The sequence below is a fragment of the Pseudomonas sp. 4CAES_32.4 genome (assembly GCF_058136335.1).
Map to the genome: position 1 here is coordinate 3,253,174 of NZ_CM176882.1, position 57,671 is coordinate 3,310,844.

The following is a 57,671-nucleotide window of genomic DNA, read 5'->3' on the forward strand; positions in this document are numbered from 1 at the left end:
GCGGACATCTTGCTGGCTTTCGTCATCGAATGACCTAAGTTGATCCGGCGTTAATCCCAAAACGTTTTGGGAGGAGAACCCCTGCCTTTTATCGCGGGGGACTTTTCGAGACCACGCCAGTGAAGCATTCGTGCAACCGGTGAACCATCCTGAAGCCCCTGGAGGAACAGGACGCGGTGAACGACTTGGCAATTTCGTTGCACACCGTCGGGGGAAATCACCGCAGATGCAAGCATCTAGATCACCACGCAGCCGGTCGTGTCCGAGCATTCATCCTCGAACATCTGTACTCAAGCATTGCATCACTTGATGCCAGCCGGTTACGCCTTTGGCGTGTCCAATGGTGTTGATCCATCGATTCTTTTTTTGGGCAGAGAAAGCCGAGGGATCGCTTCTCTTTGTTGCCAAACACGAGCGCGGCTTGGCGTTGGATCTGCTCAATGTTGTTAGCTTTTTGCTCCCTGGCTTCTTTTTGCTGCTAGCTCTTCTCAATTGGCCGGCGAGGTGGAAGTTGGGGTTTTGGCGCAATATTCACGAAACGCCTTGATGCCGCGCGTGATGACCAATACAGGCTTAATCATGTAGCGGTAGCTGACGAACAAATTGAGTGCGATCCAGGCTAGCTGGTAGGACGAACCGTGAAAGCTTCGGTGGTTGGCGCTGTTTTCCCAGAAACCATAGGCAACGAAGATAGTAAAGATGGCAACCGCTAACGGAAAGATACTGAGCCTTCCTAGGGAGACGCCAATGAAGGGGATTGAGACCACCGAACGAACAGGCTCTCCTGCCACCTGAATCGCCCAGATTCTGTTGACCTTGTCCTTACCCAACTGTGTCGTCACTCGAACCCGATCCCCCGCCCTGACGTGAGCGTCCAGGGTATCCGGGATTTCGATCGGTTCTATTTTTTTGCCGTCAATTTTCCAAAAATGATAGCTCACCATGTCGCCGCCGAAGCCGCGCGATTTCTCATCGAGCCGGCCATCTACGATCTGCATTTCCTTCATTTTGAGTCCCTGTCCTTGCGTCGCTGAGTGATGGCAAAAGGATATTTCTACCGAATACTAAGGAATACTTAGTATGTCGTCAAAGCGAATCTAAGAATCTCTTAGCCTTTCGGCGATGAGAAAATGGGCACGTTCGGCAAGCGTTTGAAAGAGGCGCGCATGCTAAGAGGCTTTTCACAGGAGCGTTTGGGGATTGAGGCGGGCATTGATCCGGCCACGGCTTCTGCGCGGATGTCTCAGTACGAAAAGGGCGTCCACCAGCCTGGTGAAAGCATCGTGAAGCAGATCGCTGCAGTCATGAATCTGCCGGTGGCGTATTTTTACTGCGAGGACGATGAGACGGCGCATCTGCTGCAGTGCTTTCATTTGTTGAAAGCAAAGGATCGAAAGGATGTGGTTGATCTGGTTGAGAACCTCGCTTTCAAACGCTGATGCCTGAATCGGATACAGGTTTTTTGGTCGCGTTGATCCACGCTCGAGGATCAAGCAGCCCGCCTTGCTTTCGGTCTACCGCCTTCGGCAATTATGCTGCCGCCGACTTGGTTTATGAGTTTCGCCTTTCCTTTGACTGGAGTAACACCGTTGAATCGAAAAAAGGCGGTGTCACTGGCTGAACGTGAGGGGCTGCAATCTGTGATTGATAACGCGCGAAAGCATGCCGAAGCGGGTTATCCAGACTTTACGGAGACTGATCCTGCTGCGTTTGACGCGGATTTTGTTATCAATAAAGAGCGAGAGGGGATGAGTGTCGCGCAGGCACTTGAAGCGTTGGTCTCATTCAAACGAGGGCAAAGGTCATGAACAGCATGGCAGCTAGTTACCCAGCCCGATAAACGGTTACGCCAAAAGCCTTTATAACCTCGAATTCAGCGGACTCGATGCGATGCCCGTTATAAGATGGCGTTCATTTTTCGGCGCTTTTGGCCGCGTTGAGCCGAACCTCTCGCTCTGCGTGCATGTGCGCCACCATAGGCAGGATAGGGGAAGCACATGGACGAGGCCGCAGAGATCACGGTTGAAGCTGAAGTTGAGCCAGTTAAAATTGTCCACATTCACAGTACCGTCGTTGCCAAACTAAACCTCGCGGACTATCAAAACGCTGTCCCGGTCATTCGGGAGCTGCGCGTCGTCAATGAGACACCGGTCAAGTACAACGACTTGGTACTGACGCTGACATCCTATCCTGAAGTTTTCAAACCCAAGACCTGGCGCATCGACACGTTGGTGCCAGAGGCATTCATGCCCATTCCGGGCCATGACCTTGTGCTAGATGGGGTGTTACTCGGTCGCCTCACTGAAGCGGAAAACGCCACGCTCACCTACACATTGACCGCCGCGGATGCTTCGGTTGAAGAGGGTCGAGCGGAAATTGCTCGTCTGGATTTGGTATTGGAGTTGTTGCCTCGCAATCATTGGGGTGGCCTTTCTCATCTACCAGACATGACTGCGGCGTTTGTTCAACCGAATGACCTTGCGGTGGAGCGGTTGCTCAAGCAGGCGGCTGAGGTATTACGTCAAAGCGATAAAAGCTCTGCCCTTGATGGGTACACCGGCGGAGCGAAAAGGGCGTGGGAGCTGACTTCGGCCATCTGGGCCGCTGTGGCACGTATGAAGCTGGATTACGCACTACCACCGGCGAGCTTTGAGCAAACCGGCCAAAAAGTGCGCAGCCCTAGCCACGTCACGGATCATGGTCTGGCGACGTGTTTTGATCTTGCGTTGTTCTTCTGCGCCGCTATTGAGCAGGCGGGTCTTAATCCCGTCCTAGTGTTCACCAAGGGGCACGCTTTTGCGGGCTTTTGGCTTAAGTCTGAAGAGTTTTCCACGACCGTCATCGACGATATCACGGCCGTACGCAAACGTATAAAGCTCAAGGAACTGATGCTTTTCGAGACGACCTTTGTAACCCAGCACCCGGTACCGTCGTTCACTTATGGCACTGATCGCGGCGAGCAATTGATTGCTGAAGGGCAGGACGAAAATTTCCACCTGCTGCTGGATGTGCGCAGGGCACGTTTGCAACGTATCAAGCCATTGGCCAGCGTCGACGCACAGGTTTCGAAGCTGTCGGCGGATGATGATCTTGCCGGTGGGTCGCAGCTACTCGTCGGTATTGCACCGGCACTTCCTGATGAGGCGGTTACGTTTGAAGTGGATGAGCGCCTCCTCGACCCGAAAGATCGCCTGGGGCGGTGGCAACGCAAGCTTCTGGACTTATCGCTTCGCAATAACTTGCTCAACTTCAAAGCCGGGAAAAAATCGCTGAAGCTTGACTCACCCGATCCGGCAGCGCTAGAAGATATCCTGGCCAGCGGTAAGAAGCTGAAATTGCTCACACGTCCCGACCTGATGGATGGGGCAGATCCTCGTGACCAGGCACTGTACGAATTACGTGAGCGAGAAAATGTCCGTCGTCTCCACGCCTTGGATGCTTTGAAGCGGTATGAGGTGTTTGTTGGCCTCTCCAGCACTGAAATGGAAGCACGGCTGATCGAACTCTATCGTGGGGCGCGAACGGCATTGCAAGAAGGGGGCTCCAACACCCTTTACCTTGCCTTGGGCTTTCTCAGTTGGGAGCGGGCGGACAAAGGCGGGCAGAAGTACCGGGCACCGCTCGTACTGATCCCTGTGACACTCGAACGCAAAAGTGCGCGCTCCGGTTTTTCGATGGTTCTGCACGACGATGAACCTCGGTTCAACCCGACACTGATCGAGATGCTTCGCCAAGATTTCGAACTGACTCTCGGGTCGCTAGAGACCGAACTACCTCGGGACGATTCTGGCTTGGATATTGATGCTATCTGGAAAGCGGTGGGACGCGCTGTCAAGGATATCGCAGGCTGGGAGGTCGTGGAGGACGTCGTCCTGTCCATGTTCTCCTTTGCCAAATATTTGATGTGGAAAGACCTCACAGAGAACGCCGAGGCGCTTCGCGAAAGCCCGGTCGTTCGGCATCTTCTGGATACGCCACGAGACGCTTTCCCATCTGACATCGCCTTTCCTGAAGATCGGCGACTGGATATCGACTTCAACCCACGTGAAGTGTTTTGTCCATTGCCGTCTGACTCCTCGCAGCTGTCCGCAGTGATGGCTGCTTCGAAAGGCAAAGATTTCGTCCTCATCGGCCCGCCTGGAACCGGGAAAAGCCAGACCATTGCCAACCTCATTGCACAATCGGTAGCTCAGGGCCGACGTGTGCTTTTTGTCTCTGAAAAAATCGCTGCGTTGGATGTCGTTTATCGGCGTCTGCGTGAAGTGGGCCTGGGTGAATTCTGTCTCGAAGTCCATTCCAGCAAAGCACGCAAAACCGATGTCCTGGCGCAGCTGCAGTCGGCCTGGGATGCGAAGGGCGTTGTGGATTCTGCGACATGGCATGCTGAAGCTGATCGTCTTCAAGCGTTACGTGAGGGCTTGAACACTTATGTAGAGCGACTGCATCAGCGCTATACGAATGGATACAGCATCTACCATGCGATTGGCGTTGTCTGCGGCGGCGCAGCCATCACACCAATGAACATGTCATGGTCATCGCCACATGCTCATGCGCGAGAGGACATGGCTGCACTGCGCGAATTGTCTGATCGTCTGGAAGTCAATGCCCAGGCTATTGGCTATGGTGTTCTATCGACTCATCCACTCAACCTGGTGTGTCAGGGAGAGTGGTCGCCTTCATGGCAGCAACAATTGGTTCAAGCTGCGCGAGAAGTACTCCCTGCAGCGCAGGCTGCAGTCCGGGCCGCAGAAAAATTCAGCGCCGCCACAAGTTTGCCTGTCGTGACATTGGTGCCCTCAGTTTGCAACGGGCTTTCACTACTCTCGTCGATATTGCCGTTAGCGGCGGGTCATGATTGGCGATTCGTGCTGCGCCCAGACGGTCGCATGATTGCGCAACGACTGGCTGAAAGTAGCGCGCTTGTAGAGAAGCATCGGGCACTCTGCCAGCAACTCTCACCGGTGTGGGCTATTTCGACAGTGAATGCTGCTGAAAAAGGCCTCGGTCTTTTGGCAAGACGCAGGGCACTGATGTCGCAACTCAGTCCCGCATGGCCAGTGCAGACGTTTGAGACGTTAAGCCAAGCAATAGAGATGCTTGAGCTTATCGCTGAGGTCACGCAGGAACTTTCTGTGGCCTACACCGATATTATCGAAACGCTTGATGTACGTGAGCTTCTCGCAGATTGGCAGGCCGCAGAGCAGTCGTTCTGGCCCAAGTCTCTGATGGGGACGCGCAAAGTCACAAAGACGCTCTCAAGTGCGGTCTCCGGTGACGCGGAACCTGATGTGGCCAAAGATCTGCGTTCATGGATTCAGATCCGTGACCTGCGCGATAAGCTCGACGCGTTGGAGGTCGGTGATTACTGCGCTCAAATCTGGAGAGGCGCACTATCGGTTGCGCAGTATCTAAAGGCGGCCATTCAACTGCGTCAGGCCATGTTGTGCCTGGCGTCGGACGAGCCTTGGACAGACACCGCCTTCGATGTGATCACTGAAGGGCATTGCGGTGAGCAACTGAAATCAGACCTCTCGCACATGCGCGCCATTGTCTTGCTTGACCAGGAACTTGAACCCCTTCACCTAGGTGACCTCACAGAGGGGCTGTGGGCTGGGCTTAACACCGACTCGGAACCGTTGTTTGCAGCTATCGCGTTTCAAACCGAGCGTCGTCCAGTGATCGAGCACGGAGCAGTTGAGGGGGATCATGGCGCAGTGGCCGCCGGCCAATGCGGCAAGACTATGCAGGCAGACTTGGCAGTACTCAATCAACGCCATCTCCTTGAAAAAGCGCTGTCCGAATTTGATGACCTTACGACTGTTACCTCCGGGCTGTGGACGGGTCTCAAAACCAAAGTAGACAAGGTCTCGGATGCGGTCGCGTTCCAAGGCAAACTGGCGTCTGCACTTGCACAGCTCGGCACTACGCCTGAGCTCGTCTCCGCTTATCGCGGCGCGATACAGGTACTGCTCGGCGACGCCAATGCACTGCTTGAGCCAGAGGGTGTGGTTTGCCAATCGGGTACTGAGTTGCGTCATTGCTTTGAATCACTTCGTCAACGCCTAGATGTTCTGGCGACAGCGGGTCGCTTCTCCGAATCAGGGCAAGCGGACATCCAGCACCTGACGCTGGATGCGCTACTGCATCACTGCGAGGCCATCGTCCGATCTGAACCGGGAGTTCGTGCCTGGTGTGCATGGCGCAAGGTGCGGGAGGAGGCGATCGGCGCCGGTCTCGCAAGCCTGGTTCAGGCGATGGAGGAGAATCTCGTAAACCCTGGCGAAGTCCGCCTTTCTTTTGAAACAAATTACGCGCGGTGGTGGTTGAACGCCGTCGTTGACAACGAACCTGTTATTCGAGGTTTCGTCAGCGTTGAGCATGAGCAGCGAATTCGTGATTTCAGAGCCCTGGATGATCGCTTCACCGCGTTGACCCGGGACTGGCTGCGGGCGCGTCTGTGTGCAGATTTGCCTAATCCGGAGACAGTCACCCGTTCTTCGGAATGGGGCGTGCTTCGTTATGAAATGGGCAAGAAGACGCGTCATTTACCGCTTCGGGAGTTGATGTCAAAGATCCCGGATGTACTGACCAAGCTAACGCCGTGCATGTTGATGAGCCCGCTGTCCATTGCTCAATACCTCACGCCTGGGGCAAGCGCCTTCGACCTCGTGATCTTCGACGAAGCCTCGCAGATTCCGGTCTGGGATGCCGTCGGTGCCATGGCGCGCGGTAGGCAAGTCGTGATGGTCGGCGACCCCAAACAGCTTCCTCCTACATCCTTCTTCGATCGAGCAGAATCAACGGCGGATGATGAAGACGTTGAAGCCGATCTTGAGAGCATTCTTGATGAATGCATCAGCGCGAACCTGCCGATTCGTCACCTTAACTGGCATTACCGCAGTCGCCATGAAAGCTTGATTGCGTTCTCAAACCAACGCTATTACGAGTCCAAGCTCGTGACGTTCCCATCACCTGTGACGAATGACCGTGCCGTCAAGCTGCACGAGATCGCGGGTGTTTACTCCAAGGGTGGATCGAGAACCAACCTGATCGAGGCTCGCGCAGTTGTCGCTGATGTAGTGGCTCGCTTGCGTTCACCAGGTTTCCGGGAAGGCAAGCTGACCATTGGTGTGGTGACATTTAACGGTGAACAGCAGAAGCTCATAGAGGATCTGTTGGACGAAGCCCGTCGCAACGAGCCTTCACTTGAAGCGTACTTTGCCGACACCGAGCTTGAGCCGCTGTTTGTGAAGAACCTTGAGAGCGTTCAAGGGGATGAACGCGACATCATCTACTTCTCGACCACCTATGGTCGCGATGCGACTGGCAATCTGGCAATGAATTTCGGCCCGATCAATCGCCCAGGTGGCGAGCGTCGATTAAACGTTGCGATAACGAGGGCCCGACATGAGCTTTGCGTCTTCGCCAGTCTGCAACCAGAACAAATAGATCTCACGAGAACACAATCGATCGGTGTGCGCGACCTGAAGCATTTCCTGGAATTTGCTCAGCGGGGGCCTCGCGCATTGGCTGAAGCGGTCTCCGGTAGCGTTGGGGGCTTTGACAGCCCTTTCGAGGAAGCCGTTGCCCGTGCACTTACCAGCCGCGGGTGGCAAGTACACACTCAAGTTGGTGTCTCGTCGTTCAGAATAGATTTGGGTGTGGTCGATCCAGATGCGCCAGGCCGTTACCTTGCCGGCGTGGAATGTGATGGTGCGACTTACCATCGCAGTGCCACCGCGCGTGATAGAGACAAGCTGCGTGAGCAAGTACTGCGTGGGCTCGGTTGGGAGGTTCTGCGTATCTGGTCAACGGATTGGTGGATCAACGCCGTTGGCACCGCAGATCTTATCCATGAGCGCCTGACCGCATTGCTCTCTGCAAGCCGTGCCCAGCGCGCAGAGCAGCAAGCGCGTGAAGACGCTGCTCGTAAGGTGGCAGAAGCTGCAGTGGTAGAGGTTGTGGAAGTGATTGAGCAGGCCACAAGTGTGGTCGCTGACGCCGGGATCCCCGAAAGTGCCGATGACGAGGGTGGTGGTTTTGCAAACGAACAGTTTGCGTCAGTCGCCTCCGCGTCTCAGTCACTGAGCAGCCCGAAATCCCCTTATCCACCGATTCAAACTGTTCACTACCGAGAGTCTGATCCCGCCTCCAGTGTGGCAGGGGTGAATCCGGATGCGTTCTTTGAGAACGGTTACTCGGATGTTCTTAGTGCGCTCATTGCTCATGTGATCAGTGAGGAAGGGCCTATCCTCGATGTTATTCTTGCTCGACGGATTGCCAGGGCTCATGGCTGGGTACGTACCGGTGCCAAGATTCGAGAAAGGGTGTCGTCGATCGCTCAGAACACGCACCGTATGACGATTGATGATGTTGGAGATTTCTATTGGCCGAATCATCTAACAGATACCGCTAGCATTGTCTGCCGGCGCCCAGGCGATGAGGCGGGCATTCGTCCAGTAGATGAGATTAGTAGCGATGAGTTGGCAGCACTTGCCAGAGAGCTTCATGCCAACGGTAAAACAGGCGAGGCGCTGCTGCATGCCATGGCCCGGGAGCTAGGGCTTCAGAAGCTGACGGCGTCCAATCGAATGAGGCTTGAAAAGACGAGCCAAAAAGGATTGGACATCTAACTTGCTGAGCTCCGTGGGCAATTGCGATGCAACTGTTTGGAGCTCAAGATGTGCGAGTGACGGGGGCTGCTCGCTCCCTTCAAATACCGTAGCGCTTATTGCCACCGGAGGTGATGCAATACCGGCCGCCTCTGGGGCCGATGCAGACACTACCGGAAGAGCATGGACAGGATGATCCATAGCTAGGTGTGACATTGCTGTTGGGTCGAACTGCCGGCTGGATAGGTGGGCGAGGCTCTGAGAGGGCATAGCAACCAGGGCCGCTGCACAGGTTTTTTGATGAAAGCCACTTGGCCGGCTGCCCATCCGCGCTGACACGCACCCATTCATTTTTCTTCTCGTACACCTGTACTCGATGACCACGTTTGAGGCTTGAAATTACTTTGCCCGCGGGCTGATCTCGCAGGTTCAACTTGTCCGTACTGACATACTGTTCGATCAATGGCGTTGAGCTCACAGCGGGTACAGGTTCCGCGGCCGGTTCGACTACACTTGGTATCGACGGTGACGTCGACTGTGGTTGAGGAGGGGGAGAGTCTTTTTTCCCCATGAGCCAAAGAACGGCAAAAAGTACTAGAAGTGGTACGAGCCAGGACTGTGATTTTTTGCGCATATCCATTGCCTTTTTGGGTTGTTGCGGATGGTGCTCGGTACAGTAGCAATCAGCGAAGTTTGACGCTCGGTAAAATCCTTTTCTGTGACCGAATTTCAAAGTTGTTTTCGACTCAGTATTCCCTCGCGCACTGTACCTAACCCATTGGGCTCGTGATGACGTCATAACAGAGAACGACCTTTTTTGGGGGCTTCAATGGCGAAAATATTTTTTTCATACAGTCATGACGATGAATCGCTTCGAGACCAGCTCGAGAAGCACTTGGCCTCCTTGAAATACGAGGGAACGGTTGAGTCGTGGCACGACCGTCGAATTCTTGCAGGAGAAAGTGTCGATGAAGCAATCGATTCACAAATCGATTCGGCAGAGATCATCCTGCTCCTGGTGAGTGCAAGCTTTTTAAGTTCTCATTACTGCTATTCAATCGAGATGCAACGCGCCCTAGAGCGCCATGCGCGAGGTGAATGCAAAGTCGTACCAGTGATCCTACGAGCATGTGATTGGAAACACAGTCCGCTCGGAAAGCTTCTGGCCGTCCCTCAGGATGGTAAGCCAATCACCAGCTGGACAAACCTGGATGAGGCCTACACCGATGTCGTGCGACAGATAAGGGCCCTTTTCCAAGGGATGGCTCGCCGCGACGTGGGGGCGACAGTGCAATCGCGTCCACAGGCAACAGTTACTCCTGCTCACGGGTCGGCTACTTCATTCGATTCAGTTCGCTCAAGCAATCTTAGATTGCGAAAGAGCTTCTCTGACTATGACAAAGATCAGTTCGCTCACAGTAGTTTCGACTACATTCGCCGCTTCTTTGAAAATTCGTTGGCAGAGCTTGAAGCGCGCAACCCGGGTATTCAGGGTGCTTTGCGACAAGTGAGTGACGTGCGATTCACAGCTTCAATCTACCGTGAGGGGAAAGTAGTCTCAGAATGCGCGATAGTCATTGGCGGGAGCTTTGACCGAAACGGCATCACCTACTCTGCGCAGATCTCCCGCAATGGCTACAACGAGGCATTGTCGCTAGAGGCTGATGACCAAACGATCTATTTTAAGACACTGATGGGGCGCCACGGAGCAGGGCGGGGTGGCAAGCTGAGCCAAGAAGGGGCGGCTGAGCTCTACTGGTCTCAACTCTTGGAACCATTACAACGATAGGGCCTGTGCAGCATCATTATCTCTATGATTGCTATCTGGGGATATCTTCATACCCCGGCCGACCCCTCGTGCAATGAGGCCAAGGCTATCTCTGCCTCATTGGCGCTGTGCTTCACTGACTCGCGATTGGACTAGCCCCATGAAAGACAGGACACCGTTTCCCCCTTACGATAAGGGATAGGCAAACGGTTATGTTTATGACTAACAGCAAAGATTAGAGTGGAGAGCTTTTGGGCCCGGAGCGGCGGCGCCGATGGAGCCCAGAGCAAAAACTGGCCATGGTGCGAGAGGGTCTTGAGCCAGGCCAAAGCGTTTCAGTGGTGGCTCGTCGTAACGGCATCAATGCCAATCAGCTGTTTCAGTGGCGCAAGCTTTATCAGGACGGCAGCCTGTCGGCTGTCGGCTGTCGGCTGTCGGCTGTCGGCTGTCAGTGCCGGTGAACCCGTGGTGCCTGCTTCCGAGTTAAGCGATGCGCTCAAACAGATCCGTGAACTGCAACGGATGCTGGGCAAGAAAAAGCTGGAAGCCAAGATCCTCAAAGGGGCCGTGGAGATTGCCCGGTCGCGAAAATGGATTGCGCACTCACCCTTGTTGCCGGGGGACGACCAGTGAAACTGGTCAGTGAATGTCTCGGTGTGGCGCGCTCGCAATTAACGGTTCGAATCAAGCAATCTGTATCGCCTAAGGTACGGCGAAACCGGCCTGTGAACGATTTAGAACTGTCGCTGAAATCCAGCTAGGAGTCAGCAAACTGCCCCGCTATGGATACCGTCGCGTCTGGGGGTTACTGCGTCGTGCGCGAGAAAAGCGGTCGCTGCCGGCGATCAACGTGAAACGGGTCTACTGCGTGATGCGTGATCATAACTTGCTGCTTGAACGCCGGATCAAAAAACCCGGTGTGCCGCGTCGGCATGAAGGCCGTATTGCCGTGAAAACCAGCGATACGCGTTGGTACTCGGACGGCTTTGCGCCCTTTGACATGCCCCGACCTATGAAGCTCTTGCCTTGTGGGTTCAAAATAGCGATGTCCCTCAGCACTTGGCAGAGCTTTGTTTGCAAAGCGATTTAGAGTTGTGATCGCACGCTGGGTTTTGGGGGAGGCGTTAGTGTGCCAGTACATCGCAGCTGCAGAGACAATAGGAGATTCCTATACTGGTGCTGACAGCCTGAAGAACTCTCGATTCTTTTCTTTTTGTCCCATCGGCATACGCCCCTTGATCCCGCTTGCAAACAAGTTTGTTTGGAAGCAACCTCAGCTGACTTGATGCGCACTAAATTGCCATCATGCTAAGGACGCCAATGAACAGTAAGGACGGTAGCATCAGTGCTGCGCTCAGCGACGAGATCAATTCACATCGGGCGCGGCTGGCGCCGTTCTTCAACGGGAATGCCAAACCTAACCCATCAATAAGTTTTGCTAACGATGGCACTGGGTTCGGTAAGTCGTACAACGTGTTCGATCAGTTCGTCGAACACTCAGCAATTCGTAGTGAACTTGGTGGCCACCGCAACCTATTTTTCATCACTCCGCACAAAGCGCAGATAGACGTTTCCAAGGTCACCCAGGAGAAGGCCGCTGAGCGGGGCGTTAGTATTCTTAGCTTCCTGGCCGAGCAGGACTTGTCCGATCTGAGTTTCGTCGGCTGGGTATCGAAGGCGCGCAATGAAGACCTGTACGTCGCTTGGACTAAGGCTCTAAACTCCGACTATTACCGTGAATCGGTCAGCGAGTTGGGCAACGCAATCGGTGGACTCAGAGCAACGGAGGCTGAACAGGCACGCTATCTGAAGCTGGGGAGTACCGACTACCTGCTCGAAGCGGAGCTTGCACGTCGGATTGATGCCGCGAAACAACGCCTGCTCCACGCGTTACAGGATTTGGCCAAGGCCGTGATTCGTGAGAAGGTTGATTTTGAGTTCGTGACCACCCAGCAGCGCTTTCAGAGCGCCAGCAATGATCGAGAGCGGGCAAAAATCCAAGTCATCGATCATGTTTTGCCTTTCGAACGAGCCAAGGTGGGGCCAACCATCTTCATCGCCACCACTGCCCGATTTCTGAAGCGGGCGTACATTGTGTATCTCGACAAGAAGCGTGAGCCGAACCTCAAGAAGCTGAGCTTTGAGGAAATTTTGGGGGCCAAGCGTCCACCAACGAATGCTGAAGAGGAGAGTATCGCCCCGATCGGAGCTGCCTGCAGCTTCTCCCATGACGAACAAGTTAGCTACCTGAAAGAAAATTTCTTCGTCTTTGACGAATCCAACTATTTCCAAGCACATGGGATCACCTTCAACCTCGTCGTTGACGAAGAGCACGACAGCTACGACCGAATTTTTGACGAGAGCAAGAAAAAGCTGGTCAGCGAAACCGTCAAGCCACCCCATGTCATTGCCGGTCTGCACCGCCTGATGGAGATGATCTCGGCTGAGTATGGCCCTGATGATGAGGAGCCCATCGCGTTCGACGAAGCGGCGGAGCTGATGAAAAACCTACGCCGACACTACGAAGAAGATTGCGAGACCAGCGTAAGCCTCGACGCCATCTTGCAGATGTGTTCAGGGAATGTCGGCCATATCACGATCAATAACCGCGACGTAGAACAGATCCTGGCGCTGTCACGGAACATCTTCAGCCTGACACCCAGGCGCTTCTACAACGAGGAAGCCCTGAAGCGAATTCGGATGCGATCTGTCTGCGGGAAAAGTGAGATCCGTCTGTCCTTCGATGACGGCGCTCCATCCACAGACCCAACCCTGCATGATTTCCTGCAGGTTATGCTGTGCGCTCTGTACGCATGCTCCACAATTCCTCAACAGAGCCCGTTGCGGCAGATCTTGGAGCTTGGCGAGAACGCCAGTCAGAACGCGCCACTGTCTGAGTTCATCAAGAAGTCTCGCCAGCATCGTTCGTACGTAGCCTCTGTGTTCGACCGTGCCAAGGATGCGGAAATTTTCGTCGATGCATTTTTCACCTTTTTCGCTCCGAAAATTGTGTTTTCACTGGTCAAGGTAGATACGATCCCCTTTGGCGGGGAGGTGGTTAAGAACCGGGTATTCGTTGATTTCCACCTTGATTTGATTCTGGAGCTACCCGAGGTCAAGCTACTCCGCATCCTGCACGGAACCCAGAACAGCGCAATGTGCCTCAGCGCCACGACTGGCTTTCAAAACTCCTACTCCGGAAACTTCTCCAGGAAAATGCTTACCCGTTACGGGGAAGCCTCACCCACAAGCCTTGACGTCCGCGTGGTTCAGCGTTGCGCAGTCGACGTGGGCGCAATGGCAGATCTACGGGCTGCACGTTCCAAAGCTAGGACAATGGAAGTCAGGCCTTTCCATAAGACATCCACCGACGACATCAGCGGCTTGCGCAGCGACCCCGCCTTCAAGAGCGCCTACAGCTTCTGGTCAAAGTCGCTCCTTCCGCCTGGTTTCCAAGAGAACAAGTATCGGATGTCTGCGTACCGCCGGCAGATCGAGGCGATGCTTATGGCCGCTTGGGACGGGAAGAACACCTTCGTTCTCTCATTGAACAATCGGTTTGCCGATCTCTTCAGAGCGTTGTTTGCGCAAGGTATTGATGGACGCTTGAGGGGCATGCGGCGCCTGTACCTCGACAAGATCTTCGAATTGAATCCCTTTGAGGGCAAAACCAAGATCAGGGTCATTCTCTTCAACTCTCAGCTGGCAAGAGAAGTCGACATTGATGATTACCTCAAGGTGGGTGCCGATACCCGCATCTGCTTGATCTCCGCCTACGGAAGCGCCGGTACCGGACTCAACCTGTTCGTTGAGAGGGCCGAGGACAACTTCCATCAAGACTTTGACCGACTGGTGCTGGTCAATACTCCCTTCTACAGCGCGATTCGTGAGAAAGACACCGGTCTCAACACCGTCAAAAACCATATTCTCTTGCTCAAACACATCTCATCCGGGGAGAGTGAGGCGGTTCGCTTGTCTCAGTTCGACTCAAATCTGATGCAGCCCAAGAACCGCCGCATCTTGAACCAAGAACATGACCTGGCAGTACTGAAAGCCATCATCCAGGCCGTGGGACGCGTGGAACGGCGGGACAGCCATCTCCACACCGAAATTTTTCTGCCAAGTGACTTAATCGACGATCTGGTGGTGCGCTATAGCCGACTTCGCAGAGAAGGTAACGATCTACTCATCAACAGCCTTTCGCTGCTCAATCACAGACTGATGCAGTTCTGCCTGCAACAAGCAGAACGCCGATGCTTCGCGAATGAGGCAGCGCGTGAGGAGTTCACCACCACTGTGGCTGCCTGCGCCAGCGACATCGAAGATTTCTTTAGCGGAGCATTCCGAAACAAGATTCTCAGAAGTGCGCGTGAGGGTAATCGGGATGCCATGGCGCTCAACGAGCTGCTCCGATCGCCGGAGAGCATCACTGCTCCGGAAAAATACGTACGCAAGCTGCTGGCATCCCCATTGGTAAAGACCTCCAGTTACTACCAGGAGGTCATCAGTGCCTTCTACCTGCCAAGGGAAATTACAGATCAGGTTACCGTTTGCACGACCTCGGAGAGCGTCCATCACCTCAGCGACCTGCTGCATGGGTACTCTGTCTATCAGCCGGGCAAATGGCTTGTACCGGATTACGTGCGGACGGATAGCAAAGTCCATGACTCGGCGCCAGGCATCATAAACTTGGCCTGCAACATGGCCATTGACGGGATAGACGTGCACCTGCCAAATCCTGCGCTCATTCCACTGCTGAAAGGGAACGTGGGGGAATTCATTTTTTCGCAGGTGCTCTCCGCGCTTGGTATCACGCCACTGAGTCTCGATGAGTTGATCGATCTCCTAGGTGCAGCGGTGTATGAGCGCTACGACACCTACATCCGAGATGGAGACACTATCATCTGCATTGACGTGAAGCGTTGGTCGGGCAGCCTGGATAATCAAGAGCTGTCCCTCAAAACCCTTCGCCGGGCGGAGAAGAAACGACAGGACATGTATGAGCTGTGCGGTTGCCTGAAACTGAAACCGCGCTTCCTCTACGTGAACACACAACCGGACGACAACGATCTCAATGCCGAGCGCGAATTTAATTTCGGTGAGTCGATCCACTTCCTCAACGCATTCAAGATGATCGCCAAGTACGTCCCTCTCACGGATACGACCCGCATCCACAGGGTGGATGACCGTCTGATGATCAACCCCACTTTGGTTCAGCTGCTAAGGAACGCGCAATGACCCTCTTCAACGTATTGGAAACAGGAGCAGCGGCCAAGGCCCGCACGAACATGCTGAAGCTGCCCGGTGACTTGGAAGGTATTCTGGATCGCTTGTCGAATCCCGGCGAAGGGGTAGGGCACATTCAGGCTGCCGTTGTGGAGGTCACCAGAAACCCTGGCGAAAAACCCGAAGAATACTTCCAGCGGGTCGACTCAACCATCAAGGACTTCATTCGCAAAAAGCTCGGCCTCTCGGCCTCCACCGGGGTGCACTACTGCAAATTCAGCGGTAGAAAGGGCGTGTTTGGCTTTCTCTATTTGAGCAATCAGTCGCCCATATTAGGCCAGGTACGTGGCATCGTTACTGAGCACTCACTCAATCTCCACTATGCGATCCAGGCGCTGCTGGATTTGAGGCTTAAGCTTTCGTTCCTTACAGACGTCGAAAAGCATTACGACATAGCCCCCGTCGAATTCAATGCCGACCTGTACATTGGGCTGGTGCTGAGCCGAGTCTCTAGAAACGGTAGCCATATATTCGACGCCTTGAAATACGACCTGTACTTTTCCAAGGAGCAGGAGCTCGCGATCAGCCTCAAAAGGGTGACGATGCTGTGCTCCTTAGCGCAGGACTCCGTCAGCTTGCCAGTGGCCGAGACTGGGTTACTAATGTTCGATTGGGCCGGAAAACGCTTCCAGCGCGCCCGTCGGCTCAACGCTACAACGGACAGTGATCGTAACTACATGGCGTTCGCCACAAACAACGTAAATGCCAAGGCGTGCGACCAGTACCACAACAGTATCAACTACCATCAAACCGATTGCCTAAATCGCATTGACCGCTTACTGAAGCACTCCGGCATTGAATTCAGCCCCGTTGTGTACGAGGCAACCCACCAGGTCAAAACGTTCTTAGAGGGGGTTCCGACGATCTCAAACCCGCTCTGGCTGCTCGATACAGCAGCGAACCCATCGAGTGACGAGGCTTGGCATAGCAGCATCGCCCACCTTGCACATAAATTCGGCGCATCCCGAGTGTTGACTGCTGATAGCCTTCCAGCACCCCACGAGCTGCAAGTTGGTAAAACGAACTATTTGGTCGTCAGCGAGAAGGTCAAGTCTCCCGGGGGAAGCAAAAACGGCTCCAGCATTTTCGATGCCGCCTCCGACCAGTCCTTCAATACATTCTGGCAGGCGCTGGCGGCCAAGCGGCGCAAACCGTCAGCCGAGTTCGACTACTACACGTCGATAAAACTGCATCGCTTCACTGAAGCGGTCGATAGCATTTGCCAAGGATTCAACGTACTTCCCAGCAAAGCCCCATCTGCCGCATCAATAGTAAAAAGCTTGCAAGAGCTGGCGCTGAAAGAGTCAATTTTCCGGGACAAGGCCGTGACCATCAAGGGGGCGACCCTGCCACCTCTTCAACTGCAGCTGATGAGTTGCCGAAGGGATTGGGGTGAAAACGTCTACATTCAGGTTCTCGATGTGACCGTTGGTGGTGAGACCATCAAAATCGAGAATTCACGCCGATTCGACGACACTTCCAAGGGTGAGTTCAACCATGAATTCAAGAAGCTCGCCACGATTTTCGGAAAGGAAGACAAGAACCCTTACGATTCTATCTGGGATGGTGCCTTCCTGATTCGTGACAAGGGCTCCAACGCCTGGTTGAAGGCCTACAACACGGGCCGCATCCCGGCCATTATCGGCAATACGCTTTTCGACAATCAGGAACGCCAGGACAGCGGCCTCTCACCATCGCGCGAGGTAGGTATTCAAGCGGCAGCCCTCCCGTACTATCTAACGCCGACCCGGCAGAAGCAACGCCATAGCGTGTTCATTCAAGACAATGGCGTCGAAGGCGCATGGTTCTTCGTGGCGTCCAATAAATCGGCCAACAACACCATCCCGAAGCAAAGCCTGGTTTACAACGCCGTAATCACAGGTGAATGCGGAACTCAGTTTCCCGTGCTGAGTCACCCGCTAGGCGAGCTTTTCTTCTCCAGCTTCACCTTCGATATCGTGAAGCTCCGCGAGTCAGCCAAGACCTCAATCCTGCAGAAAATTGTTGAAGTATGTTTGCATAATTAGGAAAGCACATGACGTTCGGGGCACCGATGACTAGTTGCCCTGCGTTCTGATTCTGGCATGCGTGCGCTGCCAATGGAGGAGGGCTTCACACGCAGGCGATGTGATGCCCGCTGGGCTTACTAGCATGAGGCCCCTGACTCGCAATTCGCACTGTGCCAAAAGCGTCGATCGACACGTTCAGTGCCCGTCAACATTTGCGTTCAAAAGCATCTAAAGAGATTCCAATGCCTTACGAATTAGAAAACCGATTGGTGATCGGCGTGGCTTCGAGCGCTGTGTTCGATCTTTTGGCATCTGACGCGGTGTTTCAGAGTCAGGGGGAGGAAGAGTACCGCAAATTTCAGCAAGAGCACCTCCATGACCCGCTACCAAAGGGGATAGCGTTCCCCTTCATCAAGCGATTGCTGTCTGTGAATGACCTGAGCGCCGATCCTGAGGATCCGCTAGTAGAGGTGATCCTTCTTTCGCGGAATGATCCTGACACTGGACTGCGTGTACTGAAGACAATCGAGCACTATGGACTTGGGATGACACGGGCGATATTCATGCAAGGGAAATCCCCGTATGAGTACATCCCTGCACTGAATATTGCGTTGTTTTTGTCTGGTGAAAAAAAAGACGTGGAGGGTGCGATTAAGGCGGGGTATCCGGCAGGGCAAGTGCTCGAATCAAAGTTCGAAGACGACGAGACTGACAAAACCCTGCGCATCGCATTCGACTTTGACGGCGTGTTCGCCGGCGATGAATCTGAGTCGATCATGCAGTCCTCTGGGCTAACAGAGTTCCATGCCCATGAAGTGAAGAACGTCATGCAGCCTCATAACCCAGGGCCGCTGAAGGAGTTCATGGTGCGGATATCCAAGATCCAATCGGTCGAGGAGAAGCACAAAAAGCAGAACCCGCAGTACGAAAACCGCATCCGCGTTTCGATCGTCACGGCCCGCAATGCTCCGTCCCATGAGCGAGCGATGAATACGCTTAAAAGCTGGGGCGTAATGGCCAATGACGCATTCTTCCTGGGTGGCATCGACAAAGGCAAAATTCTGGGAGTGTTGAAACCGCACATTTTCTTCGACGACCAATCCGGGCATCTTAAATCGACCAGCGCGGTTGCTCCGTCTGTCCACATTCCTTTCGGCATTACCAACAATGCTACAACGGAGGATGTGACCGCGACTGAAGGTGATCAGACAGTGGTGTAGGACAACGACCTGATGTTTATTTTCGGCACCTCCGACTTTGGTCAAGGGATTGCAACCGATCTGGCGAAACCCTTGACCTATATCGGAGGTTCTCAACGGAACATGGCTAGACCAAAGTCTTAGCTAATAGCTCTATATCAGACCTTGGCGCGCTATAACCATCGCGTTAATCTCTAGCTTTTGCGTTGAGGCTGGGGATGCGAACGAAGCGAAGGATAACCCGCGCGTATTGTGTGGAACTGGGTGAGGAATTGACCATTGGAGGCGCGCGTCAGGCCTACTTCAATCAAAACCAACCCCGCAGCCGTTTTGTGTTCCAGTGCTCATCACCGGAATGCAGGATGCTCAAGGTGGTGCCGAAGATCACAGCCGTCAATTACGACATCCACCCGACCGACACAGCGCGCATCAAATCTCCACACTACAAGGACAACGAGCACTATGCCCATCATGCAGAGTGCGAGTGGGTGCTGCCCGATGAAGATGAGGGTAGCGATGCATCGCTACCAGGAGAAACGGAGTTACAAACACGCACCCGCCTGGCCAAGCGCCAACTCACCTCGATCATCGATATATTTGTTCCCCCGACGCAGCCAGAACAACCGGCAGTACGTCCACCTCGAGTCGTCCTAGGTAACGAAGACGAGGCTGGGCCAAATCGTCGTCGTGGCGGCGGTGGCGCAGAAGGTACTCGAACCGACCGGAAGCACCGGAGCGGAGATCTTCGAGAGCTGGTGGATTACTACCACGACACACGCGAGGCCCTCAAAGAACTGTTTCCTGAGGTAATCATCAACGTGACAGGGCGAGGCGAGATACCGCTGCGTTCGTACTTCAAGAAGGTGGCTTGGGCCAAACCTGATACCCCAGGATACGTCTACAGCGGTGGCGGGAGGGTCGAGCGAAGAGAAGGGGCTGGCTTCGTGTTCCAGTTCTTCGACAAGGTCGCGGGTAAGGAAGCCTTTCTCCACGTCTCCAATGAGGTTATGACTCAGCACCGATCGAGGCGCTATGTGAATGAACTTCTTGATCAGGCCCGAGTGGTAAGGTACTTCACGTTTTACTTCCTCGGCACTTTCGCCTATCACGAGGCCGGCGACACCATGATTGCGGAGGTTACCGACCTTCGCTGCCTGGCGATTGACCTTGGGCCTTTGAGAAACTGAATCACCATGGATTTCGGTAGTGCCCACCTATTAACAGCTTGGCGGATGCACATCCGGGTAATGCTCGGCCCCCTGATCGTGCGATAAAAACGCTTAAGAGCTGGGGCATCCGGGCCAACCTTTTTTTCAGGATGGCATCGAGAAAGGCAAGGTTCTGGGCGTATTGAAGTCGCACATCTTATTCGACGACCAATCCGGGTATCTCAAATCGACCAGCGCAGTTGCTCCGTGTCCGTGCACATCCTTTGGGCATCACCACAATGTGGCTGCGGAGGTTTAAGTTGCGTCTGAAGTTGGACAGGTTGATGGGGGAGTGTGAGACGGTTACTTGAAGGTCACTGGCTCTGATACGACTGTCACCCAGCGTCTTGTAATTTCGACTCGAATTTACCGATGAGGTAGGAAGACTTCTGAATGTTCTGGTTGGGGCCGTTTGAGTACAAATCAAAAAAAAAGATGTTGGATTGACTCAAACACTATCTGCAAAACGCACCAATAGGCGTGATCACTAGCAAGCTCGCAGTAAAAAAATTGCACTTGCTAATAGCACTGCATCCGGAGGCGAGCAGAAAAATTGGTGTCGGGATCGACCACTTCAAGATCGTGAGAAATGCCGTGGGAGCGGGTAGGGGGGTCAAACTCGTTCGAACCGATGGCAGTGAAGATGGTTTCTCCTACAAACGCTGCATCACCAGCGTCGTCCAATCGCCACATTGCAAGGTATGCGAGGCATTGAGGTTTGAAGTGCGCTCTCAATTGATCGCATTTCGTGACGCGCTGGGCATGCCGGTGAAGTGCGCGGTGAGCGAGGCGATAATCACAAATCGCAAGGATTTGCATATCGACCACAACGAGCCGTTCTGGATTCTGCTGGAGCGATTTTGTCAGGATCGCCAGGTCGATCTGACTCTTGAAACGTTCGGAAATGGAGAGAGTTTGGCGTTGGTCGATCAAAAAGTATCTTCAGAATTTGAGGAGTACCATCGACTGCATGCTTAGCTTCAGCCACTTCTGAAGGCTGCCAATGTCGCGAAGGGAGGGCGGAGTGGGGCCGATATGGGAGCAGTGTAGCGGATATAGAACAAGTTTAGATTTACACTCAAGAGCGACAAGCTCCCAAACTATCTGTCAGCCCAAGGTCTGTGAAGAAGGATCCGGGAACATTGACCAAGCCACTGAACGTTCCGTTTTCACCCAGACAGCAGTCGGCCCGGATATCAGATATTACATGAGCTGCGAGAAGCAACACGTTAAGGAAGGATCGTTTTCGGTGATGTGACAGGATTCTGTTTTGTTTTCAACGCTTACAACCCGACACGAAGGGCTTTCTTACGACGACGCTGAGATAAGTACATGGGCTCGTTGGTCTTCCAGGTAAAGCTCGATGATCTTCGAATCGTTCTGAACGACATGTGTCTGAACTTACTTTCGGCGCTCGCGATCGCCGCATCTGCACAAACGCAAGCCGCATCCGCCAGTCGTTTACCACATTCGACTTGGTGTTGATGGAGCGCATCCGGCACGTAGCTCTGGCTACCATCATTGGTAGGGAACGCAGGCGCCGATGGCAGCGGCTCGTCGGAGTCAATTGCGTACCATTGGAGGTAACGCTCCAAGTGAGCCGAGAACTCTTGGGAAAGCTCCATCATCGTCGTGGGAACCAAACCATTGTCGAAAGCCCAGCTACCATCCGGGTTCTTTTGAAACTGACTCAGAGACTGGACGTGGGAGATTTTTATGCCGGAGAAACGGGCAATCGCCATGTAGAACAGGATCTGCTCCGGCCGTAATACCAGAACAGCACCGTTCGCGATCTGTTGAAATGCCCAATCCAGCTCGTGGGGCTCAAGGGTGATCAAAGGCCGGCTCTCAGCCAAGGTATTGAGAAGGTCATTTGGAGTGTTCTGCGCGGGGTTGGCTCTTGGCCGGATGCTCGGTGAGCCCCCAGGTACTGCGCTTATTGCGTCATTCTCCGCAATATAGAAACTAAAGAAATCCTTTACGACCTTTGCGCAGCGACGCAAATCCCGGCGGCTCGGTGGCTTCGCAGCGCCCGTACGATCAATATGTCGGTAAAAGAGATTCCAGTGTTCATTGATAGGGCGATTTCGGAAAGCCTGTCCCGTTGACCACATATATTTTTGGTGTGACGCAGTTGCACACCAAGCAATAGGCGGACGACACAGAAATTCGAGAAATTGCAGGAAATTTGGCGTTTCCCAGTCCAGTAGTGATATGCCGGTTTTGAAGCTCCAGTTCAGCATCTGCTCGAGGTATCGGCAGGTTTCGGTATAGAGAGCTTTAGCCCAACCAGGGGCCCACCGATGGGACGAGTATTCGAGAAAATGTGAGCAGTACAGGATGCTCAGGTGCGCTTGGCATGCCGGATCGATTTCGTCGAGTCTGCGCCGAACGGCTAGGTTTTCGGGCACATCAGTCGAACCAACCGGCTTCCAATCGTCATACGGTGCAAAGATGGGAAATGGAGTGAACGATGCGGGCATGAGCGCTCCCACGAGCTACAATCTCGTTGAGGGTTTTGGATTGTTTCGAGTTGGCTTGAAGGCGGCAATCGATATTACTGAGGTATTTATAGCGTAAATTAAGTTCGGTGGTGGTCGACCTGATCAGTTACTTGTGTTGGATACTAAGTTAGTGATGGTGATTGGGTTGGTTAGCTGTAATTGATTTCGAGGATTGGGATGAGGATTCAATCGGGCTTCGCAGGTTCATGAAGTGGGAAATGAGGAAATGGTTGAGGATGGGTCATGAGGGTGTTGATTTCGCGAGGTTTCGCGGGTTTGTGGAATCCAGTGCGTAGGTTAGTGGTCACAGACAATTCATGAATGCATCTGACACAACCATGATTTAACATAATATACATTACACGTAACAAGATGTTTCGGGATTAGCCCGGTTGCACAGTGGATTTCAACCTACAGAATCGCCCTGAAACCGATCCACTGCGTTTTCTTGAATTCGACGCCTCTCAACCCGCATCACGCGTCAGCTTTTCAATCAGCATTCGATGCTGTGGAAATTGTCTGGTGAGTTTCCGGCGATCACCCATTTCCATATCTGCAAAATCAAACCCAGGCGAAACTGCTTCACTGATCAATCCAAATCCGTTCTCGCCATCGAGCAACCGTGAAGCTTTCCAGATTCCGCCCGGGACGTGTAATTGCAAAAGCTGTCCGGCCAGAATGTCGCGACCCATTACCAATGTCTGCAACGAACCGTCCGCATGGATCAGGCTGTACTCGATGGCGTCGCCCAAATGAAAATAATGCAGGATGTCCGATCGATTGAAATGAAACTGGCCCACTGGTGATTGTTGATCCAGCAGATAGTAAATCGACGTCATCAGGTATCGAGGGCCGTCGGCAGTTTCGAGCTGATCTCGGTGAGCTGCCTGATAGGTTCTACGAAACAAACCGCCTTCGACGTGAGGCTCCAGATCCAATGCCTTGATCACGTCCCGCGCTTTTAACAAAGACTCAATCATGGTCTCTTCTCCGTCGAATATGCAGCAATTTGCTGTTAACTCGACTAAACATCCATTTAGTCGAGTTATAAGCAAACCTTTAAACGTTTGCTGCTATGGGCACTCATTGTGGCGTGCAAACCGCTTGAGCCTACGCAGCTCTAAATGGTGAGTAACGAACAAGTCGAACACTATCTCGTAAGTTATCGCCAATTTCCAAAGCTCTGTCCCCTGCCCTCACTATGAAATGTTGGGGCATCCGTTAAGTGAGCTTCACGCTCTGCTCTTTCGATATGTAGTCAGTCCGGGCACAATGCGCATCCTTTTTTTGGCTGGCCTTGCCGGAGGCCTCGAAATGATCAAGACACCGTACTACCTCATCGACAAACAGAAACTGCTGACCAACATGCAGAAGATTGCCTATGTGCGCGAACAATCCGGGGCCAAGGCCCTGCTGGCGCTCAAGTGCTTCGCGACCTGGTCGGTGTTCGACCTGATGCAGGAATACATGGACGGCACCACGTCGTCTTCACTGTACGAACTCAAGCTCGGTCGCCAGAAGTTCGAAGGCGAAACCCATGCCTACAGCGTGGCTTGGGCTGACGATGAGATCGAGGAGATGCTCGACAATTGCGACAAGATCATCTTCAACTCCATCAGCCAGCTGAAGCGTTTTGCCGAGCGTTCTGAAGGTAAAGTCCGCGGCCTGCGCGTCAACCCTCAAGTCAGCAGTTCCGATTATCTGCTTGCCGACCCTGCGCGTCCGTTCAGCCGTCTTGGCGAATGGGACCCGGTGAAAATCGAGGGTGTCATCAGCCAGATCTCCGGCTTCATGTTCCACAATAACTGTGAGAACGGCGATTTTGGCCTGTTCGACAAAATGCTCTGCACCATCGAAGAACGCTTCGGTGAGTTGCTGCACAAGGTCAGCTGGGTCAGCCTGGGCGGCGGCATTCACTTCACCGGTGAGGGCTATGCGCTGGATGCGTTCTGCGCACGTCTCAAAGCGTTCGCGCAAAAGTACGACGTGCAGGTCTATCTGGAGCCTGGCGAAGCGGCGATCACCAACAGCGCCTCGCTGGAAGTTACCGTGCTCGACACCCTCTACAACGGCAAGCACCTTGCGGTCGTGGACAGCTCTATCGAAGCCCACCTGCTTGACCTGTTGATCTATCGCCTCAACGCCAAGCTGGCGCCGAGCGAGGGTGAACATACCTACATGGTGTGCGGCAAATCGTGCCTGGCCGGAGACATCTTCGGTGAGTACCAGTTTGACCGTCCACTGGCCATCGGCGATCGACTGTCATTCATCGATACCGCGGGCTACACCATGGTCAAGAAGAACTGGTTCAACGGCCTGAAAATGCCATCCATCGTTGTGAAACAACTCGACGGTACTGTCGAAGTGGTTCGCCAATTCGGTTACGAAGACTACCTGTCCAGCCTTTCTTGAAACGGACAGATAAAGGAGAGTAAAAAAAGTGAAAAAGAACGTTCTTATCATTGGTGCAGGAGGTGTCGCTAAGGTGGTGGCCCACAAGTGCGCGCAGCATAACGATGAACTCGGTCGTATCGCTATCGCGTCGCGCAACATCTCCAAATGCCAGGCCATCATCGACAGCGTCAAGGCCAAGGGTAGCCTCAAACAACCCGCCGACATCCAAGCCTTCTCGCTCAATGCTCTGGATGTCGAGGCGACCAAGGCATTGATCCGCGAAACCGGATCCCAGATCGTCATCAACGTCGGCTCCGCGTTCCTCAACATGTCGGTGTTGCGAGCCTGCATCGATACCGACGTCGCTTATCTCGACACGGCCATTCACGAAGAACCGGGCAAAGTCTGCGAAACCCCGCCTTGGTATGGCAACTATGAGTGGAAGCACCTCGCAGAGTGCCAAGAGAAAAACATCACCGCCATCCTCGGCGTGGGCTTCGACCCGGGCGTGGTCAACGCCTATGCAGCACTGGCGCAACAACAGTATTTCGACCGCATTGATTCGATCGACATTCTCGATGTCAATGCCGGTTCCCATGGCAAATATTTCGCCACCAATTTCGATCCGGAAATCAATTTCCGTGAATTCACCGGGCAGGTGTGGAGCTGGCAGGACAGCCAGTGGACAAGCAACACCATGTTCGAAGTCAAACGCACTGACGACCTGCCGGTCGTAGGGTCGCAGAACCTGTACCTGACCGGTCACGATGAAGTGCACTCGCTGTCGAAGAATCTGGACGTGCCTAACGTGCGTTTCTGGATGAGTTTCGGCGAGCACTACATCAATGTGTTCACGGTCCTCAGGAACCTCGGCCTGCTGTCCGAACAACCGGTCAAGACTGCTGAAGGCCTGGAAGTCGTGCCGCTGAAAGTAGTCAAGGCCGTGCTCCCTGATCCGAGCTCGCTGGCGCCCGGCTACACCGGCAAGACCTGCATCGGTGATCTGGTCAAGGGCACCAAGGATGGCCAGCCGCGCGAAGTGTTCATCTACAACGTGGCCGACCACGAGGAAGCCTTTGCCGAAACCGACAGCCAGGGCATTTCCTATACCGCTGGCGTACCGCCAGTTGCCGCTGCCCTGCTGGTAGCCCGCGGCGAGTGGGATGTGCAGCGTATGGCCAACGTCGAGGAACTGCCGGCTGAGCCGTTCCTCAAGGCGCTGGACGTGATGGGTCTGCCAACCCGCATCAAGGATGAAAACGGAGATCGTCCCTGGAACAGCGTAGCCTGAGGCTCGCAATAACCAGCGACGCGTCAACGCCCGCGACAAAAAACGCCGCTCATTGAGCGGCGTTTTTGTATGCGCTGACAATCAGGACACGGCTTCTGGACATTGTTGCGCCGGACTCACATAGACACCGGCCGCTCGCTTCCAGACTGATCCGCAGTATCTTGATATTCCACTGATTCACTCTCGGATCGTCAATGACGCGAGGGAACAACCGATCACCCACAACAAAAGCACAACCAGATGAGTATCACGCTTCGAATGACTTGTACGATGTCCTACCACGAGGTATTACTACGGCTCCCAAAAATAAAAAAACCACGGAGATCGCTACATGGACTCATCCCATTCCGCCACGCCTGAAAGTCTCGACCGAGCGCAAGGCAATACCCGCCGCAGCTTCCTGAAAAAATCCCTCGCCATTTCCGCCACACTCGCCACCGTCGGTAGCACCGCCCTCACCCGGATAGCCGAGGCCGCCGAGCCCTTGAGTCAGCGCTACCCTGACCCACTGATTCACATCCTCGACGACAGCTTCCTCGAGCTGCGGATTTTCAATGCCAGCGTTGAGAAACTCGCCACCGGTATGCGCTGGGCCGAAGGGCCGGTGTGGGTCGGTGATGGCCGCTATTTGTTGATCAGCGACATTCCCAATAATCGCATCATGCGCTGGGACGAAATCACCGACACCTTCAGCGTGTACCGCGAACACTCCAACTTTTCCAACGGCATGTGCCGGGATCGCCAAGGTCGCCTGATCGTCTGCGAAGGCTCCACCACCACCAGCGAAGGCCGGCGCATCACGCGCACCGAAGCCAATGGCACGATCACCGTGCTGGCCGACAGCTTCGACGGCAAACCCTTCAACTCGCCCAACGACGTCGTCTGCAAAAGTGACGGATCGATCTGGTTCACCGACCCACCCTTCCAGACCGGCAACAACTACGAAGGCCATAAGATCACCCCGAGCCAACCCCACGCCGTGTACCGCATCGACGGCGAGAGCAAGAAAGTCACGCGGGTCATCGACGACCTCAACGGCCCTAACGGCCTGTGCTTTTCTCCCGATGAAAAAATTCTGTACGTCGTCGAAGGTCGCGCCAAGCCCAATCGCCTGATCTGGGCGATTGCCGTGAAAGACGACGGCACACTGGGCGAGCGCCGCAAGCACATTGAAGGGCTGGAATATGCCGCGATCGACGGCATCAAATGCGACGAAGCGGGCAACCTGTGGTGCGGCTGGGGCGGCAATGGCGATCCCAAGGCCGACCTGGAAAAACTCGACGGCGTGCGCGTTTTCAATCCGCAGGGCAAAGCCATCGGGCACATTTCGCTGCCAGAGCGCTGCCCGAATTTGTGCTTTGGCGGGCGCGAAGGGAATCGGTTGTTCATGGCCAGCAGTCACTCGATCTATTCGCTGTTTGTGAATACTCGCGGGACTACGTTTGCGTTGTAAAAGCGCGGCTCCTCTCGCGTTGGATTAGTGAGCATCGGAACAGTAGTCTGCCGCGCATCCGAGGATGCGCGGCATTCAAGCCCGAACGGATGATGGCAGGTGCCCAACAGCCGTTTACGACCAGAAACCCTTGTGCGGCTCAGCCGCCTCCCCCTCCAGCATCGGCCCCAACACACTGACCTTGCGCTGCCCTTTGGCGAACACCTCGCGGCAAGGTAGCGAAAACGTCGGGTTCTCCGGGTGGTCACCCGTCAATCCCAGCAACGCATGCTCCGACAAGGCATAAACCACCCGCCCTATTCCGGTCCAATACACCGCACCGGCGCACATGCAGCAAGGTTCGGCGCTGGTGTACAAAGTGCACAGTTCCAGCTCTTGCGGCGACAGCAGTTTTGCTGCTGCCGCTGCCGCCACCAACTCGGCGTGCTGTGTCGGATCGCCTTCCGGCGGCATCGAGTTGTTCCCCGCTTCGACAATCACCTTGCCGTTGCGGTCGGCCACCAATGCCGCGAACGGATGGCGCCCGCGTTGCTTCGATGCCTCGGATAAGGCGATGGTCTGGCGCAGCAACGCCAGATCCAGATCGCTGACGCCAGCCGGGATGAGCTGAGTGAATTGATTCATGGGTAACTCCTGGGCAGTGGAAGATAAAAAGTCAGTCTGCTAATTCAGCGCCGATGGTTTCGGTCGATTTTTTTTCGTTGTTGAGCAGGACGTTGAGCAGGATGGCAGTGATCGCACCGAGGAAGATCCCGCTGTCGAGCACCAGTTTCAGTGTCGGGCCGACGTGTTCGAACAGCGCCGGAAAGGACATCGGCAGCACGCCAACACTCACCGACACGGCGACGATGATGCCGTTACGCGTCCCTTCGAATTGCACCCGCGACAGTTCCTGAATCCCCGCCACCGTGGTCATGCCGAACATCACGATCGCGCAGCCACCCAGCACCGGCGTCGGCACCGCCGCGATCAACGCGCCGAGTTTCGGGAACAAGCCCATCAGCACCATGATTGCCCCGGCAGCGGCCACGACGAAGCGGCTTTTCACATTGGAAAGCGCAATCAAACCGGTGTTCTGAGTGAAGGCGTTGTAGGGAAAACTGTTGAACAAGCCACCGAGCATGGTCGACAACCCATCCGCGCGGAACGCATTACCAAGTGTTTGTTGAGTGGTCGGTTTGCCGGTCAACTTGCCGATGGCCAGGCAATTGCCGGTGGTCTCGGCCATGATCACCAGCATCGCCAGGGTCATGATCAGGATCGGCACCGGCGCGAATTCCGGGGCGCCGAAGGCCATCGGCGCACTCAGTTCAAACCACGCGGCGTCGCTGACCTGGCTGAAGTGCGTCATGCCGCAGAGCGCTGCGATCAGGCTGCCGACGAACAGACCAATCAGCACGCTGAGGTTGCCGATGAACCCCTTGAACTTGGCGTAGATCACCAGCGTCACGCTGACCGTGGCCAGACCCAGCAACAAGTTCGCGGGATTGCCGAAATCCGCCGCGTCTGGATTGCCCCCGCCCAGCCAGATCGCCGCCGCCGGCATCAGCGAAATGCCGATAATGGTGATAAGACTGCCAATCACCACCGGCGGAAAAAACCGCAGCAAGCGGCTGAACACCGGCGCCAGGGCGATCGTAATAAAGCCTGCGGCAATCACCGCACCGAAAATCTGACTGAGGCCGAACTCTTTACCGATCATGATCATCGGCGCCAGAGCAATGAACGAGCAGCCCTGAATCAACGGCAGGCGGGCGCCGAATTTCCAGAAGCCAAGGGTTTGAATCAGTGTCGCCACGCCAGAAGTCAGCAGGTTGGCGTTAATCAGCAAGACGATCTGCGCCGAAGTCAGCCCCATCGCGCTACCGAGAATCAGCGGCACAGCCACCGCTCCCGCGTACATCACCAGCACATGCTGCAAGCCGAACGTAAACAACTGTCGCAGTGGCAAAACCTCGTCCACCGGATGAATGCGTTGTGGGGTCATTTCACACGCTCCTGAAAGTGCGGCATCTGTTGAGATCGCGGGCATGCTCAGGGGCGTTTGCAAGGATAGGTCCGCCCCGGAGATCGTTTGTCGCGGGGCCATCTTTGAACGTTTATTGCGATGAAACAAATTAGCAACCATCGCTTTTTTCGATGGCACAATCAGGCGATTGTTAACCGCTGCAAACCCCTCACCTCGACCGGGAGTTCACCGCTTGCGCTTCTCACTCGATCAACTGTTGATGTTCGTCCAGGTAGTCAAAAGCGGATCGTTTTCTGCCGCCGGGCGCAAACTGGGCAAGACCCAATCGACCATCAGCGCGGCAATTGCCAATCTCGAAACCGACCTCGGCGTCGACCTGTTCGACCGCAGCAACCGCAGCCCTGCCCTCACCGCCAGTGGCCAAAAATTACTGGTGCAGGCCGAAGCCGTACTCGAGCGCTGCATGACTTTCGAAGCACACGCCGATTGCCTTTCGGAACACGTCGAACCGAGCCTGACACTGGCGATTGAAACGCCGTACGGCCCGATCATGCCGGTGCTCAAAGCCTTCGAAGCCGCGTTCCCCTTTGTCGACCTGATCATCCGCCATCCGGTGTACGGCGACGTTAGCGAGCTGGTCAGCAGCGGCGAAGCCGTCCTCGGCGTCGCGTTCTCGCAGCCCGGCTACCCCAAGGAACTGGCGTTCCAGCAACTGGGCAAACTGATCATGCTGCACGTATGCCACCCCGAGCATCCGTTGGCGCAACTCGACAACGTCACCTTTGACGACCTGCACGTCCACCGCCGCCTGGCCTTCAGCGCCCACGCGAGCAAACTGCCGAGCAGCGAATACCTGCGCTCGACCCAGTTGTGGCAAGCGGAAAGCTATCTGGCGTTATTGGAAATGGTCCGCGCCGGACTCGGCTGGGCCACCCTGCCCCGCCAGCTTATTCAGCGTGAGCTGGCCAAGGGTGAACTGGTGGAAATGCAGCTCTCGGCCTATCCGCATACGGACTGGCAGATTGGTGTGGATTTGCTGTGGGCGCGGCAGCGGCCGCTGGGTAAGGCGGAGCGATGGCTGAAGGAGAAATTGCAGGGCAACAAGGTATATGAACTGGATCGCAATGGGCAGATCACCACGCTGTGAGGTGGATCGCTGTTCACGCCGGGAAGCAAAGAGGCCCGCAGTGCGGGCCTCGATTAAACGCTGTTGTAGCTACGCGAATTTGGCTTGTTCAAAGTGACCGCGTGCTTGTCACACCGCGGTTGCTGCAATCGTTCTGGAGCGCCAGGCAAACCCCAACACCATCAGCAGTCCCATGCCCGCCATTGCCGCGCCAGCCAGCGAAATCGCCGGATAACCGAGACCCGCGTTGATCACCGCGCCGCCCAGCGCTGCGCCAATCGCGTTACCGAAGTTGAAGGCGCCGATGTTTACCGCCGAGGCAAGATTAGGCGCGTCCTTGGCCGCTTCCATCACGCGCATCTGCAGCGGTGGCACCAAGGCAAAGCTGGCGATACCCCAGATCAGAATGGCCACGGCGGCTGGCAGCGGCCAACGCATCAATACAGTGAACGCCAGCAAGACCAGAATCAGCACGCTCAGCGAGGCAATGAGGGTCCGATCTATCGAGCGGTCAGCCGCTTTGCCGCCCCACATGTTGCCCAGCGTCAGACCAACACCGTAGAGCACCAGCATCGCGGTGATGTAAGCGGTGGACGCATGGGTCTCGTTGCTGAGGATCGGCGCGATGTAAGTGAACACGGTAAACATCGCACTCGAGCCGACGACGGTCAGGGCCAGCGCGCCCAGCACCGGGCCGCGCGCCAATACCCGAATTTCCGCCATGACCCCGACGCTTTGCGGCGCCCGCACATTGGGCAGCGCGAACCACAGCGCGGCCATCGTCAGCACACCCAGGCCGGTAATGCCCCAGAAAGCCGTGCGCCAACCGTACAACTCGCCAAACCAGGCGGCCAACGGCACACCGCCGATGGTCGCCAGGGTCAGGCCCATGAACATCGCAGCCACCGCCCCGGCACGTTTTTCTGGCGCGACCAGGCTGGCGGCGACAATCGAGCCAACGCCAAAAAATGCACCATGGTTCAGTGAGGTCACCACCCTGGCGACCATGAGGCTGTAGTAATCGGTGGCCAAGGCTGACATCAGATTACCCAGAGTAAAAATCGCCATCAGGCCGATCAGCAGATAGCGCCGTGGAATCCTGCCGGTGGTCAGGGTCATCAGTGGCGCGCCGAGCAATACGCCCAGCGCATAAGCACTGACCAACAAACCGGCGGCGGGAATGGAAACCCCCAGGTCTGCAGCGATACCCGGCAACATGCCCATGGGGGCGAACTCTGTTACGCCGATGCCGAAGGCACCGATGGCGAGTGCAACAAGTGGTGGATTGATACGCATGGAAAGCTCCTCATCTATGCCGCCAATGCTACGATCCAATGCTTTCAGGCGGTAGATAGCATTTTTGGCAATCACCTTTGCGTAGGAGGCACAAGTGGATTTCAACGGCAGGTCAGGTGAAATGAGCGTGTTCACCACCGTGGCGCAGGAAGGCAGCCTGTCGGCCGCCGCGCGGGCGCTGGGCCTGACGCCCTCGGCAGTCAGTCGGATCATCGCGCGTACCGAGCAGCGTCTTGGCACCCGCCTGCTATTGCGCACCACCCGAGCGATTACCTTCACCGCCGAGGGCGAAGCGTTCCTGCGCGGCGCCCGACGCATCCTGGCCGACATGGACGAGGTCGAAGAAGCCATCGCCGATCAGGGCGTACCGAAGGGACGATTGCGGGTCAGTGCTGCCCTTGGCCATGGTCGGCTCGCCATCGTTCCCTTGGTCGCAGCCTTCAGCGCCCGTTACCCGAACATCGTCGTCGACCTCACCCTCGGCGACGAAGTGGTCGACATCCTCAGCGGGCAGGCCGACGTCGCGGTGCGCTTTGGCCATCTGCCCGACAGCCCGCTGACCGCACGCAGGCTCGGCGACACCGGCCAGGTCGTGGTGGCATCGCCGGAATATCTTCAGCGCCACGGCACACCGCAGAAACCGGAAGACCTGCTGCAACACAACTGCCTGCGCTTCAACTTTCGGCGTGCCGAGTCCAACTGGCCGTTCATCCGCGATGGCGAAGGGTTTTCTCTGAAGGTCACTGGCAACATCGAATGCAGCAGTGGTGAAGCGCTGGCGCAACTCGCGCGGGTCGGTGCCGGCATTGCACGCATCGGCGATTTCAGCGTGCGCGAGGATCTGCAGCGCGGCGACTTGATTGCGCTGTTGGAGGCCTTCAATCCCGGCGACGAGGAACCGATTCATGCAGTGTTCGTTGGCGGAGCGGCAATGCCGGCGCGGGTGCGATTGTTCGTGGACTTCTTGCTGGAACATCACCGGATGTAAGAGACATCAGTCACTGGATGCAACAACTGCCTCCCACGCGGCTTGACTACTTCAACAAACCAAGCGTAAAAATCGCAACTTGGCGGCAAAAAGTTGCGATTTACGCGGAACTAATAACTTCAGCCCATGGACAGAGCTGCTATCGCGGCGCTAAAGCAAACGTCGCACACACATAATTTCTACAATAAATGGAGCGCGTAATGGGCCGTGCAGGCAATGAGTTCGAGTTTTGGTGGGATACGTCCGGGGAGTGGGTCGAACCGCCGAATGTGCGCCGCAGCGGCACCAGTGGTGTCCAGCTGATTGTGAAAGACGACAGGACGTTCTTCGTTAAGCGTCAAACCGGCCATCTGTTTCGCAGCCTCCGTTATCCCACTGGCCGCCCCACCGCTCTGCGTGAAGGCGCTGCACTGTCCAGACTCCAGAAGCTGGGCGTGAATGCTCCGAGACCGGTGTTTTATGGCGCGAGAAAGGTCGAAGGCGTGTGGCAAGGTGTCTTGGTGACCGAAGATCTCGGCGGCTTCATTGATCTGGATACCTGGTATGGCCAAGGTGCCGCGAGCCTGTTGACGACAGAGCAGCATCAGCAACTTTTACAGCGTCTGGCGCAAATGCTCGCACGGATGCACTCGGGCAAATGGCAGCACGGTTGCATGCGATCCAAACACATCTTCATCAAGGCATCGATGACTGGCGAGGACTTCGAATTCGAACTGGCGCTGTTGGATCTGGAGAAGTCTCGCGGTCGTGTGACGGCAATGGGTGCGGCGCGCCACGACATCCCGCAACTCAGACGGCATTCTTTCTGGGATCAATCGCAGTGGCAGAGTTTTCTTTCTTACTATGAGCAAGCCATTGGGCGCGCCATGTAAGCCATTGCGTGTAAAGCGGTCAGCCTCCTCACAATCTCCGATATTTGAATCCAGGGCATTGTGAGGGGGCGATAACAAAAAGGGCTTCCAGTCGGGAACGCCCTACTTCCTGGCTCAGCGGCGCAGCAGACGATTGACCAACAGCAACAGACCCGCGCCAATCGCGAGTGCGGCGACAGGTTTCTCTTTGACGAACGTCGAGACGCTGTCGAGTGTATCGCCGTAGGTTTTGGTCAGTTGACCAGCAGCCTGGCGCCCTGCCCCCTCAGCCTCCAGTGTCGAATCACCGATCAGTCTACCGACCGCGCTCTGCGCCTTGCCGGCCAGTTTTTCCGCTACACCTTCTACTTGTTCGCTCTTCATGATTCTTCAAACCTGCGTATGTGAGTGGGGAAATCCGACAACCCTGACCGCATGGCGGGCAGCCAAACATTAGGGGCGCGCGCCGGATGATTAGTTCAAAGAGGATGTGTCCCGACAGTTTTCCCTTCGTTCATAGAACCCCTCCCAACGAGAGGGGTCTGCTCTTGAATCACTCTCGGGAATCAATCCAATGTCCGCGCAACGCAGCCTTGTCATACTCGCCCGGGGAGGCTACGCCGCTCGAGGTGTGCTTTACCTGATCATCGGTATCTTCGCGTTGCTGGCAGCACATGACTCGACAAAACCCAAAGACAGCCACAGAAGCCTCGAAGCCTTGCTGGCTCAGCCATTTGGTTATTTTCTGGTTGGGATTGTCGTAGCTGGCCTGCTCGCTTTTGCTGCCTGGCGTTTCCTGCAAGCGACCCGCGATGTCGACCATCACGGCAAAAATCTGAAAGGTCTGGTGATTCGCGCCGGTCTGTTTGCGGGCGGTCTGGTCAACGGTGCGTTGGCATTCTTTGCCTTGGGCCTGTTGGTCAGCGGCATCAAAAGCTCAGGCAATTCCGGCGGCCAAACCAAGGACTGGCTGGCGCATCTTTTGTCTTGGGAATACTCGAATCTATTGGTGTACCTGATCGCGCTCATTCCGCTGGGCGTGGGAATTGCTCACATCATCAAAGGCTGGAAAGCGTCATTCGAGAAATACTTTGAAGCCGACGAAGACGTCATGCAGTACGTCCGCCCGGTGTCGCGGTTCGGCCTGATCGCCCGTGGTGTCGTGTTTATCGAAATTGCCTTGCTGCTGGCCGTCAGCGGCTCCGCGTATAAAGCCATGGACCCACCGGGCATGAAAGAAGCCCTCGACGCCCTGCAGAATCTGCCAGCCGGGTGGCTGATATTGATGGTGATGGCCGCAGGGCTGATCGCCTTCTCGGTTTACAGTTTCTCTGAAGCGTACTGGCGCAAGATCAATATGGATGTGCCGGGCGTGTCGGGACAGTAAAGCGCAGCATTAGTAGCAATTAAAAATCGACTAGCGGAGCCTCCGTCCTGGCCTGCCGCTAGCGAAGGTCAGTGCCGACTCTTCATGATGTTGGCGGAGAACTGAAATGGCAGAACTCCTCGCCGCATTCTGCTAACTCACTGCTCAAAATTCACTCCCAACGACAGCAGCCGCTCTATCTTTCTAGTAGCTTCGCGCATCAACCGAGTTAGCGTGGGTAGCTCACGCTCATCTTTGCGATATTGAGGGATAGTGGCGGAAATCGACCCTCGAATTTTACCGTCTACGAAAAAAGGTACCGCCAAACCAAATGCACCGAGCACTCGCTCGCCATCACCAGTGGCCCAGCCTCTTTCGTGAATCACCTTTAACTCTTCCTTAAGCACTTCACGTGAAGTAATAGTTGCCTCGGTAATTTTTTTAAGCTCAATGGAGTCAGCTAATTTTTCTTCACAGAAAGCTAACACGGCTTTACCAGCCGCACCGGCATAGAGTGGCACTTCCACGTTGACCTGCAACTTGTACTGAATCGGTCGCCATCCTTGAATCACCTCAAGAAACTCAGCTTTATCAGAGGCTTGGTCGTACGCAAGGAAAGCAATTGTCTCGCCGGTTTCCTGGACTAAATCCGACAAAATTGGCCGAGTGAGATCCGCGAGGTTGCGAAGATCGGCGTCGATTCTGGAAGCCCATTGATAAAGTTTTGAACCCGCAAATAGAGTGGGGCCAGATAAACCGATAATTCCCGCTTGAACTCCAGACTGTATCAATCGTTTGGCAGTAGCCTCATTGCATAAGAGTTGCTTAGGCAAATCCGCTGAGTATGTAAACCCGTCCGGAAAAGCGCAGGCCAACAGTAACAGTCTTTCGAGGCGAGTAACGGTAGACTTCGTCTCCTCGATCAATATGCAGGGCACTGGCCGAACACTGCCAGAAATTCGAGACGTTACAGCCGCATCTATTTCTTCAACAACTCGTCGCACATCTGCATCAATCTCCGAGTTTGTTATTGAGCCGTCGCTACCGACCGAATGCACGGAAACGGACACGATTAATCCATTCGCAAGGCGCTTCGTGACAATCGACAGCGCGCAGGGAAACTCTGCCTCCGATAGCAATCCGGGATGGTAATGCGCACTGCAGTCAGCCTCTCTTACATAACCCTGCATATTTGAATTTGAGGAGTCGGCTGCGATGAATGCAGCAAACTGCCGACCGATATCTCCCAATGTCAGCGGAAATACAACACCCCGTTCCGGACTGAACGTAAGTGTAGCTTTGGCCTCGCGGCAGGCAGCGACGAAATAACCGTTACTGAAGGGGCAGTAGATGGAGACGAGCGCAGTGCATTGGGAGGAATCGGCCAGCTGACTCAGCAATTCCCGGCTCCGCCCAAGTAGCACACTTGAGTCACTGAGCGCTTTGGTAAGGACGTCGATCCTTGGCCCTACGCTGTATTTACCCACTCCAAGGTCACTCGCCAGGCCGACTTCAACCAAAGAGACCAGAATTCGATTAACAGTACTCCGACTCTCTGAAAGCTCTGTCGCAAGCTCTCGAACCCCCCACGGCTCCCCTCCCGCTCTTCTGACAAGTGCGTCCATGACCTCTGTCAGCCTGGTATGGCTCGATGCAGGTTGCGCGGGCTTAGGAGCGGTAATAGAGCGTTCTGACTGAGCCATCTTTCGACAAATCGAGGTACGGGGTCCCCATTCTGGAGGCAATAGCCGCCTAACCGCAAATCTCACTTGGTTGTTGACAAGCGTGTCGCGGTTCTAGAATCTAGAAAAAACAAAAGCAGGACGATGTCCCATTTTTTGAATGGAGCCGATGTCCGACAACCCGAGGTACCCATGAACAACAATAATGTTATGGCCGAGCCTGTCGTTCAGACCGTTGAAGAAACGGAGCAGACTAGGAAAGCCAAAAAGGCCACGAGAGCCGCTGTATTCGGAACTTTTGTCGAGTACTACGACTTCAGTGTCTACGGGTATGTAGCGGCGACGCTCGCAATGGTTTTCTTTCCTTCAGATGATGCGACCACTGGCCTGCTAAACACTTTCCTGGTGTTTGGCTCTGCGTTTTTGGTGAGGCCGCTTGGCGCTGTTGCTTTCGGCTGGCTCGGCGACAAGGTCGGCAGACGCTTCAGCCTGATTGCCAGCATCACCTTGATGGGGGCTGCGGCCACGCTGATTGGCCTGTTGCCCGGCTATGCGCAGATCGGCGTGTGGGCGCCGATACTTCTGGTAGTGCTGCGCATGCTGCAGGGCTTCTCCGCTGGTGGCGAAATCGGTGGCGCTGCGAGCTACATCCGCGAGTGGGCTCCACCCAAACGCCGCGCCTTGTACATTTCCTTCCTGCCCTCGATCGCTCAGTTCGGCAAAGGTTTGGCAGCGGCAATTGCGGGTGTGGCTGCAGCGACTCTCACCGATCCGGAGATGCTGTCCTGGGGCTGGCGCATTCCTTTTCTGCTGGCGTTGCCGCTCGGGATCATTGGGCTTTACATGCGCCTGAGCATTGAGGACAGCCCGGAGTTTGCGTCCAAGAAACACGATGCTGAAGTCACGAAAGGCCAACCCTTCGCTGAGTTGATCCGCGACTACCGCAAGCCTTTGATCAAAGTGATCATGATTGCAATGGTTCAGAACATCGGTACCTACATCGGCACCGTATTCATCGCGGCATACTTCAGCTCGATCTTGGGGTACTCAAAAGGCGAAGCATCCACCATCGTCCTGATTGCCGTGATTCTCGCCGCTTTTTTGATTCCACTCGCCGGCCAGCTCGGCTCTTATCGCGGCGGTAAATCAATCCTGCGCTACTCCTACCTGGCCTACGCCGTCGTGTCGATACCGTCTTTCATGCTGATGCAGCAGGGCTCGGTCAATCTGGCAATGTTTGGCTTGGCTCTCGGCATGATTCCCTACGCACTCTGCCAAGCCGGTACCTATTCGGTGATGCCCGAATTCTTCCCAATGCATATTCGCCACACCGGTGTCGCCTTCGGCCATAGCGTTGGCGCGGTTATTGGCGGAGGTTCAGGACCGTTTCTGGCGACATGGTTGATCGGAACAACCGGCAACCAGTCCACACCCGCATTCATTTTGTGCGCATCAGGTCTCTTGGGACTGATCGTTATCGCGATCGTTCGTAAAAATGCGCCGGCGGCTGGCGATGACGCAAACACCCACCAATTCTCATAAGGTGACGATCATGCCCTTGATTTATGTGACAAGTCCTATCCATCCAGACGTCTTGCAAGCCCTTTATTCGGTAGGTGAAGTTCGACTCGGCTATGGCCCGCAGGCGGTGTCTTATGCAGACATCCAACAACAGGTAGATGCTGTATTTTTGCGCGGTGGCCACATCTCCGCCGAGATGCTCGCCGCGTCGCCTAAACTGCGGATCGTTGCCCGACACGGCGCCGGTTACGACAACGTCGACTACAAAGCGGCAGCCGAATTAGGTGTCTGGGTCACCAACACGCCTGGCGCGAACAGAAGAAGTGTTGTGGAGCATGTATTTGCTCTGATGCTGGGTATCAGCCGAAAGATTCAACTGGCCACGGATCAGACCCGAAACAACATCTGGGCGGCAGATCGACTGTCGCTCACAGGTATCGAGCTTGAAGGGCGCACCCTGGGTTTGATCGGGTTCGGCGACATCGGTCGGCATGTTGCGCCCGTTGCTGAAGCTTTCGGCATGAGGGTGCTGGCGACTGACCCTGCTTTTGACTCGAGCGTTGACAAACGTTTGGTAGCCCTCGACACCTTATTGGCCCAGGCAGACGTCGTGAGCCTTCATGTGCCACTGCAGGCGGGCACTGAGAACCTCATTGGCGAGGCCGAAATCGAGAAGATGAAAACAGGGGCCATCCTGATCAACACCAGTCGTGGTGGAGTGATCAATGAACAGGCGGTTGCTCAAGCGCTTCGCAGCGGCAAGCTGGGTGGTGCAGGTATTGATGTACTGGCTGCGGAAAACACCGACATGATCACTCCGTTCAGCTGCAACACATTCCCCATTTCAGATCTGCCCAATCTGCTTGTCACGCCTCACGTGGCAGGACAAACCAATGAATCATTACTGCGAGTTGGTCTGAGCGCGGTAGAGGCCATTTCTGCAGTCTTGCGCGGTGAAACGCCGCTGCATCCAGTCAACAAACCTGTATCCAAGACGTTCAACTAACAGCGCTCTAAACGGATTCACGCCGAGGTCACCATGTTTATCAATGTATCTGATGAAAGCATCACCGTGAGCGAAGATTGGGAACGCGCGTCCCTTGAACAAATTGAAGAGATTTCGCATTACCCGGTCGCATTGATCGGCGATGTATTGCAGCGCTTGGGAATGATGGCTTCCGCTATCCACCATGTTGCAGGTAAAGCTTCGTTCTACGGAACTGTACTGCCAATCCTCACTTGGGAAGGTGACAATCTGGCCATCCACAGGGCGTTGGACGATGCCAAGCCAGGTGATGTTCTTGTCATCAACGGCAACGGTGAAACCAACCGTGCGGTCTTTGGTGATCTACTGGGTGAAGTGTGTCTGGTTCGTAAGGTCGCAGCGGTGGTCATCGACGGCGCGGTTCGAGACGTCGAGGAGTTGACCGCTATGGGGCTTGCGACCTATGCGCGTGCCGTGAACCCAGCCGGCCCATCTAAGTACGGTCCCGGACAGGTCGGTGCTCCTGTCGCTTGCGGGAATGTGGTTTGCAATCCCGGCGACGCAATTTTAGGAGACAGAGACGGGGTCGTTGTCATCAGTCGCCACTTGGTTCCATCGCTCGCCGATAGGCTCAAAGCCCAAGACGGGATCGAGAACAGTTTTAGAGAGAAAGTCCGGGCGAGCATTCGCTGAGGATCGGCGAGGGCGCGAGGGAGCTTGCGCCCTCGCGCCCATCAAAGCGTGATCATCAAAAATCGACAGTAGCCGACAGCAGATAAGTCCTCGGTGTCGACAACGTCAGCCCCGGCTCACTGTCATCCGAGGCCCCTGCCGAACTCCAATAGCGTTTATCCAGCACGTTTTCGATATTGCCACGCAAGGTGATGGTCTTGTCGTCAACCTTGAAGGCATAGCGCGTGCCTACGTCGAAGCGCTCCCAGGAGTCGATTTCCTTGTCGTTGGACTGGTCCAGATACTGCGAACTCGAATAGATGCCACGGGTTGTCAGCGTCAGCCCCTGCACGGTTGGCACGTCCCACTCCGCGCCGAGGTTGACGTTGTATTTCGGCGTCGCCGGCGCCCGATTGCCGTCGAAGGTGCCGTTGCTGGTCTGGGTCAGTTCGCTGTCGATGTACATCACACCACCCAACAGCCGAAAACCTTTGAGCGGTTCGCCGAACACGCTCAACTCCACGCCATTGTTCTCGCGCTTGCCATTGGGCCCGAACACCCGCGTGGTCGCATTGGTTTCGTATGCTGGTTGCTTGATGCGGAACAGCGCAGCGGTCAGCGCGTAGGCGCCGGCATCGTATTTGGCACCGACTTCAACCTGGCGGCTTATGAACGGCGGGAAGATTTCGTCTTCGTTGATGGAAGTCGACGGTGCGATTTTGCCTTGACTCAAGCCTTCCATGTAGTTGGCGTACAGCGAAAGCTTGTCGGTCGCCTTGAACAGAATCCCGCCCGAGGGCGATACCTTTTCCTCGTCATACGCGGTGTCGCCCTTCACGTCATCGCTCCAGTCATCGACTTTCACTCGCTGCCAGCGCGCGCCGAGGGTCAGCAGCAAGCGATCATCGAAAAAGCCCAGGGTGTCGGACAGCGCCACGCCACTGAAGCGGTTTTCGGTGTAGACCTTGGCGTCATTACGGGTTGGCGTGCCGGGTTTTGCCGTTTCGACAGGGTCATACAAATTGCTGCGCCCTGCCGCGTAACGCGCGCCGCCGTTCTCGAAATCCATGTAGAAGTAGCTGGCCGCGAGATTGACTTCGTGGCTCACCGGCCCAGTGTGGAACCAGTTGCGCACGCCCGCCGTGGCCGTGCGTACGTTTTCGTCGCGGGTGAAGTCGCGTGGCAGAACGCTGAAATCACCGGCGTCATTGGTCACGGAAACGGCGTGGCGCAGGAAGTCATGATTACTTTTGCGCGCACCAACGCCGCCGTACAGCATCACCGAGTCACTGACATCGAACTCGGCGTTGAGCGTACCGAAGGTGTCCTCGGTTTTCGCCTGGCTCCACGGTTGCGCATAGTTGCGATGCACGTTATTCGCGCTCGGCACCTTGGCATTCGCCGCGACTTGCACGCGTTCCTCCGGTGCATCGGTGTCGCGCTCGGTGTGGCCAATATCGGTCGAAAGGCGCAAGCGCTCACCGCGAAAATCCAGGCCTAGAACGGCCATGTCACGGTCGACACTTTGGTGATCCCACTCGGTGTCGCCGGACTGTTTGACGCCGTTGAAGCGCAGGCCAAATTGATTGTCCTCGCCGAATCGCCGCCCGACATCCACCGCGCCGCCGACCTGATTGTTCGAGGCGTAATTGGCCGTCAGCGAGGTGATCGGTTGGTCAGTGGCACGCTTGGGCACCACGTTGATCCCCCCGCCAACGCTGCCCCGTGGCGAAATACCGTTGATGAGCTGGCTCGGGCCTTTGAGGATGTCGACGCGATCGGCCATTTCCATATCGATCGTGTAAGTGGGCAGCACGCCATACAATCCGTTGTAGGCCACGTCACTGTTAAACAGGCTGAATCCACGGATGGTGAACTGCTCGTAGCGGCCACCGGCCGGGTTGGTCGCGCGCACCGACGGGTCGCTGGCAATCAAATCACCCAAGGTGCGCGCCTGCTGATTCTTCACCGCCTCGCTGGTATAGGTGGTCATGCTGAACGGGGTTTCCATGAAGTCTTTCGACCCCAGCAAACCCTGCGAGCCACGCCGCGCAACCTGGCCGCCAGCGAACACATCGGCATCGCTCGAACCGGTCGCGCCGAGGATCGACGTCGGCGCCAGTTGCAGGCTGCTGCCCTCCGCGACTGGAATCAGCGTGTAGGCATGATCGCCCACCGGTTGCAGTTGCAGACCGGAGCCCAGCAGCAAGCGGGTGAAGCCCTCCTCCACAGCGAATTCGCCGGACAAACCGTTGCTGTTGCGGCCACTCACCAGCGCCGGATCCACCGAGAGATTGACCCCGGCCAACCCGGCAAAGCGGGTCAGCGCAGCACTCAAACTGCCGGCCGGCACCTGATAACTGCGCCGGGCAGCGTCATCGGCCCAACTGGATTGCATCAACACGGGGCTGGCACTCAGGCTCAGCACGAAGCTCAACTGCAACAACGGAGGCAACCGACTTGGGAATACTGCGGGCATTGGAAGAAACTCTCGATTTTGTTCACTTACCTGCAATGACCGGTGAGGCGAAAAAAAGGGACAGGCTTCAGACGATATTTTTTCGCGGCGTCAGCGTGACCCAGAAACGCGTGCGCGAATGCACTTCCAGCGGCAGACTCGCCGCCAACAGCGCCAGTACTTTATCGGTGTCGTCGAGGCGGAAACTGCCGGTGATGCGCAAGCGTTCCAGTGACGGATCCCAACGCAAAAGGCCCGAGCGATAGCGGCTCAACTCGCGCAAGAAGTCACCCAATGGCTGGTTTTGCGCCATCAACACACCGTCACGCCAACCGGGCATTTGTGAATCGAACATTGCGACCGGTCCGGCGCCCGAGGCTTGCAGATTGACCTGTTGCCCGGCATTCAATTGCAGCGTCGGTCCGTGTAACGGCAGCAACTGCACCGAACCGCTGACCACCGAGACGTTGCAATCACGCTCATTGAGACGCACGCAGATTTCGCTGCGGCTAACGATGATCCGTCCGTAAGGCGCATTGATCGTCAACGCCGTGCTGCCGGGCACATTGAGCGCCATCTCGCCGCGCACGAGGGTTAATTGGCGGCTGGCGAGATCAACGTTCACCGCGCTTGCCGTGTTCAGTTGCAAGGTGCTGCCGTCGGCCAACCCTGTTCGGCTGTGTTGGCCGGTGGAGGTCTGCAAATCGGCACGCCAGACGTCGAGCGGCAACTGCCGACTGATCAGCCATGCCGCCGGCACCAGCGCGGCCAGGCCCAGTGCCCGCTTCAGCGCCGCACGCCGCGCGAGGTCCGGGCGATCCAGCGTGGCCATGGCCAGTTCTGCCGGCAAACCGGAGAAACGCTGACGCAACAATTGGATTTTCTGCCATGCGTTTTCATGGCGACTATCGCTGTCGCGCCAGGTTTTCAGCTGCGCGTGATCCGCCTCACTGGCCTCGCCCGATTCGAGCAATGCCAACCACTGCGCGGCGGCACGCGCCACGTCGCGCGCTTCGGAATTGGGAGCTACGCGCATCATAGATCCAACATCAAGCAATGCTCATAAGCCGTTGCCATATAACGTTTTATTGTTCGTTCAGAAACTTGCAAACGCTCGGCGATTTCACGGTAACCGAGGCCTTCGAGCTGACTCAAGAGAAAGGCCCGACGCACCGCTCGCGGCAAACCGTCGAGCAGCTCATCCAATGCCTGCAGGGTTTCCAGCAGCACCCAGCGCTGCTCGGGCGACGGCACACTCTGTTCCGGTAACTGCGCGAGGGCTTCGAGATAGGCTTTTTCCAGACTGCGCCGGGTGTAGAAATTGCTCAGCAGACGTTTGCCCACGGTCAGCAAATACGCGCGCGGTTCACGCATGTCGGCGATCGGCTGCGCGCTGCACAGCACGCGCAGGAAGGTGTCCTGACTGAGGTCAGCCGCATCCCACGCATTGCCCATGCGCCGCCGCAGCCAGGTCTCCAGCCAGCCGCGATGATCGCGATAGAGTTCGTGCAGGTGCTGCGGCGATGGCGTCGCTGCTTCAGTCATCTGGGAGGCCCTGCGCGAAGTAAGAATTCAAATGAGACTGATTCTATTTAACTTCGCCCTGGACACAAAGGGCTTTTTTAGCCGTCACACCGGTCGACAGCGCCCTCGTTGTCAGATCTGTCTCAACTCGCCTCGGTATGCAGCACCTTGCAAACCTGTACAAAGAAAACCTTGGCGGACGTCAGAAGGAATGACGTCGCTGAACAGTTTTACTCCCTTGGCGACTTTGACCCAGTTGTTTTCTGTTGCTATTCACTCTCTGCTCATAAAACGCTCGCTGCTGCGGATCGAGTTGACGAGGCTGCCATTTGAAGCCTTGCATCTCCGGTTTGCTCGGAACCCATTCCTGGATGCCCACAGGCGTTGCGATGACAGCCGACGCCTCTCGGTGACCGGCCTTTCTATCCTCCAGTTCCAACGCGATCGTCAACCGCTTGCTTTCATCTACCGCACTTCCCGCCAGTTCTCGTTCAAGCGTACGTATGGCTTCGTATCGGCCGTGACCTTCACTTTTGACTTTATAGCTTTGTGCGGTATGCACTTGAACTTCGAACTTGGTTTTGCCATCGGGTAAAAGGAAATTCGCGTTGATCCCTCGATAGCTCTGATCCGGGAAAAATGTATTGCGGATCAGCACCGGCTGATAGCCTTCGCTGCCCAATGCATGAAACGTTCTGACAACGCCCTGCACGAAAGACTGCTGGTCCTGTTCACTGATTGGCCCCTCAGTTCCGAAAGGAAAGCCTATGGTGTAGCGAAGTACATCATTCATTTGATCCGGCGGCGCCACACTCAATTTCTGCGCGAGCGATTCTGCACCTTTCACTCTATATTCCCGACCATAAAGCTCCGCACCGAGCTCCGCGGCGGCTTGATCCAGGACTTCCGTCAATGCCGGTTCATACGCACTGATCCGTTCAATCATTTCTTCGGCGACAGCCAAGCGTTGGTCAGGAGGAACGATTTGACTCCCTTGCGCAACACTATCCCGGTTACGGCCGTCGAAGTCCCTGTACGAAACCGGATTACTTCCCACCATCTGATAAAGATTCAATCCATCAGCTTCCAGTGCAGGATCTGTGCTGAGCCAACGCATCAACCACGGGGCGTAAAAGCGCTTTCCGTAGTAATACAGTCCCGTCGCATCACGGATCTTTCCCGAGTATCGAACACTCTTGTAACTCGCCTCTACAGCAGAGCCCGACGCCCACCACGCTGTGCTTCCATAGGGGTGATATTCCTCATGGCTGATCACGCGGCCGTTTTCATCCAGTTCTAACGTCACGCTTCCCAAGAGGTTGTGCACGGCGTAACGAAAGCGATCATTGGCCAAACCCTCTGGCGGTACTGAATCCCAGTGCAACACGCGCAGATCCAGAACTCCGGCGACGACATCAATAACCTGAAGCCTTTCACCGGTCATGGTATTGCTATGCAACTCAAGTGCTGGCAGGTAGTGGGTGGCCGATACCTGCCCCTGCGATCCAGATGTTGTCATGCGTGACTTGCGCAGCCGCGATCCCGATGCGTCATATTGGTAAAGCTCACTGTCGTTGGCGGCATCTTTGCGCACAACCTGACTGACTTGCCGCAGTTGATTGCGCAAACTCCATTCCATTGCCTGGCCTGGTTGCAATATTTGCTGGTTTCCGTTCGGATCAAAGAAAGCGTCAGGATCAGGTTCACGCCCACCGTCTGCCCAGGACACACTCCGATTACTGCGCTGTGCAACTTTCATCCGGCGCCGGAAATTACCGTTCTCGGCCTGATGTCGCAACTCCAGCAGATTGCCCGCGGCGTCGTAATCATACTGTTCCTGGTAATTTCGCTGGCGGCTGGTGTCCCCGATGGGCGCCATGTCCGGGAGGCCCGGCCCACCCGTGGCGAATATACTTTCCTTGCCTGTCGCCTCAACAAGTTGATACAGCGAGTCATACTGGTAGTTGGTAACCGGTTCAACGCGTTGATTACGATAAAACTCTACAACTTGCGCTCGATCTTCCTCCCTCAACACATTGCCCATCGCGTCATAGGCATACCTCAGATCCAACAAGAGATGATGATCCGGTTTGCGCACCGTCCACCGCTGAAGCCTGCCGTTCGCGGGGTCAAATTCGGCACCGAGAACAATGCCTTTTCCCGACGTCTGGGCAATGACATGCCTGTAGGCATCATAAGTGACCGAACTCACCACATTGTGCGCAAGCGTTGTCTGCGCCAGCGTTATCCAGACTTCTCTGAGGTCACCGGCCAGGTTAAACAATCGAGACTGCGAATTGCCGCTGGCATCCGTCTGACTGACGGTTTGAGCGTTGGCATTCCGAACCCAGACAGAGGAGAAACCGGCAGGCTCCAGCCATATTTCCCGGCCATCCTCGTCTTGCGTCCAGTCGGGCATTTGCAAAGTATTGAGAAAGCGTCGGGTTTCTATCGCTGGCTGCCCGTGCAGGTCGTACCCGCCCCAGGTTCGACTGCCTGCGCTGTCGTCATGGCGCAACAGATGCCCGCGTAAATTACTGCCCGCGTCCGCTTCGGCACCTGCGTAGCGCAGGCGCTCTACGTATCGCTCAGTGACGCCCGGAGCCTGTTCGCTGGAATCGGTCAGACGTAGCCGGGAGTCATAAAAATGCAGGAACAGACTGGAGCGCGAGTCCCAGACCGATAAAAGCTGGCCCGCCACGCCGAGGAGACTCAGCTGCCATCCTGAGTCCACGCTTTGTCGGCGAACCGGCACACTGGCAAGGTTGTAGTGCGTTTGCAGATTGGGAGCGACATCACCTTCCAGCTCGTGCAATGCCCATAGACGCGGGTCCCAACTCGCGCACATCCGTCCAGCGGCATCGTGCAGTTGGCGATTGACTCGCGTCTGAACCGGTGCGTCGGATCGACGACGGTGGTAACTGACGGTTCGCACTTTCAGCCCACGAGGGTCAGACGCTGTAATTGTAGGCGTGCGGTAGTGAAGATTCCCTGCCATGTCTGGGCCTCCCTGGACTCAGGTCAGCTTAGCCGGCGCGCCAACAACGTCAATCAAGGGGAGGTTCTACATGACGATCGACGCGGCTCATCGCTTGAGCGTTTCGCTCGGTAACTCCTTGAACAACGCGCGGTAACTGCTGGAAAAACGCCCCAAATGCCAGAACGACCACTGCATCGCCACCTCGGCGACCGTGGTTTCCGTAGGCCGGCGCTTGAGCAATTCGCGATGCGCGCTGTTCAGTCGGCGCAAGCGCAACCAGTGACTGGGCGTCATGCCGGTGTAGGCCTTGAAGGCTTGTTGCAACTGGCGCAACGAGACGCCAGCGACCTGGGAAAGCTCGAGCAGATTGACTGTGTCTTCCGGCGAATCAGCGGCCCACTCGCCGACGCGTTTCATGATGCTTCGCTCTTCAGTACGCCGCTGCAATCCCCCGCCGTCCAGGCACACCCGAGCGTTGTCGAGGATGAACAGACAGTCGTCCAACAGCTGCTTGGTCAGCGCATCTTTATCAAACGGATCAATAGCTTGCGACAACTTCGTGAGAGTCGAGCTTAACCAGCGACTGAATAAGGCGTTCTGCCCGCAGTTGAGCTGGGTCATGAACAAGCCTTCGAGTTTCGCCACATCGAGGCCGTGCTGACGAACGAATTCCGGGCCGAACACCACGGCGATTTCCTGATAGTTCTCCGGGGTGATCCAGATGTTGCGGCTCTCTTCATTGAGCAGATAAAGCGCGTTGTCACTACGATCAAAACAGAACGCCAAGGCACCCGACGGCGCGCTGAAATTCTGCTCGACCCGGGTGTTCATCTGTTCTTCGTAGACCTCGACACCTTGCAGATCCAGATAGCGGATCTGCCCGGCGAAATGCCCCGGCGACATCTGCTGGTAATGCTGAACCCAGCCCGGTGTAGCACGGACTTGCTCGGCCACATCGGCGGTGTTGAACGCTTGGACTTGTAGCGAATTGCACGTTGTCATGGGGTGACCTTGCGCACTCTTTTGGTGCGCTTTGGTGCTGCTTAAAGTGGATAGATGGAACTGCAAGGCTCGCCCAAGATAGTCGTCAACGCGCCACAGGGGAAGGGGCGGAAGATGAAACCCGCCCTCCCCGGCGTCTATAAAACCAATAACGAGGTCTTTATGAATGCCCCTTTCGATCAGCTGTTCACGTGGCTGAAAGATCACAAGATTACCGAAGTCGAATGTGTGGTCAGTGACCTGACCGGCATCGCCCGCGGCAAGATCGCACCGACCAACAAGTTCCTGCATGAGCGAGGCATGCGCCTGCCGGAAAGTGTGCTGCTGCAAACGGTAACCGGGGATTTTGTCGACGACGACATCTACTACGACCTGCTCGATCCTGCCGACATCGACATGGTCTGCAAGCCAGTGGCTGACGCGGTCTACGTGATTCCATGGGCGATCGAACCGACCGCCATCGTCATCCACGACACCTTCGACAAGTTCGGCAACCCGATCGAACTGTCGCCGCGCAACGTGCTGAAGAAAGTCCTGCAGTTGTACACCGACAAAGGCTGGAAGCCGATTGTCGCGCCGGAAATGGAGTTCTACCTGACCCAACGTTGCGAAGACCCGGACTTGCCACTCAAGGCGCCGCTAGGCCGCTCGGGCCGTGCGGAAAGCGGTCGGCAGTCGTTCTCCATCGATGCCGCCAACGAATTCGATCCGCTGTTCGAAGACGTCTACGACTGGTGCGAACTGCAAGGTCTGGATCTGGACACACTGATCCACGAAGACGGCCCGGCGCAGATGGAAATCAACTTCCGTCACGGCGACGCGCTGGATCTGGCCGACCAGATCACCGTGTTCAAACGCACCATGCGTGAGGCGGCGCTCAAGCACAACGTCGCCGCGACGTTCATGGCCAAGCCGATCGGCGACGAGCCGGGCAGCGCCATGCACATTCACCAGAGCGTGGTCGACATCGCCACTGGCAAGCCGGTCTTCGCCAATGACGACGGGCAGATGAGCGAGCTGTTCCTGCATTACATCGGCGGTTTGCAGAAGTACATCCCGAAAGTGCTGCCGATGTTCGCGCCCAACGTCAACTCGTTCCGTCGCTTCCTGCCGGACACCTCGGCGCCGGTCAACGTCGAATGGGGCGAAGAAAACCGCACCGTCGGCCTGCGTGTGCCGACCTCCAGCCCGGAAGCCATGCGCGTGGAAAACCGTCTGCCGGGCGCCGACGCCAACCCGTATCTGGCCATCGCCGCGAGCCTGCTCTGCGGTTACATCGGCATGGTCGAAGGCATCGAACCGAGCGCCGCCGTTCAGGGCCGCGCCTACGAACGCCGCAACCTGCGCCTGCCGATCACCATCGAAGAAGCGCTGACGCAAATGGAAGAGTGCGAAACCGTCGCGAAGTACCTCGGCGACAAGTTCGTGCGGGGCTATGTCGCGGTGAAGCGCGCCGAGCATGAAAACTTCAAGCGCGTGATCAGCTCGTGGGAGCGTGAGTTCCTGATGATGAGCGTCTAGTCCTTCTTCGTCTGCACCACCGCTATCGCCAGCAGGGTTGGCTCCCACAGGGGAATGCATTCCCCACCAGCAGGCGGGCTCCCAAGGAACATGCATTCCAAATGTGGGAGCTAGCCCTGCTAGCGATAGCGGCCTCACCAACACCAAAGAACCACCTGAAAAAATCCAAAAAATGAGAGGTGTCGAAATGCGTCTGTTGAAATCCGTACTCCCGGTCGCCCTGAGCGTTCTGTTCAGCGCTGTAGCCCACGCCCAGCCGACGGTCAGCGTCTACAACTGGACCGACTACATTGGCGAAACCACCCTCGCCGACTTCCAGGCCAAAACCGGGATCAAGGTGATCTACGACGTTTTCGATTCCAACGAAACCCTGGAAGGCAAACTCCTCGCCGGTCGCACCGGTTATGACGTCGTGGTGCCGTCCAACCACTTCCTCGCCCGTCAGGTTAAGGCCGGCGCGTTCCTCAAACTGGACCGCGAGCAACTGCCGAACTTCAAGAACCTCGACCCGAAACTGCTCGAACTGCTGCAGAAAAACGATCCGGGCAACGAGCACTCGGTGCCGTACCTGTGGGGCACCAACGGCATCGGCTACAACGTCGACAAGGTCAAGCAAGTGCTGGGCATCGATCACATCGATTCCTGGGCCGTGCTGTTCGAGCCTGAAAACCTGAAAAAACTCAGCCAGTGCGGCGTGTCGATGATGGACTCCGCCGACGAAGTGTTCCCCGCCGTGCTCAATTACATGGGCATGGACCCGCGCAGCGAGAACCCGGAAGACTTTAAAAAAGCCGAAGCGAAACTGCTGAGCATCCGTCCGTACATCACCTATTTCCACTCGTCGAAATACGTGTCGGATCTGGCCAACGGCGATATCTGCGTGGCGTTCGGTTATTCCGGCGACGTGTTCCAGGCCGCCAACCGCGCCAAGGAAGCCAAGAACGGCGTGAACATCGCCTATGCCATTCCCAAAGAAGGCGCCAACCTCTGGTTCGACCTGTTGGCCATTCCCGCTGACGCCAGCAACACCAAAGAAGCCCACGCCTTCATTAATTACCTGCTCGATCCACAAGTGATCGCCAAGGTCAGCGCGTCCGTCGGTTACGCCAACCCGAACCCGGCCGCCAAGCAGTACATGGACCAGGATTTGGTCAATAACCCTGAGGTTTACCCGCCTCAAGAAGTGCTCGACAAGCTCTACATCTCTACCACCCCGCCTCAAGCGATCATGCGTCTGATGACCCGGTCCTGGAGCAAAGTGAAGTCGAACAAATGAATCAGTACACCCAGGAACACGCCCGCTCCTACTACGCAGCTTCAGCGCGGGCGACCACACCGTATCCGACGCTGGACGGTGATCTGACTGCCGATGTCTGCGTGATCGGTGGCGGGTTCACCGGCGTCAACACCGCCATCGAACTGGCGCAGCGCGGGCTCTCGGTTGTCCTGATCGAAGCGCGGCGCATCGGCTGGGGCGCCAGCGGCCGCAATGGCGGGCAGTTGATTCGCGGCATCGGTCATGACGTCGACGGTTTCGCCAAGTATGTCGGTCAGGAAGGCGTGCGTTATTTGCAGCGCGCCGGCATCGATTCGGTGGAACTGGTGCGCCAGCGCATCGGCGACAACGGTATCGAGTGCGACCTGCGCTGGGGCTTCTGCGATCTGGCCAACACCACGGCGCAGTTCGCTGCGTTCAAGGATGAGCTGGTCGACCTCGCCGAACTCGGTTATGCCCACGAAACCCGGTTGATCGGCCCGGAGCAGATCCGTCAGCAAGTGGTCAACTCCGACATCTACGCCGGTGGCCTCGTCGACATGGGCTCCGGCCACCTGCATCCGCTGGATCTGGTGCAAGGCGAGGCGCGACTGGCGGCGTCACTCGGCGTGCGGATTTTCGAGCAGAGTGAAGTGCTGGAAATCATCCACGGCGCAACCGTGCAAGTGCGCTGCGCAAGCGGCACCGTGCGTGCCGGCAGTCTGGTGCTCGGCTGCAACGCGCATCTGGACGAACTCGAACAACAGCTCACTGGCAAAGTGCTGCCCGCCGGCAGTTACATCGTTGCCACCGAACCGTTGTCCGAGGAGCGCGCCGCGCAATTGATTCCGCACAATCTGGCGGTGTGCGACCAGAAAGTCGGCCTCGACTATTACCGGCTCTCGGCGGATCGGCGCTTGCTGTTCGGCGGTGCCTGCCACTATTCCGGACGGGATCCGGCGGACATCGCCGCCTACATGCGCCCGAAGATGCTCAAGGTGTTCCCGCAACTGGCCGACGTGCGCATCGATTACCAGTGGGGCGGCAAGATCGGCATTACCGCTAACCGCTTTCCGCAGGTCGGGCGACTCAAGCAACACCCCAACGTGTTCTATGCTCAGGGCTATTCCGGGCACGGCCTGAACGTCACGCACTGGTGCGCGAAACTGCTCGGCGAGGCGATTCACGCCGGGCACAGTCAAGGCATGGACGTGTTCAGTGGTGTGCCGCACATGACCTTCCCCGGCGGCCCGGCACTGCGCTCGCCGCTGCTGGCACTGGGCATGTTCTGGTATCGACTGCGCGAAATCCTCGGCTGACCTCCAATCTCTGTAGGAGTTGCCGAAGGCTGCGATCTGATCGTTCCCACGCTCCGCGTGGGAACGCCTCAAGGGACGCTCTGCGTCCAATGACGCGTAGCGTCACGGGCTGCGTTCCCACGCAGAGCGTGGGAACGATCAAGGAATTAATCCTTTCGGGTTGCTCTATCGCGAGGCACTTCTATATTGATGAAGTGCTTTTGCGTTCCTGACGCTCAGTGCCCAATGAATTAAGGAGGACATGGATGAAGTCGTCAGCCATCGACGAGCCGCGAGCACCAGGCCAAGCCCCAGTCAAAACCCGCCGTTTCGGCATTTCACTTGTATGGATCGTGCCGATTGTCGCCGTACTGGTGGGCATCTCGCTGGTCATACATAACATCCTCCAGGAAGGCCCGACCATCACCGTCACGTTCAAGACCGGTGACGGCCTCACCGCCAATAAAACCGAAGTCAAATACCGCAACGTGGTGATCGGACATGTCTCGGAGGTCGAGCTGGCCGACGATCACAAAAGCGTGAACGCCACGATCAAACTGGCCAAGCAGGCCGAAAGCTTTACCCGCGAAGACTCACAGTTCTGGGTGGTACGCCCAAGAATCGGTGCTGGCGGCGTGTCGGGCATCGATACCCTGCTGTCCGGCGACTACATCGGCGCCGACATTGGCGAGGCCAATAACCGCGCGAAAACCTTCAAAGGCCTGGAAAACCCGCCGCCGATCACCTACGGCGAACCGGGCAAGACGTTCACCCTGCACACCGCAGACCTGGGCTCGCTGGACATCGGTTCACCGGTCTATTACCGCAAGATCCCGGTGGGCCAGGTTGTCTCGTACGCGTTGGACCCGGACGGCAAAGGCGTGAACATCGAAGTGTTCATCCACTCGCCCAACGACGCCTACGTCACCGAAAACACCCGTTTCTGGAACGCCAGCGGCATTGACGTCAATGTCGGCGCCAACGGCTTTGCGGTGAAAACCGAATCACTCTCGACCCTGCTGGTCGGCGGCATCGCCTTCCGCGCACCGGATTACAGCCCCAACGACACGGCCGCCGCTGAAGACAAGAACTTCGAGCTGTTCGCCGACCAGTCCGCCGCCCTCGCCCCGCCCAACGGCAAAGCGCAATACCTCACCCTGCGTTTCGACCAGGCGTTGCGCGGGCTGAAGGTCGATGCACCGGTTGAATTCCTCGGCGTCGAGATCGGTCGCGTGGTGGCCGTCAATCTCGACTTCGACGAAGTAAAACGCAGCTTTCCGGTCAACGTCGGCATCGTCATTTATCCGCAGCGCCTGGGCCGTGCGCACACCAAGATGCTCAAGGCGTTCAATGGCAACGAAAACGACGAGGCGACCGGTGCGCGCCTGATTGGCACCTTCATCGAAAACGGTCTGCGGGCCCAGGCGCGCAACGGCAACCTGCTCACCGGCCAACTGTACATCGCCCTGGATTTCTACCCGAAAGCACCGAAAGTCGCGTTTGACCCGACTGCACGCCCGGTCAGCATCCCGACCATTCCGGGCAGCCTCGAACAGCTGCAGGAAAAACTCGAAGCGATGGTCAACAAGATCAACGCACTGCCGGTGGAACGCATCGCCAGCAACCTCGACAGCAATCTGGTCGAGTTGCGCAAAGGCCTGAGCCAATTCAACGCGAAGACCTTGCCGGGCGTGCAGAACACCCTCGCCGATGTCAGCAAGACGTTGCAGTCCGCCAACTCGACGCTGGCCGAGGACTCACCGCAACGCGAAAAACTCACCGAAACCCTCGAAGAGCTCGGGCGCATGTCGCGCTCCCTGCGTGAACTCTCGGATTACCTGGGTCGTCATCCGGAGTCGCTGATTCGCGGCCGTCCCGACAACGCGGCGCCACTGGATCTGAAAGGACCGCCACGCAATTGAGCACAGGAGCTTAACCATGGCTTTACCGCTGAAGATCACCGTGCTCGCTGCCGTTATGTTGCTGAGCGCCTGCCGCAGCGACCCGATCAGCTTTCACACGCTGACCCCGGTGCAATTGGGCAGCGCCCGTGCCGGGGCGCAAATCCCGATTGAAGGCATTACCGTGCCGCCGCAGGTCGACCGCCCGCAAATCGTCATTCGCCAAGGCAATAGCGGCCTGGCGATTCTGGAGACTGAATGGTGGGGGGCAAGTCTGGCGGACGAATTGCGCAGTGCGCTGGTCGATCAACTGAGCAATAACAGCGGTCGCGGCAATGTCTCGGTGCGCATCGAGGTGCAACGTTTCGACTCGATCCCCGGCCAGTACGCGTTGATCGATGCGAAATGGCGCCTGCGTCCGCTGGGCGATACCGACAGTGGTCTGGTCACGTGCCGTTCGACCTTGCAAACGCCGTCGGGGCCGAGCATCGATGAGCTGGTGACAGCCCAGCAGAACAACGTCAAACGCCTGGCTGCGCTGATCAGTCAGGCGGCGGGCAACCCGCGCGGTTGCCCGGCTTCTTCCTGAGTGTCTGGCCGATAAAAACCTCACGTTAAGACGCACGGCAATCGTGCGTCGTTGAGTCGCTGCTAATCTAATGGGAATGACATGTATTAACCGTCTTTTTGACGGTTTTTTCTCATTTGCCAGCCTACATTGCCTGCGACTCAACACTTGCAAACCATTCGCATCCATGTGCGAGGAAGGTTTGCCCATAACGTCTAAAAAGCCAGGAGCCCGCCCGCCATGAGTCCACACCTTCCCGCCTTGCTGAAACGCACTTTACTGGCCACCGCTCTGCTCGGTTCTGGCCCGCTGTGGGCCGCCGACGGTGTTGGCCTGCTGATCTACAACGCCCAGCACGAAAGCCTGACCAAAGCCTGGGTCGCCGGTTTCACCGAAGAGACCGGCATTCCGGTGACGATCCGCAATGGCGATGACACCGAGATGGGCAATCAACTGGTTCAGGAAGGTTCGGCGTCTCCGGCGGACGTGTTCCTGACCGAGAACTCCCCGGCGATGGTGCTGGTCGACAACGCCAAGCTGTTCGCACCGATTGCGCCCGCGACACTGGAGCAAGTGGATGCGGCGTATCGTCCGGCCCATGGCCAATGGATCGGCATCGCTGCGCGTTCCACGGTGTTCGTCTACAACCCGGCGAAACTGGCGGACAAAGATTTGCCGAAATCCTTGCTGGACCTGGCCAAACCCGAATGGAAAGGTCGCTGGGCCGCCTCCCCGGCCGGCGCTGACTTCCAGGCCATCGTCGCCGCCGTGCTGGAGCAGAAAGGCGAAGCCGCCACCCTCGACTGGCTCAAAGGCATGAAAACCAACGCCACCGTGTATCGCGGCAACAGCGCCGTGCTTAAAGCGGTGAATGCCGGGCAGATCGACAGCGGCGTGATCTACCACTATTACAGCTTTGTCGATCAATCCAAGACCGGCGAAAACAGCCAGAACACCAAGCTCTACTACTTCAAAAATCAGGATCCGGGCGCGTTTGTCAGCACGTCCGGTGCCGGGGTATTGGCCTCCAGCAAACATCAGGAAGAGGCGCAGAAGTTCGTAAAATACATCACCGGCAAAGAAGGCCAGGAGATTCTCCACAGCGGCACCTCGTTTGAATACGCGGTCGGCCAAGGCGCACCGTCCAACCCGAAACTGACGCCGCTAAAGGACCTTGATGCGCCAAAAGTCGATGCGTCGAAACTCGACAGCAAGAAAGCCGTCGAGCTGATGACCCAGGCGGGAATCCTCTAAGTGATCCCGGAAACGTTACCTGCGCAGGTCGCAGCGGCGTCCTCCGCGCACCTGCCACTGAAAAGCCGCGCCCTCACCGGTCGCGGGGGGTCGTGGGTGGTTGCCTTGGCGATCACCGTTTCATTGCTGTCGCTGGTCCCGATTCTGTTTGTGATCGGCGTGTCGTGGGCGACCGGTTGGGCGACGATCGAAGCCTTGGTGTTTCGCCCACGGGTCGCCGAACTGCTGATCAACACGGTGCTGCTGGTGTTGATTACCCTGCCCTTGTGCATCGTCCTCGGCACGACGCTGGCATGGCTGACCGAACGCAGCAATCTGCCGGGCCGGCGTCTGTGGTCCTTGCTCGCCGTCGCGCCATTGGCGGTGCCAGCGTTCGTTCACAGTTATGCGTGGGTCAGCCTGATTCCGTCGATTCACGGATTGCCCGCCGGGGTGCTGGTGTCGGTGATCGCTTATTTTCCGTTTCTGTATTTGCCGGTGGCGGCGACTTTGCGGCGTCTCGACCCGGCGATTGAAGACGTTGCCGAATCCCTCGGCCTCAAGCCTTGGGCGGTGTTTTTCCGGGTGGTGTTGCCGCAGTTGCGTCTGGCGATTTGTGGCGGCGCATTGTTGGTGGGGTTGCACCTGTTGGCCGAGTACGGTCTCTACGCGATGATTCGCTTCGACACCTTCACCACGGCGATTTTCGATCAGTTCAAATCAACCTTTAATGGTCCGGCGGCGAACATGCTCGCGGGGGTGCTGGCGTTGTGTTGTCTGGCGATGCTCACCGTCGAATCCGCTGCGCGTGGCAAGGCCCGTTACGCTCGCGTCGGCTCTGGCAGTGCGCGCGAACAACGCACGGTGCTGTTGAGTCATGGTTCGGTTGCCCTGGGGCTGGGGCTGCAAGTGCTGACGTGTCTGCTCGCCCTCGGCGTACCGTTACTGACCTTGGGCCGCTGGTTGATCGCCGGCGGTGTGGAGGTCTGGGAAAGTGGCGAGCTGTTGCCGGCCCTGCTGCAAACCCTGTCGCTCGGTGTGGCTGGTGCGCTGCTGACCAGTCTGGCAGCGATTCCGATTGCCTGGCTGTCGATCCGTGCGCCGGGCAAGTTGCAGCGCCTGCTGGAAGGCTGCAATTACATCACCAGTTCGCTGCCGGGGATTGTCGTGGCGCTGGCGCTGGTCACCGTGACCATCCACTTCGCCCGACCGATCTATCAGACCACCCTCACCGTGTTGCTCGCCTATCTGCTGATGTTCCTGCCACGGGCACTGGTCAGCCTGCGTGCCGGGTTCGCCCAGGCGCCGGTCGAACTGGAGAACATCGCGCAAAGCCTCGGCCGTTCGCCGTTACGTGCCCTGTGGCTGATCACTTTGCGTCTGGCCGCACCGGGCGCTGCCGCCGGCGCGGCGCTGGTGTTTCTGGCAATCACCAATGAACTGACCGCGACCTTGCTGCTCGCGCCCAACGGCACGCGCACCCTGGCCACCGGTTTCTGGGCCATGACCAGTGAAATTGACTACGCCGCCGCAGCCCCTTACGCGCTGTTGATGGTGCTGCTGTCGCTGCCTCTCACAGCCGTCCTCTATCACCAATCCAGGCGCACCGCTGGCCGATGAACGCACTTGAACTGATCTCCCTGAGCAGATCCTTTGGCGCGCAGAAAGCGCTGGATGACATCTGCCTGTCCGTCCCGACCGGCAGCCGCACGGTGATTGTCGGCCCGTCGGGCTCCGGCAAGACCACGCTG

At 56.5% G+C, this 57,671-nt stretch carries 42 protein-coding genes and 3 pseudogenes (2 of these 45 only partly in view); 30 read left to right on the forward strand and 15 right to left on the reverse strand.

The features are described from left to right. Nucleotides 1-344, forward strand: a pseudogene (locus AC3Y64_RS14505) (AraC family ligand binding domain-containing protein); its annotated part reaches 226 nt to the left of the window's first position; the annotation flags it as partial. 144 nt (nucleotides 345-488) lie between these two features. Here AC3Y64_RS14505 and AC3Y64_RS14510 read toward each other — a convergent pair. Next, nucleotides 489-1,007: a hypothetical protein gene (locus AC3Y64_RS14510; protein WP_489984192.1), complete on the reverse strand. Its 519-nt coding sequence runs from the start codon at nucleotides 1,005-1,007 to the stop codon at nucleotides 489-491. Nucleotides 1,008-1,130: 123 nt separating this feature from the next. On the opposite strand from AC3Y64_RS14510, the gene AC3Y64_RS14515 reads away from it, so the two are divergent. The 3 genes from AC3Y64_RS14515 to proA all read left to right on the forward strand — a co-directional run bounded on the left by AC3Y64_RS14515 (nucleotide 1,131) and on the right by proA (nucleotide 8,633). Beyond that, the gene (locus tag AC3Y64_RS14515) at nucleotides 1,131-1,439 is read left to right on the forward strand and encodes a helix-turn-helix domain-containing protein (RefSeq protein WP_489984193.1); all 309 of its coding nucleotides are present in this window, start codon (nucleotides 1,131-1,133) and stop codon (nucleotides 1,437-1,439) included. 114 nt (nucleotides 1,440-1,553) lie between these two features. Next, complete coding sequence (locus tag AC3Y64_RS14520; protein WP_489984194.1) at nucleotides 1,554-1,808, forward strand: hypothetical protein; 255 nt, start codon at nucleotides 1,554-1,556, stop codon at nucleotides 1,806-1,808. 189 nt (nucleotides 1,809-1,997) lie between these two features. Continuing rightward, nucleotides 1,998-8,633: an anti-phage protein ProA gene (gene proA / locus AC3Y64_RS14525; protein ID WP_489984195.1), complete on the forward strand. Its 6,636-nt coding sequence runs from the start codon at nucleotides 1,998-2,000 to the stop codon at nucleotides 8,631-8,633. 79 nt (nucleotides 8,634-8,712) lie between these two features. Here the strand turns inward: proA and AC3Y64_RS14530 are convergent, their stop codons facing one another. Beyond that, on the reverse strand, nucleotides 8,713-9,411 hold the full coding sequence (locus tag AC3Y64_RS14530; protein WP_489984196.1) for an SH3 domain-containing protein: 699 nt from the start codon (nucleotides 9,409-9,411) through the stop codon (nucleotides 8,713-8,715). A 30-nt stretch (nucleotides 9,412-9,441) separates the two neighbouring features. Here AC3Y64_RS14530 and AC3Y64_RS14535 point away from each other — a divergent pair, with 30 nt between their 5' ends. The 8 genes and pseudogenes from AC3Y64_RS14535 to AC3Y64_RS14570 all read left to right on the forward strand — a co-directional run bounded on the left by AC3Y64_RS14535 (nucleotide 9,442) and on the right by AC3Y64_RS14570 (nucleotide 21,060). After that, nucleotides 9,442-10,401, forward strand: coding sequence for a toll/interleukin-1 receptor domain-containing protein (locus AC3Y64_RS14535; RefSeq protein ID WP_489984197.1), 960 nt, complete (start codon nucleotides 9,442-9,444; stop codon nucleotides 10,399-10,401). Nucleotides 10,402-10,631: 230 nt separating this feature from the next. After that, nucleotides 10,632-11,368, forward strand: a pseudogene (locus AC3Y64_RS14540) (transposase); the annotation flags it as partial. 332 nt (nucleotides 11,369-11,700) lie between these two features. Continuing rightward, nucleotides 11,701-15,618 (forward strand): hypothetical protein, encoded by a 3,918-nt coding sequence (locus AC3Y64_RS14545; RefSeq protein ID WP_489984198.1) that lies wholly within the window; start codon nucleotides 11,701-11,703, stop codon nucleotides 15,616-15,618. Beyond that, a complete protein-coding gene (locus AC3Y64_RS14550) occupies nucleotides 15,615-17,693 on the forward strand; it encodes a hypothetical protein (protein ID WP_489984199.1) in 2,079 nt (692 codons plus the stop codon). Before AC3Y64_RS14545 ends, AC3Y64_RS14550 begins: the two co-directional genes overlap by 4 nt. Before the next feature lie 224 nt (nucleotides 17,694-17,917). Beyond that, nucleotides 17,918-18,895 (forward strand): 5'-nucleotidase, encoded by a 978-nt coding sequence (locus AC3Y64_RS14555; RefSeq protein WP_489984200.1) that lies wholly within the window; start codon nucleotides 17,918-17,920, stop codon nucleotides 18,893-18,895. A gap of 233 nt (nucleotides 18,896-19,128) precedes the next feature. Continuing rightward, a complete protein-coding gene (locus AC3Y64_RS14560) occupies nucleotides 19,129-20,061 on the forward strand; it encodes an ATPase (protein WP_489984201.1) in 933 nt (310 codons plus the stop codon). A gap of 163 nt (nucleotides 20,062-20,224) precedes the next feature. Continuing rightward, nucleotides 20,225-20,341, forward strand: a complete 117-nt coding sequence (locus AC3Y64_RS14565) for a hypothetical protein (RefSeq protein WP_489984202.1) — start codon at nucleotides 20,225-20,227, stop codon at nucleotides 20,339-20,341. A gap of 221 nt (nucleotides 20,342-20,562) precedes the next feature. Then, nucleotides 20,563-21,060: a DCL family protein gene (locus AC3Y64_RS14570; RefSeq protein ID WP_489984203.1), complete on the forward strand. Its 498-nt coding sequence runs from the start codon at nucleotides 20,563-20,565 to the stop codon at nucleotides 21,058-21,060. Between the two features lie 305 nt (nucleotides 21,061-21,365). Here AC3Y64_RS14570 and AC3Y64_RS14575 read toward each other — a convergent pair whose 3' ends face one another. Further along, nucleotides 21,366-22,565, reverse strand: coding sequence for a hypothetical protein (locus AC3Y64_RS14575; RefSeq protein ID WP_489984204.1), 1,200 nt, complete (start codon nucleotides 22,563-22,565; stop codon nucleotides 21,366-21,368). 485 nt (nucleotides 22,566-23,050) lie between these two features. After that, nucleotides 23,051-23,566 (reverse strand): cupin domain-containing protein, encoded by a 516-nt coding sequence (locus AC3Y64_RS14580; RefSeq protein ID WP_489984205.1) that lies wholly within the window; start codon nucleotides 23,564-23,566, stop codon nucleotides 23,051-23,053. A 334-nt stretch (nucleotides 23,567-23,900) separates the two neighbouring features. Here AC3Y64_RS14580 and AC3Y64_RS14585 point away from each other — a divergent pair, with 334 nt between their 5' ends. From AC3Y64_RS14585 to AC3Y64_RS14595, 3 genes are all read left to right on the forward strand, one after another. Continuing rightward, nucleotides 23,901-24,998, forward strand: a complete 1,098-nt coding sequence (locus AC3Y64_RS14585; RefSeq protein ID WP_489984206.1) for a carboxynorspermidine decarboxylase — start codon at nucleotides 23,901-23,903, stop codon at nucleotides 24,996-24,998. Between the two features lie 28 nt (nucleotides 24,999-25,026). Beyond that, complete coding sequence (locus AC3Y64_RS14590; protein ID WP_489984207.1) at nucleotides 25,027-26,271, forward strand: saccharopine dehydrogenase family protein; 1,245 nt, start codon at nucleotides 25,027-25,029, stop codon at nucleotides 26,269-26,271. A 331-nt stretch (nucleotides 26,272-26,602) separates the two neighbouring features. Beyond that, the gene (locus AC3Y64_RS14595) at nucleotides 26,603-27,724 is read left to right on the forward strand and encodes an SMP-30/gluconolactonase/LRE family protein (RefSeq protein WP_489984208.1); all 1,122 of its coding nucleotides are present in this window, start codon (nucleotides 26,603-26,605) and stop codon (nucleotides 27,722-27,724) included. A 114-nt stretch (nucleotides 27,725-27,838) separates the two neighbouring features. Here AC3Y64_RS14595 and AC3Y64_RS14600 read toward each other — a convergent pair whose 3' ends face one another. Further along, a complete protein-coding gene (locus tag AC3Y64_RS14600) occupies nucleotides 27,839-28,348 on the reverse strand; it encodes a nucleoside deaminase (RefSeq protein WP_095125993.1) in 510 nt (169 codons plus the stop codon). A gap of 31 nt (nucleotides 28,349-28,379) precedes the next feature. Continuing rightward, complete coding sequence (locus tag AC3Y64_RS14605) at nucleotides 28,380-29,711, reverse strand: nucleobase:cation symporter-2 family protein (protein WP_489984209.1); 1,332 nt, start codon at nucleotides 29,709-29,711, stop codon at nucleotides 28,380-28,382. Between the two features lie 214 nt (nucleotides 29,712-29,925). Between AC3Y64_RS14605 and AC3Y64_RS14610 the strand changes: the two genes are divergently transcribed. Continuing rightward, entirely contained in the window at nucleotides 29,926-30,840 is a 915-nt protein-coding gene (locus tag AC3Y64_RS14610; RefSeq protein ID WP_489984210.1) for a LysR family transcriptional regulator, read from the forward strand. Between the two features lie 108 nt (nucleotides 30,841-30,948). Here AC3Y64_RS14610 and AC3Y64_RS14615 read toward each other — a convergent pair whose 3' ends face one another. Next, nucleotides 30,949-32,115 (reverse strand): MFS transporter, encoded by a 1,167-nt coding sequence (locus tag AC3Y64_RS14615; RefSeq protein WP_489984211.1) that lies wholly within the window; start codon nucleotides 32,113-32,115, stop codon nucleotides 30,949-30,951. A 94-nt stretch (nucleotides 32,116-32,209) separates the two neighbouring features. On the opposite strand from AC3Y64_RS14615, the gene AC3Y64_RS14620 reads away from it, so the two are divergent. Next, nucleotides 32,210-33,103, forward strand: a complete 894-nt coding sequence (locus AC3Y64_RS14620) for a LysR family transcriptional regulator (protein WP_489984212.1) — start codon at nucleotides 32,210-32,212, stop codon at nucleotides 33,101-33,103. A gap of 200 nt (nucleotides 33,104-33,303) precedes the next feature. After that, nucleotides 33,304-33,975: a lipopolysaccharide kinase InaA family protein gene (locus AC3Y64_RS14625; protein WP_489984213.1), complete on the forward strand. Its 672-nt coding sequence runs from the start codon at nucleotides 33,304-33,306 to the stop codon at nucleotides 33,973-33,975. A 114-nt stretch (nucleotides 33,976-34,089) separates the two neighbouring features. Here the strand turns inward: AC3Y64_RS14625 and AC3Y64_RS14630 are convergent, their stop codons facing one another. Further along, nucleotides 34,090-34,338 carry a CsbD family protein gene (locus AC3Y64_RS14630; protein WP_201203668.1) on the reverse strand — a complete coding sequence of 83 codons (249 nt, stop codon included), beginning with the start codon at nucleotides 34,336-34,338 and terminating at the stop codon, nucleotides 34,090-34,092. A gap of 190 nt (nucleotides 34,339-34,528) precedes the next feature. Here AC3Y64_RS14630 and AC3Y64_RS14635 point away from each other — a divergent pair, with 190 nt between their 5' ends. Beyond that, nucleotides 34,529-35,341 carry a DUF1206 domain-containing protein gene (locus AC3Y64_RS14635; RefSeq protein WP_489984214.1) on the forward strand — a complete coding sequence of 271 codons (813 nt, stop codon included), beginning with the start codon at nucleotides 34,529-34,531 and terminating at the stop codon, nucleotides 35,339-35,341. Between the two features lie 137 nt (nucleotides 35,342-35,478). Here the strand turns inward: AC3Y64_RS14635 and AC3Y64_RS14640 are convergent, their stop codons facing one another. Further along, nucleotides 35,479-36,720 carry an IclR family transcriptional regulator gene (locus AC3Y64_RS14640; protein WP_489987968.1) on the reverse strand — a complete coding sequence of 414 codons (1,242 nt, stop codon included), beginning with the start codon at nucleotides 36,718-36,720 and terminating at the stop codon, nucleotides 35,479-35,481. A gap of 111 nt (nucleotides 36,721-36,831) precedes the next feature. Continuing rightward, nucleotides 36,832-37,023: pseudogene (locus AC3Y64_RS14645) on the reverse strand (helix-turn-helix domain-containing protein); the annotation flags it as partial. Between the two features lie 171 nt (nucleotides 37,024-37,194). Between AC3Y64_RS14645 and AC3Y64_RS14650 the strand changes: the two are divergent. Genes AC3Y64_RS14650 through AC3Y64_RS14660 form a run of 3 tightly spaced genes read left to right on the forward strand, consistent with a single transcriptional unit; the run spans nucleotide 37,195 to nucleotide 40,201 of the window. Further along, nucleotides 37,195-38,544, forward strand: a complete 1,350-nt coding sequence (locus tag AC3Y64_RS14650; RefSeq protein ID WP_489984215.1) for an MFS transporter — start codon at nucleotides 37,195-37,197, stop codon at nucleotides 38,542-38,544. Between the two features lie 10 nt (nucleotides 38,545-38,554). Further along, nucleotides 38,555-39,529, forward strand: a complete 975-nt coding sequence (locus AC3Y64_RS14655; protein ID WP_489984216.1) for a hydroxyacid dehydrogenase — start codon at nucleotides 38,555-38,557, stop codon at nucleotides 39,527-39,529. A gap of 33 nt (nucleotides 39,530-39,562) precedes the next feature. After that, complete coding sequence (locus AC3Y64_RS14660; RefSeq protein ID WP_489984217.1) at nucleotides 39,563-40,201, forward strand: RraA family protein; 639 nt, start codon at nucleotides 39,563-39,565, stop codon at nucleotides 40,199-40,201. A gap of 55 nt (nucleotides 40,202-40,256) precedes the next feature. Here AC3Y64_RS14660 and AC3Y64_RS14665 read toward each other — a convergent pair whose 3' ends face one another. The 5 genes from AC3Y64_RS14665 to AC3Y64_RS14685 all read right to left on the reverse strand — a co-directional run bounded on the left by AC3Y64_RS14665 (nucleotide 40,257) and on the right by AC3Y64_RS14685 (nucleotide 48,144). Beyond that, nucleotides 40,257-42,659 carry a TonB-dependent siderophore receptor gene (locus AC3Y64_RS14665; protein WP_489984218.1) on the reverse strand — a complete coding sequence of 801 codons (2,403 nt, stop codon included), beginning with the start codon at nucleotides 42,657-42,659 and terminating at the stop codon, nucleotides 40,257-40,259. Between the two features lie 67 nt (nucleotides 42,660-42,726). Then, nucleotides 42,727-43,674 (reverse strand): FecR domain-containing protein, encoded by a 948-nt coding sequence (locus AC3Y64_RS14670; RefSeq protein ID WP_489984219.1) that lies wholly within the window; start codon nucleotides 43,672-43,674, stop codon nucleotides 42,727-42,729. Further along, on the reverse strand, nucleotides 43,674-44,183 hold the full coding sequence (locus AC3Y64_RS14675; protein ID WP_489984220.1) for a sigma-70 family RNA polymerase sigma factor: 510 nt from the start codon (nucleotides 44,181-44,183) through the stop codon (nucleotides 43,674-43,676). The genes AC3Y64_RS14670 and AC3Y64_RS14675 overlap by 1 nt, the downstream gene beginning before the upstream one ends. 181 nt (nucleotides 44,184-44,364) lie before the next feature. Beyond that, complete coding sequence (locus tag AC3Y64_RS14680; protein ID WP_489984221.1) at nucleotides 44,365-47,160, reverse strand: RHS repeat-associated core domain-containing protein; 2,796 nt, start codon at nucleotides 47,158-47,160, stop codon at nucleotides 44,365-44,367. A gap of 87 nt (nucleotides 47,161-47,247) precedes the next feature. Next, entirely contained in the window at nucleotides 47,248-48,144 is an 897-nt protein-coding gene (locus AC3Y64_RS14685; RefSeq protein ID WP_489984222.1) for a helix-turn-helix domain-containing protein, read from the reverse strand. Between the two features lie 162 nt (nucleotides 48,145-48,306). On the opposite strand from AC3Y64_RS14685, the gene AC3Y64_RS14690 reads away from it, so the two are divergent. From AC3Y64_RS14690 to AC3Y64_RS14725, 8 genes are all read left to right on the forward strand, one after another. Next, nucleotides 48,307-49,665, forward strand: a complete 1,359-nt coding sequence (locus AC3Y64_RS14690; protein ID WP_158953485.1) for a glutamine synthetase family protein — start codon at nucleotides 48,307-48,309, stop codon at nucleotides 49,663-49,665. A 187-nt stretch (nucleotides 49,666-49,852) separates the two neighbouring features. Next, nucleotides 49,853-50,941, forward strand: coding sequence for a polyamine ABC transporter substrate-binding protein (locus tag AC3Y64_RS14695; RefSeq protein WP_489984223.1), 1,089 nt, complete (start codon nucleotides 49,853-49,855; stop codon nucleotides 50,939-50,941). Continuing rightward, the gene (locus tag AC3Y64_RS14700; RefSeq protein WP_489984224.1) at nucleotides 50,938-52,239 is read left to right on the forward strand and encodes an NAD(P)/FAD-dependent oxidoreductase; all 1,302 of its coding nucleotides are present in this window, start codon (nucleotides 50,938-50,940) and stop codon (nucleotides 52,237-52,239) included. The genes AC3Y64_RS14695 and AC3Y64_RS14700 overlap by 4 nt, the downstream gene beginning before the upstream one ends. Before the next feature lie 245 nt (nucleotides 52,240-52,484). Then, nucleotides 52,485-54,140, forward strand: a complete 1,656-nt coding sequence (locus AC3Y64_RS14705) for a PqiB family protein (protein ID WP_489984225.1) — start codon at nucleotides 52,485-52,487, stop codon at nucleotides 54,138-54,140. A gap of 16 nt (nucleotides 54,141-54,156) precedes the next feature. Next, entirely contained in the window at nucleotides 54,157-54,708 is a 552-nt protein-coding gene (locus AC3Y64_RS14710) for a PqiC family protein (protein ID WP_489984226.1), read from the forward strand. 219 nt (nucleotides 54,709-54,927) lie between these two features. After that, on the forward strand, nucleotides 54,928-55,941 hold the full coding sequence (locus AC3Y64_RS14715; protein ID WP_489984227.1) for an iron ABC transporter substrate-binding protein: 1,014 nt from the start codon (nucleotides 54,928-54,930) through the stop codon (nucleotides 55,939-55,941). A 3-nt stretch (nucleotides 55,942-55,944) separates the two neighbouring features. Next, a complete protein-coding gene (locus AC3Y64_RS14720) occupies nucleotides 55,945-57,540 on the forward strand; it encodes an ABC transporter permease (RefSeq protein WP_489987969.1) in 1,596 nt (531 codons plus the stop codon). Then, on the forward strand, nucleotides 57,537-57,671 hold the 5' end (the start) of the coding sequence (locus AC3Y64_RS14725) for an ABC transporter ATP-binding protein (protein ID WP_489984228.1). It continues 924 nt past the right edge of the window; the window shows 135 of its 1,059 coding nt (coding positions 1-135); the start codon lies at nucleotides 57,537-57,539; its stop codon lies beyond the right edge, outside the window. Before AC3Y64_RS14720 ends, AC3Y64_RS14725 begins: the two co-directional genes overlap by 4 nt.

Coding starts and splice junctions, on each gene's coding strand:
- AC3Y64_RS14510 (WP_489984192.1), bottom strand. CDS start 1,007: ATGAAGGAAATGCAGATCGTAGATGGCCGGCTCGATGAGAAATCGCGC.
- AC3Y64_RS14515 (WP_489984193.1), top strand. CDS start 1,131: ATGGGCACGTTCGGCAAGCGTTTGAAAGAGGCGCGCATGCTAAGAGGC.
- AC3Y64_RS14520 (WP_489984194.1), top strand. CDS start 1,554: ATGAGTTTCGCCTTTCCTTTGACTGGAGTAACACCGTTGAATCGAAAA.
- proA (WP_489984195.1), top strand. CDS start 1,998: ATGGACGAGGCCGCAGAGATCACGGTTGAAGCTGAAGTTGAGCCAGTT.
- AC3Y64_RS14530 (WP_489984196.1), bottom strand. CDS start 9,411: ATGACGTCATCACGAGCCCAATGGGTTAGGTACAGTGCGCGAGGGAAT.
- AC3Y64_RS14535 (WP_489984197.1), top strand. CDS start 9,442: ATGGCGAAAATATTTTTTTCATACAGTCATGACGATGAATCGCTTCGA.
- AC3Y64_RS14545 (WP_489984198.1), top strand. CDS start 11,701: ATGAACAGTAAGGACGGTAGCATCAGTGCTGCGCTCAGCGACGAGATC.
- AC3Y64_RS14550 (WP_489984199.1), top strand. CDS start 15,615: ATGACCCTCTTCAACGTATTGGAAACAGGAGCAGCGGCCAAGGCCCGC.
- AC3Y64_RS14555 (WP_489984200.1), top strand. CDS start 17,918: ATGCCTTACGAATTAGAAAACCGATTGGTGATCGGCGTGGCTTCGAGC.
- AC3Y64_RS14575 (WP_489984204.1), bottom strand. CDS start 22,565: ATGCCCGCATCGTTCACTCCATTTCCCATCTTTGCACCGTATGACGAT.
- AC3Y64_RS14580 (WP_489984205.1), bottom strand. CDS start 23,566: ATGATTGAGTCTTTGTTAAAAGCGCGGGACGTGATCAAGGCATTGGAT.
- AC3Y64_RS14585 (WP_489984206.1), top strand. CDS start 23,901: ATGATCAAGACACCGTACTACCTCATCGACAAACAGAAACTGCTGACC.
- AC3Y64_RS14595 (WP_489984208.1), top strand. CDS start 26,603: ATGGACTCATCCCATTCCGCCACGCCTGAAAGTCTCGACCGAGCGCAA.
- AC3Y64_RS14600 (WP_095125993.1), bottom strand. CDS start 28,348: ATGAATCAATTCACTCAGCTCATCCCGGCTGGCGTCAGCGATCTGGAT.
- AC3Y64_RS14605 (WP_489984209.1), bottom strand. CDS start 29,711: ATGACCCCACAACGCATTCATCCGGTGGACGAGGTTTTGCCACTGCGA.
- AC3Y64_RS14615 (WP_489984211.1), bottom strand. CDS start 32,115: ATGCGTATCAATCCACCACTTGTTGCACTCGCCATCGGTGCCTTCGGC.
- AC3Y64_RS14625 (WP_489984213.1), top strand. CDS start 33,304: ATGGGCCGTGCAGGCAATGAGTTCGAGTTTTGGTGGGATACGTCCGGG.
- AC3Y64_RS14630 (WP_201203668.1), bottom strand. CDS start 34,338: ATGAAGAGCGAACAAGTAGAAGGTGTAGCGGAAAAACTGGCCGGCAAG.
- AC3Y64_RS14635 (WP_489984214.1), top strand. CDS start 34,529: ATGTCCGCGCAACGCAGCCTTGTCATACTCGCCCGGGGAGGCTACGCC.
- AC3Y64_RS14650 (WP_489984215.1), top strand. CDS start 37,195: ATGAACAACAATAATGTTATGGCCGAGCCTGTCGTTCAGACCGTTGAA.
- AC3Y64_RS14655 (WP_489984216.1), top strand. CDS start 38,555: ATGCCCTTGATTTATGTGACAAGTCCTATCCATCCAGACGTCTTGCAA.
- AC3Y64_RS14660 (WP_489984217.1), top strand. CDS start 39,563: ATGTTTATCAATGTATCTGATGAAAGCATCACCGTGAGCGAAGATTGG.
- AC3Y64_RS14665 (WP_489984218.1), bottom strand. CDS start 42,659: ATGCCCGCAGTATTCCCAAGTCGGTTGCCTCCGTTGTTGCAGTTGAGC.
- AC3Y64_RS14670 (WP_489984219.1), bottom strand. CDS start 43,674: ATGCGCGTAGCTCCCAATTCCGAAGCGCGCGACGTGGCGCGTGCCGCC.
- AC3Y64_RS14675 (WP_489984220.1), bottom strand. CDS start 44,183: ATGACTGAAGCAGCGACGCCATCGCCGCAGCACCTGCACGAACTCTAT.
- AC3Y64_RS14680 (WP_489984221.1), bottom strand. CDS start 47,160: ATGGCAGGGAATCTTCACTACCGCACGCCTACAATTACAGCGTCTGAC.
- AC3Y64_RS14685 (WP_489984222.1), bottom strand. CDS start 48,144: ATGACAACGTGCAATTCGCTACAAGTCCAAGCGTTCAACACCGCCGAT.
- AC3Y64_RS14690 (WP_158953485.1), top strand. CDS start 48,307: ATGAATGCCCCTTTCGATCAGCTGTTCACGTGGCTGAAAGATCACAAG.
- AC3Y64_RS14695 (WP_489984223.1), top strand. CDS start 49,853: ATGCGTCTGTTGAAATCCGTACTCCCGGTCGCCCTGAGCGTTCTGTTC.
- AC3Y64_RS14700 (WP_489984224.1), top strand. CDS start 50,938: ATGAATCAGTACACCCAGGAACACGCCCGCTCCTACTACGCAGCTTCA.
- AC3Y64_RS14705 (WP_489984225.1), top strand. CDS start 52,485: ATGAAGTCGTCAGCCATCGACGAGCCGCGAGCACCAGGCCAAGCCCCA.
- AC3Y64_RS14710 (WP_489984226.1), top strand. CDS start 54,157: ATGGCTTTACCGCTGAAGATCACCGTGCTCGCTGCCGTTATGTTGCTG.
- AC3Y64_RS14715 (WP_489984227.1), top strand. CDS start 54,928: ATGAGTCCACACCTTCCCGCCTTGCTGAAACGCACTTTACTGGCCACC.